Here is a 54,421-nt window from a genome sequence, read left to right on the forward strand (position 1 = left end):
TACGAGCACCTACGAATTTATACGCAGGCGCCCGCCAAAAGTTCCGCTTACTTGGTCGTTCCTTCACGTTTTGCGCCGATCTCGAAAAGACCCGTCGCAGCCAGTCCCGCAAAACCGCCGGCCCACAACCGCAATACTAGTTCGAGGTCCGTAAACGGATAGGCCACGGCTCCGAGTGCGATTCCCAAAACGAAGCTGACCGCAGGCACAACATTGGTCGGCATGTTAATCGTTTTCTTAACAAGTTGAACAAGCGCCGTTAGGATGGGCGCCAACACTGTCGCAAATAATAATACTTCTTCCATTTATATCGTCTCCCTTTTCGTGTTATTTAATAGTTGCGCCGGTTGATTTCGCCGCGTAGATATTCACTTTTCCGAACTGATCCGTTTTGATCGTATAGACGTCCGTTTGTGGATTCGCAAGGATCTCGTATTTAAGACCGCCAAATTTCTTCGGCCGCAAGAATCCGCATTCGTTCCCTTTGACCGGCGCTTTGTTAGTCGGATATATGCGCCATGAGTCGGCAGATGCCGGGAGGTAAACGTATTTCTTACCGCTAGAGGACGGTTTGGAACTACCGCTGCCCGTAAGCTTCAGCACCTGACCGACCATGATTTTATTCGGATTTTTAATACCGTTATAGGACTGGAGTTTCGCCACGCTGACGCCTGTTTTAACCGCGATTTCCGAAAGCGTGTCGCCTTTCTTAACGGTATACGTCTGTACCGGACGGCTTTCGGAGCTGATTTCGCAGGGCTAGCCGACTTTCCTCCGAGAGCTTTCAATTCCGCAGCGATAGCCGCTTTCACCGCATCCCAACGTCCCTCATCGAGTACACGGTGCGGGCAGTATTTTCCGCTCCAATCCTGATGTTTCTTAACGCGATCAACGCCCCAACCGCGCTCTTTTAATAGCTGAGCGATGAATTTAATCGCAAGTTTTTCGGCCGCTTTATACTTAGCGCCACCTGACTTCGAATAGCAAACTTCGACGCCGATAGATGAACGGTTGCCTGGTCCGTTGCCGTCTCCGCAATGCCATGCGTTACGGTTTGTCGGAATCCCCTGAACGACCTCTTTATCGTCTACCGCAAAGTGATACGATACTTCGTTGTTATTGCGGATCATGTACGCAATTTCATTCGCTGCTGAAGCGTCGTTTGCCGTATTATGGAACGTAATGTACTTCGCATCCATTGAATACGGACACTTAACGGAATACTTACTTGACGCGACGAGGTTTTTCGTAACTGAAATCGCCATTTAATCGTCTCCCTTTTCGTTAATTTTGCGTATATAAAAAGCCCGCCGGACTCTCACCGAACGGGCGTGTTATTCTCTTCCGCGAAACTTCTCTTCGAGCCTATCGAGCTTATCGATAATGACATCGTACTTATCGCTGAATTTATCGAGTAGATCCTGTAGCCGCGATTCACGTTCACGATTCGATTTCATTACGTAAATCAGCAGCCACGTAAAAAGGACCGCGAACGGCCCCTGCGTTAAAAAATATTTGATTACGTCCAGCTCGCCCAATGACTACGCCTCCTGTTCGCTATTAGTTACGTTCTCGTCTTCGCTTGGTGGCGAATCAGGATCGTAAGGATCTCCGGTAATTTCCTCGTATTGTTCCGGCGTGATCCGTCCGGCAGCCACAACGTCATGCACTTGCTTTTTCGTCCAAAGACCGTCTTCGTAGAATCCTTTAATATACGTGTACCAATCGATTGGCATTTACGAACCTCCTAACGCGATTAAGTAGTATAAATCCGCCACTTGTTTCCGGAGAACCTCGGTTTCTGACGGTCCGGGATCAGGCTCCGGAGGCTGCAAGCTTTCAATATACTCTTTTGTAGCCGATTCCTTCCACACCTTTTCGTCCGGATAAAACTTCGGAAGATATAAACCCGGGTCAAATGGAATGTCTGTCCATCCATCCGGAATTTCATAATTCCCTTGATCATCAGGCTGAATAATATCATTATCAATTAACAAGAACGTCTCTTTGTCATATTTAAAAATGTTTTTCATGATTTATCTCTCCTACAGGGGAATAATTTCGTCCAAACCATAAGAAGTTATGTTCTCGGACTTATCAGCGATTTGCCCCTCCAGCCTCATATTTCCGTTTGTTTCAATATACAATTTAGTCATCCCTGTTGTACCGAATATAGGAACAAGCTTGCTGCGTAGTTGGGCAGGTCTATAAGATGCCGGGAGGGTTCCGAAAACTACACTCCTATTAGTGATGATCTCACCCTTTAAATAAAGCAAGCCCCCAACATTTGCACACATAACTTTTCTAGCCCCATGTTCCGCACCGTTTTTCAAAGGAACTTCAGTCCATGCAGGCTCAAGATCATTAGCAGTTATAATACGATTCCAGCCCCTAAAGACTCCATCTGTGTGGATGGTTGCGAACCACATCTTATTGTGGTAACTTGCTGTGGCTATAATTGTTTTTCTTCCAGAGTTTCCATCCATAATGTCATAATTGAACCATCCAGCATCATTAGGGTCGGGGTTATTAAGCAGTCTATTATTGATACCGTAATAAAAACCAGGCGGCAAAGTTAATAAATCAGTACCATCAGGAATAAGGATTCGCACACCATTATCTTGTGTCAATTTATACAGTTGCCCCTTATTCCACTTAGTCCGCTCATCAGCGGTAATATGGCGTACATTATCCGCAGTATGTGCATCAAAATCCGTTTTCGCTGCCTGTTTTACGTTGTCAACGTTAGCCAATCCAACTTGTGCCTTCGTTACAGCGTGAGGGTTGCTCTTATTATTAGCATGGCTATCAAACTCTGTTTTCGATGCTTGCTTGACGTTATCGACGTTGGACAGGCCGACCTGCGCTTTCGTTACCTTGTGCGGATTGTCCGTCTTAGCTGCGTGTGCATCCATATAAGCCTTTGCGTGAGCTTCCGCAGCATCCGCCTTTTCCTGCGCTCCCTCTTTCGTCTCGATCCGGTCGAGATCCGAGAACTTCGCTTTTAATTCGTCGATCATCGCTGTTTCTTCGTCATACAACGCGATGATCAACGCTTTTAACGATTCAAAATCATCGACGTAATATTCCGCAAGAGGTGCGATATTCTGGTCAACAAGACTTTGCGATACCTCAAAGCCGAATTTATGCGCAGAGAGTGATTGGCCGTTCGTGTATTTCAAAATTAGCTGGCAGTTGAATTTACCGTACATTTTGATTTCGTCCTCATCCAATACGTACTCTGCGACACCATTCAACGGATCGACTATCGTGACGTCCCGTATTCTTTGCTTGCCGCTTGGCGGAACGAGGATTACTTTCCCGGTCACAGCTGATAGGGGCAAAGGGATGCCGTCCTTGCGTAAATAAAATATCAACTTTGCCGTATTAATATCTTGCGTCGAAAATATAAAAGCTGAATTATAATTTCCTTCTGTTATCGGGTTTATATCAAACGTGTAAGAGCCGGTTTTATAAATAGCCAACAGTATTACCTCCCTTTCTTTTAGTATGTTGGAGTTTCAGGTAGCTCCGCATCGTACCCGTAATTCCCGTCAGATCTTTGTGTAACTGTTGGCGCTTTACGCATCATCGGCCTAAGATCAACTTGCTTTACAGAGCCGGTGCTGAGGACTTGGTAATATCTTTGACACTCGGCTATTTCTTCAGTTAGAGGACGTGCGACATATGGCGTAGCAAATCTTCCTTTTTCTAATTTGACGAGATAAAATTCTACCCATTCACCAGGAGCCAAACTATCGTATGATGAGCTGCCTGCTGTTTCAACATCAACTTGGACCTCTACGTAATCTTCTTCCAAAAATTTATATGAGGACATATCGGGCATCTTTATATTCAACACAAAGAATGTGAATCGACTTGTCACTTGGCAAGATCTAACCGCAAGATTATCGTGTTTTCCATCGTGCGCTAAATCGAGATGGAGTTTGATTCTATGTGAGGATTTATTGGTTCTTGCCCATAAAGCCAAGGTGTACTCCTCACCGCTTCTAAATTGAGTCGGATTTTCTATTCGCTGTATTAAATCAGTTCTCGAGAGATCCGGAACATTTTTCAATTTCGTTATTCTTAAACCATACTTATTAGAAAAAGGAGCACTCATCGGCTTTTTCACTCTTTCAGTCCGATTGATCCCGCTCTCATTGGTACCAACAGCATTAACGAGCCACCTGTCAGCAGTGAATACACCATCATCAGTAAAACTAGTTCCACGCTGCCATACGTCGAAGGCTCCGTTAGTTACGAAGTTCCTGTTCGGCATATGCAATGCGACTTTATCGTACGTTATATCTGTGATATTCGGCCGCGGTCGCGGAGCAGTCTCGATTAGCTTTCCGTCTTGCGCTCCAGCTAACGTCACAAATACCAGTTCCCTACCGCTTCTTTCAACCGCTATTTGCATCAGAGCCGGAATAACGTATCCATCATAATTAAACATACAAACACCCTCATTTTCGAAGGCGTAATTGACTCTGTCAAAATCGTAGTTCTGCTCAATTAAGTCAGCGAATGACTCTTTCGAGAATGAATACGACTTAGCAATGCTTCCGTCTAGATTAAGGACGGTAATCGCAGGGTAATCTTTTCCTTGTCCTAAGACAATTTTATTATCATGGAAAGTAATCCCTTGTACCTTTTCAAACATAATCTCTTGGTTGTTTACTGAGACCTCCATTAGCAATCTAGGACTTCCTGCGATAATACTTTGAAAATCATAAATGTATATCCGGTCCATTCTCTCATTCGTTGAGTTTCCGGAAACGAAGTATTTTTTATCGATATCATTTCCCGTCTTATATGATCCGAGAACTTCCATCGTTTCTTCTATTTCCCCAGTGGTATAGTTAAAGATAGAAAGCTCATTTTCAAACTGCTGCCTCACAAGAAAGCACAATTCCCCTTCTGAGTTCTTAAACCAAGGAATACCCTCGTTATACGTTGAACTTGTGATCGTAAATTGTTGGGAATCCTTCAGAGCTGATGTAGATAGTTCATAGCGCGAAATGATACAAACACTACCACCGTTTTCTTGCCTTGCAATATACAACTCATCGTCTTCTTGATTTATAGAAATGGCTTGTGGGAATGGCAGAGAGTTATCCCTGGCCAAAACAGAGAATATAATTTTTTGATAATTAAGGTACTCCTCGAACTTTCGATCTCTTTTTACTTGCTCCCCATAAAGGTTATCAATTCTACTTTCTGTATTGAATAATCGATCGTTGGCTGTATCGAAAACTTCCCCTTTATTATTCACTCGGAGGTCTACAACCTCTTTTATATTTGTTCCGTCCGCGTTTAAAATTAGGTTATTGATCCGTTTTTTCGTTTTCTCAATCTCATCTGAGACTGTTAACCCGTCAAGGTGGCTTATTTGATCGGACGTATGGGATGCCTGACCTTTAATATGAGATTTTAATCCATTGTATGATCCACTAATGTCTTCCGCAATATCTACTAGATTATCGTTATAGCTGTTTCTAAAATCACGATCGAAAGCATTGCCTGCTTTTTTGTATGGGTAATTAGGCATCTGTCTCCTCCTTTGCTATTTTCACCCTGGCATGACTGCCTATTATACAGCTTTAAATTGCGTATAAATACCGATGAATTGGTTCGACAACTCTGCACTAGAACTGTTTTCGATGCACACATCTCCACTAGGAGTGACTACGCCTCGGAAATACTGTGGAATCCCATCTGGAGACACTGACGAAACTCCGATAAACAAGTACGGGAAAGGAGGCCTATATCCAACTGGAAGAGTGAAAGCTGGTATAGCGTTACCAATTGTACCTGAGGATATGGCGCCTCGAAGGTAGACTGTACCAACGAAATCTTTTCCGTACTGAATCGGATAATTCCAACTTTGATCTGGGTACTGCACCCAGCCATTTTTAAGAATTGGAGTTGCCCATGTAATCGAATCTAGATTATCCAGGGAATTCGAAGCCGCATTCCATGTCGCTCTTTCTTCTGCGGTTATATGGACAACAGTATTACTTATGTGGGACTGAAGTTCCGCCTTGGTTGCGATTCCATTCATATTTATTGCAGAGTCTTTTATTTTTCCAGTTGAAGTATCAATAACTTTGTCGACCGCTTTTTTTGTTGTATTAAAACTTGCGATTATGTCAGAAGCCTTTTTCGCTATCGACCCGAAAGTAAATGTAGGCGATTTGGATTCGTCAGAGTAATCCTCCCTACTCACCGCTCGTAGCTGAACGTTCAAATCAAAAGGCTCAATAACACACCATACATAATCACCTTTTTTAATATCAGACAGCCCCATGCTTTTAAGTTCAATTGCAGTAAACGTGAGGGATATATCCATGCTATCGTTTAGCTGCTTTTTCATAGCCGCTAGAAGACTTTCTTTATCTGTGTATCGTTCGTCTTTAACCGGATCCGCATGTTTGATGCCGTAGAATTCCGCTAACGGGCTCTTATATTCAGCGAACAAATAATTGCCCTTTTCGTCCTTCTTCCCATATCCTCGAATATATGTCGAAAAACTACTGGTATCGATCTCTTTTTGCGGATCTTTTACGTTGAACTTATATCGCAAGAATGAATCATCTCTTTGAATGCCGAATTTTTTAGCAACGTAGATTTTCTTGCCTCTATAGTCGAACTCCGCTCCGAACTTTTCGAGAATATCACGAAAAAGAGCAAGCGAATTGTTCCAACCGAAATTTTCTACCCTGACAGATATCGGCAAGTCTGTCGTATCTATTTCGAAAGTGTACCCACTTCCCGCTAATGCAAAAGAGAGCATCGCATCCAATCGAAGCGTGCCTGTCTTTTCTTCGTATATATAGTTATTCATTAAGTCGTCGAAGATACGATGGATGGCCGTTACTTCAACTCCGACGCCTTTCCGGTACGTTCGTTCTCGGTGGGTTTTGATGATATATTCTTCGTTATCAAAAATAAGTGTATTTTCATTTTTGACAAGGTTATAGCCAGACTGATTATTCTTAGTCTTGACCCCCGTAACTTTTAACGACCGCGCACCGTCACTACCGTCAGTTCGCGTTGTCACAAAGCCTGGCAACGGCTCCATTACACCTGTTGCATCTTTAACCGCTAATATTTTCAATTGATTCACCTACTTATAGAAAAAGAAGAAATCAAACGAGATTTCGAAACTTCCAGATGTACCTGAAAGTTCGATGTCATTCCACCCAGGTTTCAACGAAATGTATCCTCGATTAGTATTTCCGTAAACGCTAATACCGTTTTTCAGATGGCGCAACCCCTCGAGTTTTATCTTGTCGGTTGATTTCGTTGTTCCGTTGTATGAAACAGTTTGATCCGTTGTTATATTCTTGATCGCAAAATTTGTGGATGATCCGGAATATACGATATTCAGAGGCATCTCGTTACAAGGATCGACTGTTACGTTACCAGCGTTATAGATTCTGAATTTTTTAGTGCGATGGATATAAACAAGTTCATCCGCGGGTATAAGTCCCTGACCTATCTGCCAAATATTTTCACCGAATGTGAAAGGATCAAGTGTCGAACCGACTGAACTCGCAAACGGTATCGGAGACGTAAATTCAATTTCAAATGTACCGGTCCTTGGGTTTACGTCTTCTGGCTCGAAGGTGCTGCTCGGTTTTACCGTCCACACTTTTCCGGGCTGTCTCGAATCGATTAGTTCTATAGGTTCTTCGCACGCAAATAAAGCGTAAACCTCATCGATCACCAATTGGTAATCGAGATGGTCTACGCCCTGAATCATAAACTTCGCTTTGAGCTTTCGCTCACCGAACGTTGTTCCGGTATCAATCGTGCCGTGACGACCGTCTACTTCCTCGTAGTTAGTCCGGTGTGTTAATGATTCTTTACGAAAGCTCAAAAGCTTTAAGCCGTACTTACGGTGATCGATAGTCTCACCGTTCTTTATAATCGTCAGGTACGCCAATTATCGATCACCCCACAACAATTTATTGAATCCGATGTTCTGTGCTTGGCCTTTTTCTACACTGTCTGTAAGCGCCGTCGAGTCGACAATAACATTCGGATCCTTACGTAGAATACCTGTTAGCAACGTGTTGGTTTGGCGCAGTAATGCGTTTTGTCCCCGTAGCAAAGCAATTTCCTCCTCGTTACTTCCACCAGACGGATCCATACCGATTTCTCTTCCTGCCGCCGTCCATAATTGCTGCGCCCGCTGCCTATGGTTTTGCAACGGAATAATCGCTTCTGGACCTTCTTCCGCAATCCAGGCGAGCTGCTTTTGCGTCACAATATCGCCGATTTTATATCCTTTGTACGGACCGCCTTTCGCCATCGATCTGATGCCTGGAGTATTAAACGGGCTTCCATAGCGAGATTTGATATAACGGATAGCCGCAACCGCGTTGTGGACCGGATTCATGATGTCGCCCATGCCCGGAAGCTTATACGCATCAAACGTTGGTTTGATCGTTTGCATAAGACCCATTGACGGTGTACCACGTCTCCAGTTCGAGTCCCAACGGTTAATTGTAGACGGACCCGTACGGCCTCCGGACTCTTTCATCGCAATTGTAACGAGTGGGGCGAACCAAGAAGCTGGCGAATTCGTTTTAGCCATCGCCGCCCGAATCCATTGCTTAACGTTTCCGGACGCTTTATCGCCGCTTCCGAAAGCTCCACCAAAGTCAGCGAGTTTCTTTTTCATAAAGCTGACGGCGGAGTCTTTGACTTTACCGAAGGCACCTTTCGCAATTGTCCCGAAAGCTCCGGAAATATCCGGCAACTTCAGTCCGAGACTTTCTATCGTTTTAGCGATAAGTTTTGACGGATTGCTTACGTATTCCCACGCATCAAAAGCGAAATCCTTAACACTGTTTACGGCAGCTTTACCCGCATCAACAGCGGATTTTCCAACATCGATAGCAGAATCGAAGAAACTTTTGTTCTTCGTACCTTTCCTGAATGCGGGGATTCCAGAAGATAGTACCTCGCGTGTTTCTTTATGCGGCAAGACTTGCGTCCCCTTTGGCAGATTAAAGAGCGTGTCGGTTCCAGGGCTTAAACCTGTGAAACCGGAAGGTGTACGGAATAACTCCGGACCGCCTCCATCTCCTAAGATAGCAAGACCGCCTTTGTGCCCACCTGCTGGCGTACCTTTAGCGAACCTCGGAATTTCGAGTTTAGGGATCCGGAGTTTTTTATCCACCCCGAATGTATCGAGTAGCTTGTTAATCCCTTTTTGCGTCAAGCCATTGATAATTCCTTCAAGTCCGCCGATCATCGTATTTCCTAGAGATTTAACTCCGGATAGAGCTCTGCCGGCCATATTTTTTATTCCGTCACCAATTTCACCTGGTAGCGCCTTTGCTCCCTCGATCATGTTGTGGAACGTGTCGGCCGCAAATTTCCCGATTGATTTGAACAAACCTACTGTTCTGTCCTTCAAGAAATTCCAGGCGCTAACTGCCCCATTGACCAATCCAGAAAAGAGTGTGAGGACTACATTTACAGCTCCTCGGATTACTGCGGTGATTATGTTCCAAATACTTTTCAGAATCCCAAGTATCGCATTCCAGACCGCACTCCAATTGCCTTTTAGTAGCGCAGTGAAAAACTTAACTACGTTGATCACGATATTGAGTGCGTTTTGGATTACACTAACAACTACAGGGAACACGACTTGCACAATTTTCAGCACGAATTGGATCGCTGGGATAAGAACAGTACGAATTATAGTTGCCACTAACTGTAAAACCGTTACGGCTACCTGCATGGCAATCTGAATGATGCTTGTTACAACAGGGAAAACAGCCTGAACAACTTGCAGAATGAGTGGTAGCAAGGTTACAGCCAACTGACTCAAGATTTGAGCAACTGATGTTAACAGATTAGCGACGATAGGCACTACAGACTGAATTATCGCCAGTACTGGCGGGAAAATTGATTGAAACGCCTGTAGCAAAATTGGTAACAAGGTAGTCGCAATAGTGGTTACTACTGGAACAAGGGACTGAATCAACTGTAGCACTATTGGAAGTACAGACGATACGATTTGTAAAATCAGCGGAAGCAAAGATGTAAATGCTTGAGCTAACATTGGCAATAGTACCGATGCGACTTGCATAATAAGTTGTGCGAATTGGACTTGGAAAGATGCCCATGTCTGAATCAACTGTCCAACCAAAGTTACAACTTGCGGTAGAAACGCCGCGAAAGTCACGCCTAATTCCTGGATTACCGGCGCTATCTGAACCGCAATTTCAGAGAATGATTGACCTAACGTTGTCCACAATTCCCCAAAAGCATTTCCGAGCTCAGTAAACGTTGGTCCTAACGAACTAATGCTGGACATTATGACTTCGCCCGTTTTCGCGAATTCAGGTGCAAGCTCTGCTGCAATATCCGAAAAATACCCGATAAATTGATTTATGATTGGCTGAATCGCAACTACAACGTTACCGATCACCGACATAATCTGTGACCAGGCGTTCTGTACAGACGCTCTAAACTCTTCGTTTGTTTGATATAGTCGGAATAAAAAACCGGCTAGACTAACAAGAGAGGTGATGACAAAACCAATAGATCCGGAAACTCCGGCCATCGCCAGCCCTAACGCAGTCACGGTTGGCGCTAAAATCGATATGATTCCGCCCACGCTCGAAAACGCAGCCCTTAAATTCTGAATGAATAAATCTACTGCGGAGCCGGCTCTATCCGCTAGTCCGGAACCGAATCTATCTGCGATCGACGATCCGATGTTTGAAACGAATTCACCTATCGAATTAACCACGTTAGCAAATCGCTGTCGTACTGCCGGAACAATAACGGAGACGCCGTCAGCAAATCTCTCCCATCCGGCTACCGAAGCTTTTTGTATAAAATTAAATGTGTCGCCTACCACTGCCGCAATACTGCTGAATGCCGTAACCGTCACATTTCTAACTGACTCAAAGGCACCGTTCACAAAATTACGGAATTTCTCAGACTTTTTGTACGCGATTACAAGTGCTGCTCCTACCGCGGTTATGCCAAGAACCGTAAGGCCGATCGGACTCGTAAGTGCTCCGAATGCAACACCTAAAACCTTTATAAACTTTTCACTTTTTATCAAACCTTTTAAAAAAACCGCTTACAGTCCCGAGTCCAGATATCATTTGGCCGACACCTAGCATTAAAAAACCTAACGCTGCAACAATGCCCATAATTACAGTTGTAACCGCTAAAGAAATAGCTACGAACGATTGCATTCCTTTAGATAGACCGTTAAACCAGTCCGTCGCGCTCTGAAGCACAGAAACGAGTGCAGAGATAGCTGGGGTTAGCGCATTACCAAATGAAATTTGTGCAGTTTCTACGGCACCGGAAAGCTCTTCGATTTCACCCTTAAGGTTATTCATTTTTTCAGCAGCAACATTATCGGCCTTAATTTTATCCATTGCAGCCGCCATTTTATCGAAGCCTTTACTTCCTTCCTTACCAAGAATCAACGCGCCTCGAATAGCGTCACTACCGAAAATATTGTAAAGGGCTTCTTGTTTATCTTTTGCGGACAAACCGTCAAGCGCTTTAGAAAGCTCTCCAGATATTTCTGTCATACTCCGAATATTTCCGTTAGCATCAAAAAATTTATTGTCCATGATTCCAAGACTCCGAGTGGCTTTGTCAAAGGCCTTCTCGAACTTTTCGGTCCCTTGCTTCGCTCCTGTCGTCTTTTCAACATACTTGTTAAGTGCCTCGTATATATCGCCGATATTTTTACTCGCTGGTTTGAAGCCTTTATCAGCCATACGTTTAAAAGCTTCGGAAGTATCAAGGGTGACTAGACCAAGATCGTGCATTGTCTCGTACTGAGCCTTTGTCATAGGTACTAAACGACTTAACATCGTTTTCATTGAAGTACCTGCGTCGGACCCTTTCAGTCCATTCTGAGCGAAAAGAGCCAATGTAGTAGCCGTGTCTTTAAAAGAAAGACCCATTCCAGCCGCTACTGCGGATGTCATTTGAAGACCATACCGCATCTCTCCAACCGTTGTTGCAGAAGAGTTTGCGGCCCCTGCGAGAATATCTGCTGCCTGTGCAACGCTAATGTTATCGTCTTTAAACGCATTCAGTGCAGTCGACGCAATTTCCGCCGCATCCGCAAGCTCTAATTCTCCTGCTGTCGCAAGCGATAGCGCGCCCTTAAGTGCGCCATTCAGTATGTCCTTCGTAGATACACCGGCCTTTACGAGTTCTTCCATACCTTGCGCAGCTTCAAGCGCACTGTATTTCGTATCAGCACCGAGTTTAATGGCTAATTCCGTAAGGGCAGCGCTGTATTGGCGGGCTTCTGCCGGATTCATGACCGCCTTCACGCTCGACATCTGCTGCTCGAAGTCCATCGCTTTTTTCGTTGAAACCGCAAGACCTCCGCCTAAAGCCGCTGTCGCTACGCCGAATGACATCGCGATTTCAGATCCCGCAGATTGCATCCGACCGCCAACGTCCCGCATCCGATCTCCGACTTCGCCCATCCGGTTGCCGAGCTCGTTCCAACGGCCTGTGTTCGATTGGATCTGCCGGTTTGTTGCGGCCAGTTCGGCTTGAGTTGTTCGAAGTTGTGCCGTCGCTTGATTCATTTGAACGCGCAATTCTTGAGTCGCCTGAGCATCTTCGCCTTTTGCTCGTTTAGCTTCGAGATACAATCGGCGGATGTTTTTAAGACGCTGCTCTTGTAACGAGATCGATTGCGTAAGATGTTCCGATTTTTGTCGTAGTTGCTCGGTAGTAGAACCGAAATCCCTTATGCCGGCTGATGCAGCCTCAAATGACGAATCCAATACGCGTAACTTCGTATCGATCGTCTTAATGCTTGCGCTAATTTTAGCGCCTAATTGACTGAAGCCGCTGCTCTGCTCTCGCATTTTACGGTTAAGAAGGTCTAATTGATCCTCAGTTTTCCGAACCGCTGCAACAGTTCGATTATACTGGGCGAGGAGCTTTTCAGATTGTGCCGAATACCTTCCCGTCGTCCTTACGCTCTCTTCATATTGCCGCTTCAACTCGTTAAGTTTCGCCTTTTGCGTTTGTAAAGTCCGATTTAATATGTCGGTCTTATTACGCAATGAATCCAGGCTGTTATCGAATCGGCCAGCTCCAGCCATTGCCGCTTTGAATTCCGAGTTTAGTACCTTTAATTTTCTGTTAACGTCCTGTAGGCCGCGAGAGAAGTCAATGTTGTCTAGACCTAAACTAACGCGTATAGATCCGACTGATTCAGTCGCCAAATCTCCGATACCTCCCTTCTAAAAACCCGGTATCTGATCGATATAGCCGAGTTTTTGTTGTGTTTTTCCGCTTCCGTGAGAGCTACCACCATCACTAAAATTCATTAGTTCGCAAAACCACCCGATGTCCATTTCGTCTAGGTAATAGATATCCGAGGGTTTTTCGGAGTTGTCGAGATAGAGCTTTTTGAGATCCCTATCAAGTTGATCTAAAACATCAAGGGGTAAAATATACCCCGGTGTTAGTTTTTTACCTCACCGATTGCCTGCGCTTCAGTTTCTTTGTTCTCGCCAACTTGTTCATTTGGAACAGCTACAGTTCCAACGACTTGTTGGATTGTTTCCGTAATTGTAGGAATTAGTTTTTCAGAAGAAATCCCGTCATAAAATTGATCGATATCGAATTGTTCGTCATAAACTCGGACTACGTAACCTACCAATGCGTCCAAATCTTCAACATCCAAATCATCAAAGTTGCTCGACTTCGAAAGTTTAATAGCTTCCCGCAACATACGCCCCTTTACGAAAGGTGCTTGAAATACCTTCTCTTCACCATCAATCATTAATGTGATTTGCATAACCCACACTCCTAATTTCTTTATTTTTTTAATAAAAAGAGAGCTAAAAACTTAGCTCTCCGTTTCTATTTTCGTCTTCGTTTGTGTCACAATTTCGCTCATAGGAGACTCGCCGGACTCATTAGCAGCCGTTACGTTAATTGTGAGTTTAGTATCCGGACTCATGCCGGTTGTTACATACTTAGGTTGCGTCACGTTTTCAGCGAATTTCTTGTCTGCGCCTCTGTAAACGTTGTATGAAGTCGCCCCATCTACGGGATCCCATTCAACTGTAATAGAATCTGTCGTACTGTCGTACCGTAGATTCTGGGGCGCATCAGGGAGTAGAGGTTGTTGGTTCGTAAACTTTCTTAAACCAGTTTTCAATAACCTCTGCTTTCACGCCCTCATCTCCCGTAAATACGCTACGTTGCCAAACCTTGTCGTGATCGCGTCGTACAAATACACCAGAAATAGAGTCGGTTTGGAATTCCGGGCTATCTCCTTTAGTTGCAAAAGACTCCTCTTGCGGCTGGAATCTCCCTTTATATAGCGCGTAAAGTTTAGATTTCCCTCCAGTAGTAGCTGACTCAAAAAGCAACGCTCCGTACGGTGCGATATCCGTTTCTTTCTTCTCTAGTACACCATCGCTAAGAATAGTGTGACCGAGCAACAACGCCTGTGCAGTAGTTGATAATTGATCGATACCGATTTCAACTTCCGTTTCTCCCAACGAAGATTCAACTTCTGAAGGGCCGTCATCAGCATATAGAGTTTCGCTGTTTGTGTTCGGTGTGATACTTGCTTCGATCGCATTTCCGATTTTAACCGGAGTATCGTAAGTAACTCCGTTCTCATCTTCCGTTAGAATTTTCGCAAAGTGTATATTTTTTAAACCTACGCGTACGCCTTTTGCCATAGGTTGCTTCACTCCTCTTCCGTATTTAGTGTCGTCCCATAACGCAAGACTTTGTGAAAAAGCTCAGTTTCGGTTTCATAAAGGTCCTGTTCGTTTGAACGAAAAAAGCCAGCTCGTTTGAGCCGGCTCTTTACCTCTTTTTCCAGTTCTGAATATTTAGTTGGGTCTTTTGTGAAGATACTGATTTGTACATAGTGATTAGCGAAGGCCTCTTCATCCTCCGTTGAAAGGGCGCCTGATACGTTGTAAACATAAAAGAGAATGTAAGTATCCTCGTCACCTGAATACGTAATAAATCGAACAGGTACACCAATATCCTTCAAAGTCGCCATTACTAGACTCCGAAGACTCATGGCATCAAATTCCTCCGGTAGTAGCTGACAATCTCTTGCTGCGCATCATCCTTAGATGCAAGAAAAGACGGCTCAACGAACGGTCGAGGAGCGTGCCCTGGGTGGTTAACTTCCTTACCGTAAACAATTTGGCCGTCTGTCTGTATTTTGGCTTTTCGCAGTTTTATAAGGTGTGGACTTGTGCCGAATTCAAGAAAATGTGCTGTGAAAAAGTCTTTTTCAGGGCCGATTACTACTTCGTCTGACTTACTTTTTTCGACAGCGATCTTGTATCTTTTACTCGGGTTGTTCTCTTCCATAGTTTCGTAAATAGGCTTTGCCCCGGCATCTAACGCGCCCGATTTCAACGAATTAGCTCGATTACCCATACGCTGGATATTTCGCATCACCTCGTCAAACCCGGAAATCCGAATGCTCATTTGATTCCGACCTCCTTCGTCACTATCGTAAAGGTGACGTTCCGCTCATCGTCATTTATGATGCTCTCAATTTCGAACGTCCTACCTCCGTATGAAATGCGCAAGTCATTTCTAAGAATCAACTTCATCCGTTTTGAATATCGAATAACAAACCGCGCTGTCCTGTCCGCCTGTACTGCGCCCGCCTGGTAAAATTCGCGCCCCTGAACCGTCTTAACCGCTGACCAAACGGTCGCAACCGGTAACCATTCCTTTATTTCGAATCCCTCATCGTTTGTTGTTTCGGTAAAACGGAGAAATGTGATCCGCTTATTAAAATCTCCTGTTTTCACGTGATCACCTCAGTTGCAATACAATGCCGGCTACTTTGTTTCCGCTCATTGCGGTTGATCTGTTTTCATACGCATCTGTGACGTATATGAGGACGGCCAGTTTATATAGTTCCGATTCCTTGTCGGTTACACCGGCGTTTTCCAGATGTTTCTCTGCGGCGGAAATAAAAAAGGAGATAAGGGAATCCTCCTCATCTCCATCAATCCGCAGATATTCTTTTACCTCATCGGGAGTGATTTTCATATTTACTCACCGCCAGATGGTGTTGGTTCGACAACAGTGATCGTTACGGTATTCTTAACCGTTGTCTTAACTTTCGATTTGACAGTAATCGTAGCAGATCCGGCTGCAACCGCAGTTACCTTTCCAGAGCTCGTCACCGTTGCGACTGACGTGTTGCTCGACGTGTATGTTACGCCTTGGTCAGCTCCACTTGGCGATACTGTTGCGGTAATTTGCTGCGTCTCACCTACGTTCAATGTTTTAGACGATGGGCTGACGCTGATGCTTTCCGGATCAGGCACAGGCGTCGGTTTTGTCGTAACGGAAAGTTCGTTACTTAGCTCCGACGGATTACCCGCCATTGAGATCGCCCGTACTTGGTATTTATACGTAGTTTCCGGTTTTAAACCGCTCTCACTAAACGATGTACCGACACGGGTCCCAACGGAAACCCCGTCCCTAAAGATTTCGTATTCTTTGATTCCCCCAGCAAAGGCTACGGCATCCCAACTTAGGGATGCCGATGAGTCAGTCGAAGCTGCCTTTAGCCCTTGGGGTGCTTTAGGGAGTAGTGTCTACTTTAGCGATACGGAATGCAGATTTCAGTTTAATTTTGTGGTCGAAATACGCAGTAAGAACGAATACATTTTCGCCAGTTTTAACGTCTTTATCGCTTTCGTAAGTGATTGCTGGATCATAGTTGAAGTGAGAGTAACGGAAGTCACCGACGATAGGATCAACCGCAGCGTCACAGAATTCAACTGGTTTACCGATGATTTGTTCCGGTTGTGCACCGTAAAGAGTTGCACTTCCATTAGCCAAAGTTTCAATGATTTCGAGATAGTCTGCGTATGTCATCATTACTTTTGCGTTTTCACGGAAGTCCTCCGGAAGATCAGCAATAGCTTTTTTGATTGCTTTATATTTATCTTCCGCAGATACTTGCTTAATTCCGGCAGCGTAGAAGGACATTTCCTCTTCTCCCTGTTTCGGTGTTACTGCGAAAGAAACTTTTTTCTCTTTTGCAGCTAGGCCGGATTGTAAAGCGCGCTCAACTGTAGCGACCAGATCAGTATCAGTAGCTGCCAAAATAGTTTCGGAGATTTTTGCCATGACTTTGAATTTGCGACGTCCGAAAGTAACTACATCTCCGTCTACTTCAAGTTCTTTAGCAGTCTGCAAGTCTTGGATGAAGTCATCATCGTCAAGGGAAAAATCAACTTTAGGGATTTCGAGATTTGTTACACTCGTATACGTTGAAAGCTCACGCAACGGATTCTTTACAAAAGGTTCGTGAATAAGTTCTTCCGAAACTGTTTTAGGAAGGAGTTTTTCCCCGCCTGTTCCGTTATTATCTCCTAACGCAGCACGTACCTCAGGAGCCGGTACTTCTTTTCGCATTGTTGCACGGATTAATCCAGCTTTAGCAGAAATTTTCTTAACTTTTGGATCTTCGCTGTTAAGTCCAGCAGACGCGCCTGCTTTTGCTTTTTCAAGGCTTGCTTGAATTTTAGCTTTTTGTTCCTGCTCTAAAGCATCGTGTTGATTTTGCAGGATATCCATGCGTTCTTTAAGATCGTCTCTTTTTTGTTTTAGAGACCGTACTTCGTCGATAGAAGCGTTAGGGTCGGCTGCTTTGTTCATGATTTCTTTTTCAACCGACGCTAATTGTGTACCTACAGTGTTTAAGTTTGCCTTCAGATCAAATAGTTCCATTAAATGATTCCCCCGTTTTGAAGTTTTAGTAAATTCGTTTGTGCTTCCGCGATAAGCTGCTCACGGAACAGGCGCTCTTTTTCCGCCTGCTTTTCGTCCTCTTTCGTCTGATTAAGAAGTGATTCCGGAGTGTTCCGGTACTTCGCAAATAACTGCGTGTCTACTTTCGCAACGGCAGCGCTAGGAGCTTCGATAGAATCGCACAGCCCTAAATCGAGGCATTCTTGCGCCGACAGCCACGTTTCTGCGTCCATAAGTTCGATCAAACGATCACGATCGAGTTTTCCGCCTGCTTTTTCGAGGTAAGCTTCGATAAGACTTTCGCGAATGCGATCCATGTCGTCGGCTTGTTTGCGGAGTTCTTCCGCATTGCCTTGCGCAACAGTCCACGGATTATGAATCATCATCATCGCGTTTGCAGGCATAAAAATAGCGTCACCGGACATTGCGATGACACTTGCGATAGAGGCCGCCAGCCCGTCGACGTAGACGTTAACGTGGGCTTTGTGCCGCTTTATGATGTTGTAGATCGAATTCCCTTCGAAAACAGAGCCGCCTGGCGAATTAATATAGATATTTAGCGCAGATACTTCGCCAAGTCCGTCTAAATCCTCCTTGAAAGTTTGCGCAGTCACTTCGTCCCCCCAGAACTGGGTCGAACTGATTTCACTGTAAATGTAAATCTCGCCTGTTTTAGCGTCATTCTTCGCCGCTTTGATTTCCCAGAACTTCTTTATCGTCCTCACCTCCTTTCGAGTCCTCGTTATCATCTTCGTTAATTTCTAACGATGGAGGCGTCGGGGCATCAGCCGATGTTATTTTCTGTTGCGCAACCTGGTCGATTGGGAATAAATCTTTGCTTAAATAAAGCGTATCTCCGCCCTCTTCCGGCGGCAAATCCTCCCACGCACGCACCTCATTCGGCTTAAACCAGCCGCTCCGGATACCTTGTTGATAAAAATTACCGCGGGTCTGCATGTCCCCACGCAGTAACGCGTTCATACTGAACTTAAAATAATAACCGGACTTGCGTTCCTTTTCGGTCAGCAGCTTCCGGTTAAATTCTTTTTCGTATTGAGTTGCGATAGGCATTAGCGTGCCTTGTACATAATCGATATAAAGCTGCTCCATATTGGAGACGCTGCCTTGTGTCTCGCCAAGCATGTACAACGGAATATTAAAGGCCTGCGCGACTCTTGAACGTGTCACTTTTTCGACCTCAAACGCCTTTGTATCGATGAATTCCTTCTTTAATTCGCGTATTTTTACCCCCGGTTCCTGAATTAAGAGGCCTCCGTTGTCTTTATAGAAACTTTTAAAGTTCTCTAACATCTTTTCTTTGCGTGTATCGTCGAGCTGATTCGCCAATTCCAGAATGAACGATATCTTTGCTCCGTCCATTTGTTCGAGACTGAACAGCCGGACGTCGCGATCAAAGTCGAGAGCGTTCCGCAGAACCTTTAGCGGTGAGATTCCTCTCAACCCGTCTACCGACGTATATTTAACGTGAATCATGTCCATGTTGTGAACGAAATAATTTCCGTTGTCTCCTAAAATCTCGTACCAAAGTTCACGAGTAGTCTCTTCAATCACCGGCTGCACTCTCGAAGGATCCAAAACCTCTAATCCGACGACTTCATAGCGCATTCCGTACCGTTTTATTGCGTAAGCATTGCCATATACGGCCCGATGCGTCTCCAAAAGGCCGATAAATTGCCCGGATGTCATGTTATGATTCGGCGCGTATGTCAGAAGCTCGGAAGCCTGAGACTCAATCGGTTGATAATTTTTATACGCTTTGATCGGTAGGCTTGACATTGTGTTTGATAATCGCGACACAGCCGAGAAAACCGTTTCGTTGTCAACTAGCGCATGTTCTCCGTAATTTCCTAGAATAGTAGCACGAGGAATAAACCAGTGTGTTAGATCTCTTCTCGTTTCCGCCTTGACATCGGATGGTTTGCGAAAAAAATTCCGAACATTGCTCCAAAAGCCCAATTTCTCACCTCCTAACCGTTTAATAGATCGCTAATTGAGATAAATCCGACGCTTCCGCCCTCAACCGGCTTCGTCATATCGAGATAAACCTGTGTATGTGCGTTCAGAAAAGCCGCAAAGCCATCGATTTTCCGGTACCTCGTTTGTTTAGTCGGCAACCAGTTACCGTTCCGATCTTCGACGAGCTTGACGTTGTTTAGATACCATGTGAAAAGCTTGTTTTCGTTGTAAACGACGTTTCCGTCAAGCAATAATTCTTTGATATGCTTTAATGGGTCACTCAGAGTAATGTACCCTTGTCGCACAACTTCCGTTTGAAATCCGTAGTTTTGAAGATCGTGAACCAATCGCATCGCATTCGCTGGGTCAAACGTGATCTTATCGATCTGATATTTACGCGACATTTCAACGAACCAGTCGTAAACGTACTCATATTCCACGTATTCGCCCGGAATAATCGTCAAATATCCGTCATCTTGCCACTCTCGGTACGGTATTTTCTCGTTATCTTTCTCGACTTTTGCCGCCGGAACCCATGAATGAGACAAAACAAAAACGCGATTATCCGGCAAAATAAATTCCAGACACGCGCTCGTAAAGTCTTCCGTTTGTGATAAGTCGAAGCCGCCGATACATCTCATGCCGCGCAGTTCTTCGATATTATGATATTTGTTATTACGTTTTATAACTTCGAAGTCTACAAAGCTTTGCTCGCCGTTATCCACGAACATATTAAACTGCTTCGTAATCCAGTCGTTTCTCTCTTGAGGGATGTCGCGATCCGACCGGTAATCCTGAACCATTGTTGGAAGCTTCATCGTTACCCCCATATTCGGGTTCGCTTTTATCCATTCAGTCGGCTGATCTATCTCCTTTTCGTCGTCTAATTCCGCAATAAAGTAGAATTTTCGGTCCTGTTCATTCGATCCTTCAAGAACATCGGAAGCAACTTCGTAATATTCAACTAATGGGCCGTCTAAAACGTACCCTGCGGTCGTAATATAAATAACCATCGGCTGTCTCCGCGCAGACCAGGAGCGCTTGATTACGTTTATCAGCTTAAATCCTTGGAACTCGTGTATCTCATCAAAAATGCCGAGGTGAGTATTAAGTCCGTCAAGCTTTTTACTATCGGATGCTCTTGGCTCAATACGACTCAAAGACTTCATATCGAATATTCCTTTTTGGTTTTCCTTCATATTTCTCCGAAGTGCTGGCGACTTCTGAACCATCGCCCGGCTTTCATCGAAAAGTTCACCAGCCTGCTGCTTCGAGTTGGCTAAAACGTAAACACGCGCCCCCGGTTCGTTATCTTTTGATATCGCAAAGTTTGCTAATCCGCTAATCATCGTCGTTTTACCGTTTTTACGGCCAATAAAAACCAGGCCCTCGCGAAATCTCCGCAACCCGGTATCGCGATGCACCCACCCGTAGAGTGAGCCGATTACGAAATGTTGCCACGGCTGAAGCGTTAGGTTGGCGTAATCACCTTTTGACGGTTTGCAAAACTTTTCAATGAACCGAATTGGCCGGTGTCCTTTTTCGATATCAAATACGTAAGGAAATTCGTCAGTACCAGCGCGCTCCAAGTCTCGCAGGTGACGTTTACACGCCAAAACATTTTTCCGACTTGCTTTAATTTCTCCCGCAACAACTTTCTCCGCGTAAAAGGTTGTAAGTAGATTTTCGGCCGGTTTTTCGCATATAAATCCGGCCATTTTTTGCGTTTTTAGCCAGTTTTCGAACCATTTTTCAAGCTCCGTAGGGCTAGAATTCGTCGTAATCGTCGTCACTTTCACCACCACCCGCGTTTAATTCTTTGCGCTGTGCCGGCGTAAGATCGAGCGATTTCAGAAGATTGTTTAACGTCGTCACCGTCTTCGTAAGCTCAATCGCTAACGGATTTTTGACGAGGTTTTCCGCGCCTGCTTTGTTCGTATGCCGCATCATTAAAGGGTTTTCGGCTACTTCCTTTTTTAGTCGGCGGTAAAACTTATGAGTGTCGACGTAAAGTTCGATCAGTTCTTCATCCGATTCTTTGTATCTGTCTCCGAGATATTCCCGGATTTTTTTCGCTGTCGGTACCGCCATTAAAACACTCCTTTCATTCGGGGAGACCCCCCTTTAATGTAAAATTTCTGGTCGCGCAACAAGCGAAGGGGGCCCGCCGGTCCCTTGTATTTTTGTTTTTTAGTCCAGAGGGGAGGGGGCTATATTTCAGGGTTAGCCTCTGTCTTTACAACTCTAATTTTTCTCTGTTTCCTCTCTGTTTTGGCACTTTTCTGTCCCTTCTCCGGATGGCGTTTGTTGTGGCAGGAATTGCAAAGGCTGACCAAATTTGATGCATCTAAAGCTAATTCAGGGTATTCTCGCAGCTCCTTTATGTGGTGTACAGTCTCTGCTTTAGTGATCGTTTTATTTGCGAGACAGTCTTGACACAGGTGATGGTCGCGCTTGAGCACTAAGGCTCGGCACTTAGCCCAGGCTGTAGACTTATAGAAAGCACGTGCTTCCGGGTCACGCTTATGTCTGTCGTAGTAGTTACTCATCGCCTTGCCCCCGCCATGAATCTCGATAGGGTTAGCGCATTGCGCCCTGGTACTATCGTTATGGATGGCTTACAGAACGGACGGCCAGCCAGTTGTATAAGTCCAAGCTCATAGTCGCGTTCTCTTCGTTGCTCTCGTAGGTATCTATAGCGCTGCTTACGTTCTCTATTCACAGGCCTTCTCTCCTACGCACAATTCCTTTGTCTCTGTTACCGGAAGCTTAGTACATGTATTGGCGTGCTTGATACGGAAATAAGTACCACCGATCTGTTTATCGTTTTTAGTCCGCCACTCGAAGTCTACCGCAATACGGCCGGTAATCTCTTCGCCCTTATATACAACGCGCGGTATCGATTGTTCATCCGTTAGTTCTATCGTTAGTAAGTTCGGTTTAGGTTTGACCTCCAACGCTATCCCTCCGTTTCCTTCCGTTTATAGCGTACTTCTAATCCTCCATCGTCATTTACCGCAAAGATAAACTCGTTAGCTCCATCGTTCATTAGTCCGGATATGACGCTTTTCGTTGCCTCCCGTTCTTCTTCCGTACTGTATCCCGGAAGCTTTACCTTAACGTAATTCTCTCGCTTCGCTGTAGTAAACGTGATAGGCGTTACATAACCGGTATAAGGCTTAATAGATACGGACGTACTACCGTACTTACTACGTATATACTCGACCGCATTAAGCGCAGCATTAATCGGATTAGCCAACGTCATCCCTCCTTTCTCATACTAAAGCGTCAATCACTCTACGGTGATTTACCAATCCGACGCGCCCACCAATACCGTTGCACTTTGTCTTTATCTTTTATATAAGTTCTTTATCGCGATAATGTATTTAATAGATTACCAATATCTGCGTATCGTATGAGCGCAGCGAATAGATCGCTATTATTTGTTTCTCTTTTACGTATTGCTCTTTTACTTCTTTCTCTTTTTACAGCCCGTCCTGTGCATACGATCGATAGTATGTCCTGCGCATATTACCGGTAGTATGTCCTAGGCATACTATGCGTCAAATCAACGTTTTCGACGCTTCGGCAAGTACACGCTAAAGTCCGGTCGCACCGTTTCGCCGAACTCATTAACGATATATCCATCGTCAGTTATGTGCGGACAGAACGACGGAAAGTACCACTTGAAACGCTTTGTCCCTTCGTAATGTCCGGTCGTCCGTATGATCCCGTTAGTCTCTAAGATCGCGGCCAGCAGATTAATCCGGTTACGATCGACGCGAAGGTGCTGCTGAATAGTTTCGTAGTTTAAGAAGCAAGCGCCGAACCTATCGTTAAGGCTTCCGTCACTGCGCGTATAGTTACCGTCGATATACGACTGCAACAGAAAGTAAAACGCCACCACATCGCGTATCTCCGGTTTACGTTTGTAATCGGCATAGACTACGTCATAAGCTTCGTTAATTAGGCGCGGAAATACCTTGCGCATAAGCTCACGGCTATATACCTCGAACCCTTGCGGACTGTCTAAGAGCGCGGCTTTGTCATTCGGCATAGGCTTGCGGTCTGGTTGGTCGCCGCTGTTAAGAGCTACAACGTTACTCATCTCCGCAATACCTCCGTTTCAGTTCCGCCATCTTGGCGTCTATCTCCGCTTTTAACCGCGCCGCCTTTCTCTCACGCAGCTCTAACGCTTTAGCACTCGTTGGTGGTTCCGATAATCTCAACGTCTTGAGCTCGTCAATAAGCCTCCGTACTCTATGATTCGTTACACTGGCAGAGTAATGATGACGGCAGAACGGGCATGTGAAGTAGGTTTCTATAATACCTTTACGGTGCGTTTTCTCTTGCGGCACAACGGCGAAAGGACCTCCGCACTTATCGCAATTAACCTGCATTTAAGTCGACCTCCGTCCCCAATGCGCTGTTATTTATTTCGGATAACTCTTCCGCGGAATAAAACGTCCGTGCTACCCCGGTCTTCGAATCGAGAATCTGATACGTATCGCGCGGAAACTCTTGCGCTAAGTAATGCGTCAATTCTTCGGTTGTGTTAAACGTTAAATGTAAGTCGTGAAGCCCGCCGCCTGGATAAAAGTCATCAAACGCGAATAAAATATACCGTTTCACTCTGCGCCCAACTCCTTCCGAATCAATCGCTCGGCCTCAACGAATGAAAGAGTGTCAGCCTCCGGAAACTCGAACACGGCTTCTAAACGATTTCCAGACTCAAATTCGACGGTAGCTTCGGCCCGCATTCCGATAGAAAACGACGTTAATAAAGAGCCATCAGCGAAAATATTATCGGCCATTAAATGCTCAATCTTATAAACGCGTACCCTCATACACCATCGCCCTCCTCTACGTAAGTAACTTCGTATGCATTATCGATAACCCACCGAAACATTGGATCGTTTACAATCGGATTATCCGCGTAGCCCGGTAGCATAAATAGCGCAACGTATTCCGGGTTTATACCGTCCAGTACGTAAGGATTACGCGATACAAATTGCGTGTACTTATAGCTCGGATAGTTCGTTTTCACCCGTTTCCATATCGTTTTGGCTTCGCTAACGGTCCTTCCTACAACGAGAGCGAGTCGCCACTCTTCTTGTTCAGGGCCGTCGGACAGAGCGAAAAAGGCTTGGCGCAATTCATCGAGCTGTTCGTCATATTCGTCGCTGGCGGTAAGTTTAACGGTTATTTTACCGCTCATCAGCGCTCCTCCTTCGAATTTCCTTTCCGACCAGATAAACGGTAGGCTCTTCGTCTAACCTATCGAATATAGACCGCAATGATCGGGTCGTCTCCCAACCGTCAGCTAACGGTTCCTCACCGAGCCGTTCAGCTAGGTCCTGAAATTCGGCCAGCGCCTTAGTCGCCGCCTTTGCTTCGCGTTGAACCGCCTTGAGTCCGGTTATCGCGTCGGATACATCCAAGTCGATTTTAATTTTGCCGATTGATTCGCGCTTTGATTCCGCCATTCACATCGTCTCCTTTTTCGTTTTTAAATACCGGGCTTGGTCCGCATCGTTGAGAGGCGTTCCGGCTTATTTATCGCAAGCACAAAAAGAGCGACCCATATTCGGATCGCCCTCGTTCTGATTGCGTTATGTAATTATAAGTTTTTAATAAGTTCTGATATGGCGGAAGAGGGATCTTTAGCAACTGGCGGGAAAAGATTTCTAACAACTATAGTTGCAACCGCCACTATCTGAGTGTACATCCCAGTAAAAAATAAATTACATGTCCACTCTGGAGGCCTGAAATTAGGCAAGAATCCCATTAGAATAAGAATTACGTTCCCCAAAACCATTTCAATACCTAATGCCAATAAAATAAAAGTGGCTATCCTCTTCCGCATATTCCTTTCGTTTAATTCGTTCTCTTTCCAAGTCCCTATGACTTGTCTTAGTTTAAAGCTGTTATCTCTGAGTTGCGTCAGTCTTTCTATGACATCTGTCTGTTCAGGTGTTACTCCATCCTCCACAGAAAGCTCATCTTCGGTGTCAGCTAGTATACTTGATACTTTTATTCGGCCCGAAAAGTAGCTACTCTCTAAACTGCCTGACATCCGCTACACACTCACTCCTAAATTATTTAATCTATACTTCATGGCAGTCCTAGAAACTCCAAAATAGTGACTAAGAAATTCCACATCACCTGACATTCCCCAAATCTTTAAAACAAGTTCTCTAGGCATTAACAAATTGGCTGCAAAGTCGTTAGCTTCCGTTTCTTCTTTATTTTTTTGACCATTTCTAAAAAATACTGATTGCTCATCGATAAAGTCAGTTTGGGATTCAGCATGCAAAAAATAATGTCCAAGTTCATGGGCTATAGTGAATCTTTTCCTTACGGGCGCGTCATCATGTTTAACGTAGATTGTCGCAACTCTTGAATCATCGCCAGGATGAACCTGCAGCGCTCCGGAGATCATGTCGGTTGTAAATTCCGCATTTATGACCTTGATTCCGAGTTTCTCAGCAATCGCAATCGGGTTAATGGGTTCGTCCTGTGATGTGTAGGCCTGTAAAACCTCTTGTGCTTTTTCTTCCCCAATAGTTCTCATGTCTAACATAGTATTCACCCCTTTTTGGAGTTTAAACAGCTCGATGATCTCAGCCACTTTAACCACCTCTCAGTATATCTATTCCCGTTTTTCGGAGTAGATAACCTGAGTGTAAGAATATTTTAGCAAAATATGCATAACATGTGCATCAAAAATGATTAATTTTATTGAAGAAAAAACAAGTTTATTTTTGGTGCATTTACTTAACACCGCTAAAGTGCATTTTTTGTGATCTAAAGTAGGAGCAAGTCTTGTCGTATACGAGCAATTCTCGTTTGATCTACGGGCATACCCAACATTTTCGATAATCGCTTCATGTCTTGGTAGTTATCCGCGATCGTCTGCCTTATTAGTTCCCTTCATAGTTGCCTACGAGACACCCTTACGTCCCTCCCTTCGAATTTACACGAAATTAGCGCTTCTAACCGTCACCCTACCGAATACCCTCGGAGAATACTAAAACGTCTAATTTCGTGTGATTTGCGCATTCCGCTTTGTGCTCGTTAATGACTTCGCCGCAATATGTACTAAAAGGACGCCAAGTGTGCGGCTAGTGCCCGTTGTTGCTCCGTAGTTGTAGCGTCCTTCTCATAACGTATAGACAACTACGCGTGTAAAAGTTGATATATTAACGGAATATTTTCGAATGTTTTAAAACATAGCGCCCACTCCGTCGCTTACGCTCCTCCGTGTCCGCGGATATTATTAAGACCTTATCGCGATACAATTATTTATACAATATACATGATTGCGTTTCTGCGGGACGGAGTGAAACGTAGTTCCCGCTAGTCTTCGGATTCAGAAGACTAAGAAGTGATTACAGACTGAAAATCGCTGTATCCCTTGCGGCTGTAAGCATGAACCCCATTTTCGCATGTACGAATAAAGTCGTGTTTTTGGCCGATTTGTACGAATCACGTCGTGTTCATTCTCAATTACTTTATTCTAATTGAGAATATGTCGGTAATCATCCGACTTCTCGCCGTCATATCAACCGTATTATTATTCATATTAACGTATAAATATACGACATTAACACGAAGAAATAGACGCCAATCATTCGTCAGCGTCTTCATCCAGGTCGATAAGCTCCCGTATATCCGATATATTCAACGCGGTTGCAATCCGACTAAGGTGGTCGAGCTGCACCCGTTCCTTAATCCCGCGACACAGTTCGCTGATGGCAGACGGCCTTATTCCGGTTAGCTCTGCGAGTTCCTTCTGCGTCATATTCTTCCGATCAAGTAGCTCGGCTATCTTTAATTTAACGATCATTTGCCGGCACCTCCTGCGATTATTATAACGTAAAAACGATATTTTTGTAAATAACGCATTTACGTTATAACGGTTATGCGTTATAATTAAAGTAACGAAAGGAGGTGAACGTAATTGATTGACACCGTAATGAAGCTTTCGGCGATCCTCGCAACTTGGCTCGGAATTCTAAAAATCGTCTTAGAACTCCGGAAGATGCGAAAGGAAACCGAAAGTAAGGAGCGACGGCCTCCGACCAAGAAGCACCGTCGCCGACAATAAACACCGAGGGGCATTTCGCCCCTTGTCAATCAATTATAACACGAATGAAACGAATTGATACTACGGAAATTTTGTTAATTGTCGTCTTGCTCGCCTGGATTGCGGATATGAACTTCGGCCGGCTTTCCGTCCTGGACTGCGTCGGCCTCGGTTCATCTGTCGTTTTTATCGCGCTTCTATTCTTTAGATCGAGGAGGAATCGGTCACACCGCCGCTGAAGCCGCAGCAGGCTGATCAACTTCTCGATCTATATCAACGCCCTGACGCCGGCAAAGCGTATCAGATCGGCTTCAATCTCGGCTATCTAATCGCAAACAAATACGGAGGTAATGACGATGAATAAAACGAAACTCTTAACGGCCATCCTCGGCCTATCACTCGCAGGCAACGCGGCTCTCGGAATCTACGCTGCCAAACTAAACGAAGATGTCGATATTGCTTATCGTGTGGCTGACGACATGGCAGCCGAAGCTAAGGACGCTCAGGAAATTGTCGAAGGGAAAGACTACGCGGTATCAGCGGACGACGGCGGCTTCTCTTCCGATCCGGCAGCCACAGACGCAAAGCCAGGCGATCGGATTAGCGTTACTTTTACGAAGGATCAATACGAAAATGGCAGCGGATTTAAGGCGATTAAGGTTATCGAATAACACACGAAATCAGGCGTTAAGCGGCCGCCGATACCTAATATACCCGCAGCAGATTCCGGCGGCTCCTACGCTTTAATTTCGTGGAAAAAACGTTGTCTATGTCGTTGATTCAACCGAGCTAATGTCGTATCCTATTAGTCGGAGGTTGAGGACGAATGGAATACGAAACAAAAGGCTATGATACGACGATTGTATACGACTACAAAGAGTATCCGGACGCTCATCATGGCCGCTGCGACAACTGCGATTATACACTGTTCAAAAGTTCGGTGAAGGACGGGATATTTCTTCGCGAGTGCCGTAGATGCGGAATGAAAAAGAGCATATAAAACGAAAAGCCCTACTCAAAATTGAGTCGGGCTCTTTATTTACAAACTTTATCTTGACACTCTGGCTTCTCTTCTGCGTCCACTGAAGAAATGCCTATCTCATCGTTAGTTTTATCATAAGTACCGAAAAACTCTTTATTTTTATCCCCATTTATATATCCTTCTACAGTTATCCCGCCCATAGGGTCTATGTCATATGAATCCGAAAAATTTATTTCTTTAATATCTTTATAGTTTTTTTCTAAAAAAGTTTTCATCTTAGTTTTAGCCTGATTAAACAACTCGGTTTCTGCTACTTTTTGATCGTGTTGGTGCTTCATGTAAATACCTCCAAATGTTATAATTACGATGGAGATTAGGATAATTATGTATTTTCTCATAGACTCATCCTTTCCTAAAACAATTTTACATTAGAGTTGAGGTGTTGTACATGCCTAAGAATATCGATATTCCAAACATTAGCGATAAAGAATATTATTATTTAAGTAGGTTTTCTTATAACTATGACAAAATCAAAAAATCATTAAAAGAAAATAGACCTTTAACGACGAGTAGTTCTTCTCGGTGGTATGTTGAAAAAATTAAGTCGGATGACGATACCGGACTTGATGCGGTTGTTCTGTCACAAGCCGAAGAGAAAAACGGAAAGTGGGTTAAATCAGATAACCCCAAAAACGTCGTCGTAGCCTTCGCCGGTACTGACGCCGGAAAGGACCCGATCGATGACTTAGTAAAAGCAGACGGTGGAAATATCGTGATGGGGCAAGATCCAAAAAAGAAAACGCATTATATAATCGAAAAAGATGCGAAAGATACATCCAAAACACTGGGAAAATACAATTCCACACCCTCACAAGACGCTATGCTTAGCACCGGTAACTACAAATTGATTACAAAACCGTCCCAAATCGGTCAAGCCGACGATCTTATAAGAGAAATCAAACAAAAATATAAAGGCACCTCGACGATCATTTCAACGACTGGACACTCACTCGGAGGTGCAGAAGCGGAATACAGTGCGGTCAACAACGATATCTATGCCGTCGCATTCAACAATCCCTCCGTCGTTAAATTACATTCCGAAGAAAAGCAAAAGGAAATCAATAACGGTGAATACAACCGGTATGTAAAGTCGATCGTAAATCCGGATGATATGATCGGAGCCGGTTGGTGGAATGAGTACGACCGCCACAATGGAACAACGATATATACAAAAGATCCTGCTGTATCGAATGCTATGCGCGAAATGCGAATGCGAGGCAAGGTAACTGATCAAATTGGCGAAAACGCTGCGTACTTCTTTCAGACAGCAATCTTGGGGATGCCTGATACGCATTGGGTCGGCAGCAATAATTTCTCTTTCGACGAAGACGGTAATATTAAGAATATAGACGGCGATGAACTCGTTTATGACAAAAATTTAAAAGCGATGCTCCCACCGGAAGTTGCCTCCGGAAGTGGCGCAATTAAAGTAACACCCGAAGTTGCCAAGCAGCTCGCGCAAAAAGTAAATGCGATCATCGATGACTTGCGTACGATGAAAAGAGAAGCGGAAAACGCCTACCAGGAACATGACGCTGCGATAAGCGATTTGAAATACGATACCTATCGCCAGGTCGGTCACGGCTTATACGATCAGCTTACGCTCGATGATGTAAACAATACGCTGAATGATTTGGCGCAGTCGTTCGATAAAAAAGGGAATCCGCTGTTTTACGATGTCGATGCCGAAGCGGCCTATATCGCGTCATTGCAGGATACGATTTCAGATTTAGAGGAGATCAGCGGTTATCTCGCACAAATCGCAAAGGATTTCAAATCAAAAGACAAGATGCTCGCAAACTGGTTAAAGTTATAGGAGATGAGTAGATGGATACGTTAGATCAAATAATCAAAAAGCAGAACGACCCAATGGAAAAGCGCAGGCAGCTTGCTATGCTGAAAACGGGTATGAGAGGCGTGGCCGGAACCAAGCTCGAATCCGTTCGAAATACCCTCAGACCGAAATTCAAAGTAGATGACATACAAAAGGAAATGAACAGCGTCTATTCATCACTTCTCTACAGCTTCGAAGGGAAAGCGCAGCAGGCGCTCGCACAGCGGATCAGCCAAAGCGCTCAGCAGCTTATTCATACGGAACAGGACGGAGAAAGCTTTGTGAATGGGTTTAAGACGAATTAGAGGCGCCAATTACGGCGCCCTTTTTCGTTTATTTACGGTTTCTTAACGTTAAACATCGCAAGCAGCGTCTTATCCGGCGCCTTGGATTGTCGATAAAACACGTTAGGATTGAACGTATATCGCTCCGGTTCGCTGCCGACCTTTATTCGCGCGACAACGAACTCCCCATCGAATTTCATCTGCTTCAGCCGCCGGCCAAGCGTGTCCGGCGTTACTCCGATCGCGGCCGCTAGCTCTTTCTTATTGAACCATCGAATATGCTTCGGATTCTTTTCGAAAGGATTGGCGCATAGAGCGTTTGTTTCGTAGTGGATGAACGGCAGCATCCGGTAAATCAGTCCGATGTCTGTCGCCTTCACTTCGCTGTATACCTTCTTAATTTTCGCAGTATAGAGTTTGACAACGTACTGACTACCGAAGTTACCTTTGAAGTGGTAGCGCTCGTTCACCGAGTATATGCCGCCTTCTTCCCGGATAATATCGTGCGTGAATACACGCGTTCAGAAAATCGTAGAATGTCATACGGCTTTTTCGTGAGCTGTAGAACGGACATCATATCCGCTGTCTTCATCGGAGTTTTATCGCGGCTAGATTTAACGAGAACACCGTTATAGTCGACGTAGCATTGTAGCAACATCAAATACCCGCATTGTGCCGTTGTGAGAGCGTCATAGACTTCGTGAATATAAGACATATTGGCGTTGGAAAAGTCGCGTCTGTCCGTTGTCTGTTTCTGCTGTTCCCGGAAAGCTTCGTCCTGGTTCCGGTGTCTGAGCGTATAGTCTGTTGATAGGTCCTCGCCTGTCTCTGCGTTTACTACTCGTAATCTTTTCAAAATATCGTCCCCTTTTTAGCAAAATAAAAGAGCGCGGATTTGGCGCCCTCATAACGTATAGCCAGCAAAACGGATTAAAACGGAACAACTAATGAATGAATTTTTCGCCCGTTGCGATATTGACCGTAAATTGTCCTTCGGATTTTCCTTTTACGAAATCGTTATAGCGGTTTCTTCGTTCTTTATTCCGAGCCCTAGCCACCCTATCAACGAACTTTTCCTCGTATGAAGAGCGTTTTCTTCGCGTCGGAACTTTATAATTTCGACCATCTGCCCCGCACTCTTCTGCGAGCTTTTCGGATGCCTCCGACTTGATGCGCTCTTCTCGCTGCGTTTCGCTCATGATCGGGTACTCTTCGCGAGCCATTTTATCTGGGTGTGGGTTCGTTAGCTCTTCGTAGATTACGAGATTCGCCATACGTGCAAGCGCGATAGAATCCGGATGCTCTCCGACGGCATCGAAGTAAGCGTCGGCCAGCGCAGTGATCTCCTCGATGCGTTGGATTCGATCAAGCTCTCCGGCCTTTGTTCGTTGTTGTAATTCCGTAATCATTTCGTGCAGCAGCGCCTTATCCATTAATTCGTCCTCCCATCGTGTACCCTTCGCCATGTCCCGCCCAATAGTAGTAAATATCCGCAATTGAATCGGCTGCACGATTTATCAGATGATTAATCGAATCCTTGCCAACTCTCATCCGTTTCCCCGCCTCGACTTGCGTCAGGTCTTCGAAATATACGAGCCGGATGGCTTGACGCTGTCTGTCGGTCAGATCCGCAAGCTCAATCGCATTGTGCAGATCGAGAAGCACTTCGGCAGCTTCGTATTCGCCGAGTCGTTTGCGGCTGACGAATTTCGGATAATCGGAGAGCAGCGTTTTGACACCCTCCGCATTGTCTAGCGCATACGCCGCCTCAAATTCGCGATCCTTTCGGTGTAGATCGACTTTGACTGATCCCATTAAACCGCCTCCAATTTCGATGTTTTGTCCTTGCGCCTTAGGAATCGCATTATCAAACGATATAGTTGCGAAAGAATTTTTTCGTTAATAACTTCGTTAACAATTCGCACATCTCTGTTGACTATAGGTAACTATTCCGTCTATACTGAACGTAAATACTTTCGTAAGGAGATTCGATATGGCTCTTACGTGGATATCAAACGACTTTGAGCGCAACACCAAAGCGTATATAACAATCGAAAAGCAACGACGTTTATTTATTTCGGCCGGTGCGCGGCGCGTCATCGGACTGCCTACGGACGGACCGTTTTATTTATCCGTCGCATATGACGCGGCTGAAAAGCGCATTGTTGTCGGCAAGCCCGAACTCGTTAAGCAGCCGGATGTCAAACCGTTCAAGTTCGATAAGCGCGGCAATGTTTCGGCATGGCCGTTCTTGCGTAAAATCGGCATTGATTTCGATAAGCTTCCGCAACGATACTATTTGATCGGCGATGGGGAAGCGTCAAAACAACCGTACCTGGCCTATCCGAAAGGCACATACGCGTTTCAGTTAGACGAAAGCTGATCCGCAAGTGCTCGCCCTACATACCACGCAACACGCGAAGCGATTCCGTTCCCAACGATCCGATACTGCGCCGATAAGGAGATATCGTCTGGCAGGACGTAAGTGTCTGGCGCAGATTGGATTCGGAGACATTCACGGACTGTGAAACGTCGTGGTGCTTCGGTCGGATGAATCGGCTGACCGCTGTTATGATGCGCCGGAATCGTGTTCGACGTTTTATCCATCGACTGCACGCGATTGGCTTGATCGTAAGTGTATTCGCTTTTTGGCGTCCAATAAGATTTTTCGTCGTGGTTATCGTAAAACAAACCGTAAGGAACTCCTTTATACATTACCGCAGGAATAGTTCGCGAAGGCTCTTCCATCGTAACCGGACGATTTTTCGCAACCGATGCAGGATTACGGTCTAAGTATGCGATCTGCTTATCGTTTAGCTGAACGCCAGGCTCCGGAAGATCCCCGATAACATCCCGCAATACCTTCGTTTGATAATCGCCTTCTAACGGCTTCGGAAACTCGAAAGTGATCCCGAGGTCTTTTCGTATTCCGACAATGAACACGCGCTCTCGCTTCTGGGCCACTCCGTAGTCCCACGCGCTCAGCACCTTCCAACTAATCTCGTAACCTATTTCGTTAAATTTTTCGATAAGAGCATCGAATGTTGGACGATGTCGCTTCGTAATCAGCCCCTTCACGTTTTCGAATACGAAGGCTTTCGGTTGCTTGCGCTCAATAATTTCGAGGTAACGGAAGACTAATTTACCGCGTTCGCCATCTGCTCCCGCGCCTTTACCCGCAACCGAGAAGTCTTGGCACGGAGGACCTCCGAAGATTACATCTGTGTCCGGCAAGCTATCGATATCAATTTCGTTAATGTCCGCCTGTTCTACGTAATCGCCGAAGTTGTGGCGGTAGGCTTTGACGGCATTCTTATCGAAGTCCAACGCCTTCACGATATGGTAGCCGGCCGCTTTGAATCCGATTGCGCCAAGTCCTCCTCCGCAGAATAATTCGAGTACCGTAAGTCCGTTTGCCGGCAGTTGCGGTGTTAAGTTAAAGTCGCCCATATATTCGCTCCTTTCGGTTAGTGGTCCGGGATGTAGCGATGCATCACGCGGACTTGTCAATACGGTATAAGCCGCCTCATCCCAATAAACAACGCGCTTCCTTGATAAGTATCGCGATGAATACTTTCCGTCCTGTGGATTCGGTTCGTGATTCGGTATATTCGTCAAATCAACACCTCCGCCATCAACGCGTCCAGTTTCGCATATAATTCATCGATCGTTCCGTCGTTTGTAATTTCGTAGTCAACTTCGAAATCCAGCAACGCAAGCTCAGTCGGATGCTCTAAGTCGGCAAGCTCGAAAGCATCGCCGGCTTTTTTGGCGCGTTCAATACGGAGCTCGACCGGAGCTGTTATGCGGATAAATACGAAACCTTCGTCCTTCAGACGCTGATATTCGTTAGACTGCCGACAGTCGTCGATGATTACGCGATTCTTCAGTGACGAATTATTTCCGCATTCGCAAGGATGGCGGTCGAGATAGGCGGCTACTTTCGGCATAAGAGCGTCGATCCATACGTCCTCTCCGAAGGCTTCCCGCGCCCACTGTCCGAACTTCTGATAATGAGCGCGCGGCTTCGGATTTCGCGGAACGTGAGGGAATGCGCGGTGAAATGCGTCTTTTAGTTCGTCGCCGAATGCGAACGGCTGGAAATCGTAGTGAAGCGAAATGTATGACGCGGCGAGCGACTTGCCTGCGCGAAGTGGTGCGGTTAGGGCGATCTTCATTGGCGTTCCTCCTTCGGTACGTATTCGACAATTTCAAAACGTTTACTTATCTCGGCCTTAATCTCTTCACGTTCCGCGGTCGGTAAGTCGTAGTAGTTTTTCGTTTCAAAGTACGCTAAATTTTTGGTTTCGCTTGTGATTACGCTTTTGGCCGCTCCCTTGGTGAGATAAGCGACCTTTCGTCTGCGTGCTTTCATCCGCTCGCCTTCATAGTAAATAACGTAAATCACATCGCTCATCGGCGTTCCCTCATTGCGTTAAGAAGTGCGGCAACCTCTTCGGCAGTGAACAAGCGCATGTCTGAGTCGGCTTCCAGGTGCGCCACCTTTCCGTCCGTTTCCTTTGCGGCATATTTCAGCGCCTCCAATTCTTCTCCGTGCCTCCGGTTGTCTTTGTGCAGCGTGTCGATTTCGTCTTTGATACGTTTATTCTCGCGTTCCAACTCCGCAACACGCGTCGCCAGGTTAGCGATAACGTCGATCGGGTCGGATGGTTGCGGTTCTTCTTCGGAGGATTCGACCGGGACGAGGACGCGGTATTCTTCGTACTCTGCGTCTAAAAAATTCTCACCTAGAACGCCATTAACCAAAAAGAAGGACCCGTTGTCATGAAAGTCGTCAACTTCTTTTACGGAGTCGACAAATCCTTTCGGAAAATCATCGCTCTCAGTTACGATAACCTTCTCGCCTATTTCCGGCTTACGATCGACCATTTCGTAGCGCTCCGGACCGTCAGGGCCGTCAATGTGGGCGATATTGGTCGGTTCGAGAGTATTTACGAAATCCTGACGTATATAAAACCCGCTTTCGAGTTTATAGTCGCCCTCAAAACCTCGGACTTCTACAACATGCTCTGCCGAATTGCCCTCGCCTGGAAGTACTACCATATCGCCAACCTTCGCCTTCCTATCGACCTCTACATATTCGCGCTTAATGCCGCCAAGTGATTCGTCAGCCAATACGTGGATTTTTTCGTTAGTTTTCGTCATAATATCGCCCTCCCGTTATTTAATAACCCGCAATTCTACCGACTGCCGGCCGAACTGTACTGCGTCTGCTTCATTCGCGACCAACAGATCGAGCCGTGCGCCTTTAATCATGCCGCCTGTGTCGATCGCCTTCGCCCGGAAATTCGAACCGTCAGCGAGTCGGACTTCAACCGTAGAGCCAAGCGCAATCACAGACGGATCGACCGCTATGACGCGTGCTCCCTCGTAGTAGATCGAATGGCTGACGTCGACTCCCGTTTTGGTGATGCCGGTGCAGCCTTCCGAACAGAATGCGGTATAAGCCGAGGCCTCGAACGTTTTCCATCCCGATTCAACTTTTGTACTCTTTACGGACATCTGCTTCGACTTCTTCAGCGCCTTGATTTCGTCCTCAAGCGCCTGTATCTTCGCGTCCATTTTCGTTATCTCTTTCGTTAATTCTCTGTTGCGTGATTCAGCCGATTGGATGGCGGCCTTCTCTGGCGTTATCCTTGGCGGTTCTGGCGGCTGATCTGCCGGACAGTGGCCGGAGAATAGCTGCGCTGTTAGCGTGAAATTCGTTAGGATTCCGATGCTTACACCTCCGTTTTGACCAATTCGCCAATGCTGACGGGGAATTTCGGTTTGACTAATTCGCAGACGGCTTTCGCGTACTCTTGAATTTCGACTTGGCTATCGTGTGCTAGGCGTTGGTTTAGGAAATGCGCGACCGATTGAAGCGATGCCGTCCAGTAGTAGCGTACGTACATTCCGTAAGCCGGAAGGAATAGACGCGCTTGTTCGGCGCAAACCCCCGATTTCATTGCCCGTTCATATAAACGCTCACCGAACGCAACGAAATCGAGTAGATCTTGCTTGGCTATTTTGCCTTGGCTTTCCGGCAGTGTTTCGCCGCTTCCTTGCTTCGAATTTTCCGGGGCAGATCGCCATTCGTCCACTTGCGGAATATAAAACTCAGGCTCTTCGGTAACATAGCGCCGACTCGATTCGTTCCACGCGTCCATTGTATGATCGGACCCGACGATATATTTCCAGTGCTGGCGCGCAACCATCAGCGGAGCATAGATTTCGAATTGAACCGTTGCATGTCGAAACGGTGACGTATGGCCTTCCCGCGCAAGGAATTTAATGAGCCGGATGTCCTTTTCGGATAGATCGGTAGATTCCTTGTCGTAGGATACGCGGGCTGAGTTAACGACTGATAGGTCGGAACCCATTACGTTTATTAAACGGACGTATCCGCGGTCGAGTACATCAATTTTGTCGTTCATCTATTCGCCCTCCTTCGCTAGACTTTCGAAAACTCTTCGGTATTGGTCGTTAATAGATTTCGTAACTATTTCTCTCGCTTTCTCTTTTGTTGTGATCCGAAAAGTGCAATCGTCTTCTCCGTACATTTCGGAAGTGACAACATAATCGCGAAACAGTTCGTTCATATATTCGAGATCGCCCGCGCCGTAAAACTTTCCGTTAATGAAACATGCGTATGTTTGTGGCATTATATCAGCTCCTTCCCCATCGGTTCTCCGAAATATTCCGGATGTGGACTACCGACCCCGCTACTCCCGAATCCGCCCGCACCCCGATCGCTATCGCCCAACTCGGCCACTTCCGTAAATGCCGCCTGCTCGACCGGTTTAATTACGGCCTGGGCGATGCGATCTCCTTTGCGGATGATGTACGTTCCCGCACCGACAATTTCGTAAGGTATGTCGACCAATGTTCCGCTCACACTTTCCGCATACCCTCGGCAAACATTTATGAGTGTGCCGGCCTCGTTAGTATCGTAAATCCATTGCGCAATATTATCGACAATCACTCCGACCTCGCCCCGATAGCCCGCGTCAACTGTACCGAGCTGAACGCGAAGCTTCGTCTTCAGCGTAATGCCGGAGCGTGGCCGGATCTGCATTTCGTAGCCTTCCGGAATCTCGAACGCTAGCCCCGTTTTGACTAGCGCGGTTTCTCCCGGCTCGATGATGACGTCTTCTGCCGCAACCAGGTCGAAGCAGGCGTCTGAGGCGTGAGCATATTGCGGAATTTGTGCATCGGGTGACAGGCGTTTAATATTTACGTTCATACGAAAACCCCCTCGTTAATAACTGCGCATATACTTTCGTAAATGGACGCTTACTCGAAATAGAAATCGTCATCCTGGAGCGCTTCGACCGTAGCTTTTTTGTAAGAATTTCCCTTTTGACTGAAGAAGTCGTGGGACTTTGTTTTTGTACTTAACCCGTTCATTACAATCGGGTTCGGTGTTTCATCAGCAAAGTACGGATCAAAGCCGATGTTCATCAACGCCTTGTTTCCGTTGTATCGAACGAACTTTTTAACGTCGTGAGTCAGTCCGACCTGATCGTAAATATCCTCGGTGTAGGCGATCTCGTTTTCGTAGAGTTCCGCAAGCAATTCGACGGCGAAGTCGCGTAGTTCGAGTTGTACGTCCGTCTCTTGTCTATTGTAAATTTCCTGTGCGAGTAAGCCGACATAGACGCCGTGGATCGCTTCGTCACGGATAATTAACGAGATAATCTCGCCTGAGCTCGTCAATTTTCCCTGACCGGCAAAATATAACGGATAATAAAAGCCGCTGTAGAAAAGGAAACTTTCGAGATAGACTGAGGCGACCATCGCCTTGTATAACGAAATGTCATCGCCTGCCTCAATCGCGTTGTACAGCCCGCCAATGATTGCGGCTTTCCGCTGCAAGTAGCGATTCGTCTTCACCCATTCGAACAGTTCCGTTATTTTCTCCGTCGGTGCGAGCGTCATGAAGATGTTCGAATAGGATTTCGCATGGACTGCGTTTTCCATCATCGCCATAAAATTCAGCACGGCTTTACGTTGGTGGCCGGATACCTGGGCGGCAATTAGCGGCATACCTTCGTTTCCTTGCTCCGTGTCGAGCAGCGTCAGCCCCGCGAGAACTTTCATATACGTATCCTGTTCGTTGGCTCCGAGGTATTTCCACGTTAGAAGGTCGCCATTCAGCGAAATCTCTTCCGGCAGCCAAAACTGCTTAACGTTCTGTTCGTAAAACATTTGCGTGAATCCGTCGTCGTGTTGCGACCAGTTGGCCGCTGTATATTGCGTCAATTATTCGTCCTCCAATCTCTCTAGCGCCTTGTAATTATTTGTAATCGATTCGTTGATCATTAGATTCTTCTCGCTTTCTCTTGTGATGGTAACCCTAAATAGCACAGTCATCTCTTCCCGTACATCTCAGCAGTAGACAACGTAATCGCGAAACAGTTCGTGCATATATTCAAGATCTCCGGCACCGTAAAACTTTCCGTTTAAGAAACAGGCATATGATTTGCGACATTTCATTAACACACCTCCTCTCCACTTAAACCACGCACGACAAGCAGCCTTCCTGCCCTGTATCCTTCGTTCTTGCATAGTAAAGCGTCTTGATCCCTTTGTGATGTGCGTATAGGTCAATTCGGTTTAGATCGCGCGTCGTCATCGTATCTTTTAAGAACAGCGTAAATGAGATGCCTTGATCGACGTGCTGCTGAATCGTTGCGATCATATCGACGACTTTAAACATATCCATGTCGTACGCTTCCTTGTAGAAGAACCAATTCTGCGCGCGATAGCCCCGGCATCGGATAATACGTCTTCGAATTGCCGTACGTACGCTCTTCGATTCGCTCCATAATCGGCATGACCGACGCTGTCGCCGACTGCACGTACGAAATCGATCCCTGTCGGTGCGATCGCTAGTCTATACGAATGATAGAGTCCGTGTTTCCGTACGTTATCCTCCAGCCGAACCCAATCGATGCGTTCCGGAATTTCAACGCCTTCAAACAGCTTCGCGACCTTCTCCGTTTTAGGACGAAAATCTCCCGCGACGTACTTATCGAAGTAGCTGCCGTCCGCATACGTTGATCCTTCGAATCCCTCGAACGTGCTGCCGGTTTCTTTTGCGAGCTCCATCGAACGCACAAGCGACCAATAATTGACGAGCGCAAAGAATACGTTAGCGAAGTCCCGCGCCTCTTCCGATTCATAAGCGATCCCATTCTGCGCAAGATATCCGTGCAGATTCATCGCGCCAAGTCCGATCGAACGCATCTGACGGTTAGCCTTAGCGACTGCAGGCGCGTTCTTGATATTCGTTGATTCCGATACGACCGTCAGCGCATCAACAGCGAGCTTAACCGTTTGCTCGATCGACTTATTCGCCATCACGTTCGCAATGTTCAGCGAGCCGAGATTGCACGAAATGTCGAGGCCGATCGCGTCCTCTTCGCCGTAGTCGGTGTACTCCGAAACTTTGGACGCCTGACAGCACCTCTGCTACAGAGATTCGAAAACTTTAACCTTCGAAATGTGATTCAGCGCATGAGCTCGCGTTTACGTTATCTCCGAAACATGATGATACGGATAGCCCGACTCGGACCGCAGAATCGGCAAGCTTTTCGAGCAGCTGACGCGGATTAACGCTTGTCTTTTCGTACCGTTCGGATTTTCGACGAGCTTCGTCGTACATTTCTCCGATATCCATTTCGTCAAGATGCGTCGCCGTATTCCTTATAGACCGTATGCGGATAGAAAACGTATGCTGTCCCGATCCTCGCGAGCCAGTTCGATGAATTTATCCGGAATGACAACGCCGATCGACAACGTCTTGACCCGGACGTCTTCATCTGCCGCTGATCTTCTTGGTGTCGAGGAAATCGTTGATATCCGCGATGGAATACGTTCAAATACGCAGCTCCTGCCCCAGAACTGCGTCGCCTTGCTTGATCTGCATATGCGGCAATGGCATTATCGAGGAGTTCTCATGACTCGGCAACGACGCCGCTTCGTTACGTTCTCGTATCCCTTTGATCGATTCACCTTTCGCGCGTAGTCTTCGATAAGATTCAAACTGTGACGCCTCCGCCCATCTTCGATAGTTGGCGATCGCTGTTCCGAGTTCGCCATGTTGAATATCGTTCAGCGAGTCGCCCACTTCAAGAAGGAAACACGATACTAAGTTCGCCGCGGCGTTTGCGGCCGGCATTCAAGAACGTCGGCGTGGCCGGTTGGTATTCTTGACGGATCATCATTTCCGCAAACTCGATCGCCTTGGCTGCGTCTCCTTTCGCAAAGAATAGCGCACAGACAGCGATCCGGTCTTCATAGCGTTCGAGGATCTTCTTCTTATCGTTCGTCTTGAGCGCATAATCGTTGTAAAACTTGAACGCACTCATGAACGAAGGAAAACGGAACTTCTTCGCGTATGCCGCCTTGTAGACCGCTTTGATTTCGTCGAACGTATACGGCTCGAAGACTTCGCGTTCGTAATAGTCGTTCTCGATCAGATAGTCGAGCTTTTCGCGCAGATCGTGGAAAAAGACCGTATTCTGATTCACGTAATCTATGAAATAACTGCGGACGGCTTCGGCATCCTTTTCGAATTGAAAGCCGCCGTTCTTCCGTATCATAATTTCGTTATTAAGTTCGATATACTTCGCTTGTTTATTCGTCAATAGCGCTCACCCTTTCCGTAAATATTCGCTCACAAACTCGCGAACTTTAGCGACATCCTCCGCCGTGCCCGCCAACTCAAACTTGTGAACGATCGGCACTCCGTATTCTTCCGCAATCAGATCCGCCGCCTTTGCGAAGTTGCCGCCCCAGTTGCGATTGCCTGACGCAGCCACGCCCGCCAATAAATCGCCATTGTCCGCGAGAAAATCCCAAACGGTGCCGGCGACCTGGCCGAATCCGTAAGTTCCCGTTACCAACACGAACGGTTCCGTTAAGAGCATATCCGCCTTGATTTCGACCGCAGGCAGGCCGGTCTTGGCTACGAATCGGCGGACGTTTCCGGCCAGCGAGTAGTAGGCGATTAGCATAACGACGCCACCAGCACTCCGATAGGAATTGCGAACATAACCATGACGACTGCCTTTGCGAGCTTATCCCTCGTGGTTTTAACTTCGACTGTTAGAGCGATCCACGCAAAGTAGAGTAGGCACGCTATCGCAACGTATGTCATTCGATCGACTCCTTCCGTTTTAGTTCCGCCTCTATCTACGTCTTTTTGCGCCAGAATCCGGTCACGCTCGTTTTTCAATTCGACTCAGCTTCCGTATCGTGCCGGCTGATTGCGTAATCAACATCTGTAAGTTGTTCGTCAAGCCACCGTAAGGACTGTCGCAACTGTGCGACCGGGACGCCGCAGCATTCGTAGGTCATCGGTTAACAACTCCGACAATATCGTCAATGTGTCCGATCGTTTTCGTAATATAAAAGATCTTGTAACCGGACCCCCTGAGCGAATTGACCGTCGCTTCTGCATCCGTATCAGACTCCACACGGAGTATCTCCGCATCTTTATACGAAAAGCCTTCCTCTTTACCCGCAATAATGAAATAACCGTTTTTCATTTCGTCTCCTCCTCTACGTCCTTTTGAACGTGTTTGTGTTCGAGATAGGCGTTTTGTAGCCGGACAGCGCTGCCACAGATAACTACCGCCACCATGAAGACTGCTATGATACTTATAACGACCCAAACAATCACACCAATAACCGGAATCGCGAGTAGAAAATTAGTGACAAAATATCCGATACATCCTCCCGCGACACTCAGACCGATTAGCGCAACGATCGTTAGGGCTTCGATAAGTCGCTGCTTAAACATTCGATCACTTCCCTCCGATCGTGTCGAGGATTTCCTTGATCGCGTAGTATTCCGGATTGATTAACGCTTTGATTCCTTCGGTGATCGCATAAATACCGAATCCTCCCGGAGGAACCACTAAAAAACCGACAGCAAGCACCACGAAAAACCATTCGTAATCCCAATTACAATGCCGCTCCCCATACATCTTTATAGTCATCTTCGTAATTATGACTCCCGCGACCACTGCGATCATTAGAAAAACGGCTCCGATAATTACAGCAGTCACACCGTTAGCAACCGCCTGCTTAACGAGAACTCCGTATACATGCTCGGCTGCGACTCCGAGCTTTGCCGCCAGCTTATCGATATACTCCATCGCTTTATCCATTCGACTCACTCCTTCGGTTTAATAATCTTCTCGCGAATCAGATACGTAAGCGCCACCGCACAGGCATCGCTATGATCGTCTGTTGCGAATTTGTGGTCGGCCGACAAACCGAGCCATTCCCGAACGCTCTCGGCAACTTGCGGCTTCTTTGCGTTTCCGTTTCCGGTGACTGTTTTCTTAACGTTAGCCGGCGTCACATGGACGTCGATATCGTATCCGTATCGGTGTAGCGCCCGCTCAACTGACGACCAGGTTCCGTGAATCTTATTGTTCTGCGCATAGTTGCGGCTCGGCGGCCAAATCTCCCGAACGATCACATCGAACGGTTGGTTGTCGCGAACAAACAGTAGCGTAAACGCTTCGATCTCTTCGTAGCGCAATGGCTGATCGGTTGATGCGGACGTTTTAAAGTGGGCGGATTTTATGAGGCGAGCTTTTCCGCCCTTTGCTTCGATGATTGCGAATCCCGGCGATGTTAACGAAAGGTCAAGGCCGAGGACCCGGATAGGCTTGGCGCTAGTCATTCTACGACCTTCCATGAATAGGCGGACCCTTTTTTCGTCTCCTCTAAGGTGATTTCGCCAAGATTTACGCCTTCTAGGTACTTAAACAGATCGCTCATGAAAATCTCGCACCTAATATCTTGCGATTTATCTTCGATAACTAGACCAGCGCTTGATCTCGTAGAAAACCAATCGACCACTTCAAAACGACCTGTCTCACGTTTTTTCTCACGTTCCATTAATTTGAGGTCATTTCCGCAATGATGTCGCAGAAAGTACGGATTTTTAACTTCAGCATCACACGCGCTACAGTAGTAAACTTTAATCTTTCCCGCCATCAAACCGCCTCCCCTTTGCGTACTCTTTCGATAAATTCGAGCGCCTCAACGTACTGCCGTTTCGTAGATTCGTATACGTTCGATCTCCGTACCTGCGACACCTTTGCGCGAAGCTCCGCCAGTTCTTCGTCAGTCAACGACTTCGCAATCGCCGTTTTGTATCCGTTAAACGTCCAGCCGTTCAGATCTAACGGTAAAGGCGTTCCCTCCTCGACAGATTTGCGGATCTCTACGAATCTATCAAATAGCTGCTCGACGTCTTCTTCCGTAATTTCGATGCCGAACGCCCGCATATCCGGAGACTTTTCGAACTCTCCTTCCGGATACACCCACGACTTCTTGGCCGCGTTCACGTAGAGAATAACGTACAGGTCGACGCCGTACATCGGACCGTAGGCGACGCATTGCTTGACGTGCTTTTCTTCCGGCTGTCGCATCGAATGAAGGGACGTTTTGGCTGCCGTTGTTTGCTTCGATTTAATTTCGAGACCGACGCGCAGTACTTCGCCGTCTTCCGTTACATAGCGCATGATGCCATCGCACGTTCCGTAAAGGTTGAACGAGTATCCACGATGTGTGACCGGATGATTCCTTTTCGCGAAATCCTCGAACATCGGCGTTCCGTCTTCGTTCTTTTCGAAGCTGAACGGACAGGGGCGGCCAGTCTTCTTCTCGAAATGTTTCTCCATGAAGAGAATGTCGCGCTGGATCACGTCACCGATCGCTGTACCAATTCGAGTCCACCGTCCTTGATACGGAGGCTTTTTCGTTTCGTCCCTCGGAGATCCGATCGCTTTATGGTATAGCTCGCGCGGGCAAGCGTTAGCAGATGACGGCGAGAAATACGGCTTCTTCGGAAATACTTTCGGAGCATTGGCGTACCATTTATGAATCTGCGCGTCCAGGGCGTTATCCCACGTCTCCGGCAGCGAGTGCCATTCGTTCAGATATTCGACCAATTCGTCCGCAATCTGCTGCGCGTATGTGGTCGGTTCTTTTATGTGTGCCCGCAGTGAATTTGCGGCTGATCTTCCGTTTATATTCGTCAATTAATCGTCTCCCTTCGTTTTAAACCACTCTTCCACGGGAACTCCTTCGCCCCATCTTCGCATCACTTCGATATCTGTTCCGTTAGGTACAACGTCTCCCCAACGATATGAATTAAGCATGATATCGCGAATGTCTTGCGCTTCCTCCCACGTAAAATCCTCCGGAACTTCGAATATCAATTCGTCATGTACCGTTGACCACAGCGCCCAGCCCGGTTTGTTAGCGCAATATTCATGAGCCTTAATCATCGTGACCTTCGTTTGTATAGACGACGATCCTTGAACGCGGGCATTTGTCGCCTGCCTCAAAGCACGATTGATCCGCGAGTTATGTTTCCTGGCGTCTTCATATTTTGGATCATTCCATTTTCCGTACGGAATGTTTTTGCGCGGTAATTTCGCATCAGGCAGCCGGCGTTTACGCGCTTTTAAGTCCGCCCATACATATCCGTTCTTACGCACAAATTCTTCGTTCTCTTTAAGCCACGCCGATAAATCCGGCATACTTCCGAATAGCTCACCCTTAAACTTTGTCGCCTCTTTTTTATTAACGCCTAGCATATCCGCAAGAGAATAGTCACTCATCCCATAAAGTGTCGCTAACCACACGACCTTCATTTGCTTACGCTCCTTAGTGTCTGAGCCATCGGCGTTTTTATAGACTTCCTCGTACGGACGCTTATAGAAGTTTGATGCCATCATAGCGTAAGGATCGCGCTCCTCTAAAAACGCGTTTATCAGTACCGGCTCTCCGGATAAATAAGCCACACACCGAATCTCCTGCGCTTTAAAGTCGGCACCCAGCAACACTTTTCCGGGAGGAGGGCTAAACATCGGTCGGGCTTCTTGAGGCTGATTCTGTACGTTAAAGCCTTGATCTGTTTTATCCTCATCATCCTTGCCGGAGCTGAATCTTCCCGTTACGGTTCCCATCGGATTAAAGCGCGAATGCCAACGCTTAGTTGTCGGATTTTGCTTCAATGGCAGAGTTTCAATGTAGGTACCGGAGAGCTTCGTAATTTTCTTGTACTCCAACAACTTTGCAATGACTTCGTGGTCGCCTTTTAGCGGCTTTAATGTTTTCTTTGCGTCCATGTTCGGAAGCTCTTTGCCGATCGCCTTCGAAAGTGCAGGGCGCATCTGTTGGGTTGAGTTTAGATTTAACGGACCGCCGCCTTCACGGAACGGAGTCAGCTCCGTAACTAATTCCGACCGCAACTCTTCCGCACGCTTATGCAGTTTTTCTCCGTATTCCTTTGCGAAATCCAAGTCGAGGATATATCCGTTAGCTTCTAAGTCGACAATTACGTACAGCAATGGAATTTCAACGGTTTGGTAATACTCCAAAATCGTAGGCATTTTTTCCGTGTGTTGACGTTGAAATTTGTACAGCTTCCACGTTAATTCCGTATCTTTAGCTGCGTAAACTAGCGCGATGTCTAATGGCACTTCTTTGAATTGCGCGTCCCGACCAAACAAAGCGTCGAACGTATCTGCCGGCGTTTTTAGATATTTTGGCGCCAAGTCTTTTAATTTAAATGAACCGGCACCACCCAATGTGCGATCACCTTCGTTTTCATTTAGCATGTGCATCGCAGTCATCGTATCCCAAACGACGCCTTTCAGCTCGAATCCATGTCGGCGAACCATCGCAATATCGAATATCGCGTTGTGCAGGACCTTTCCGATCGACTCATCGTTAAATACCGGCGCCAACCCTTCGAGCACGTATTCGCGACTCAGTTGCCGGCAATCGACGTGATCGACCGGGATATAAACGTGCCAGTCGGCGTTTGGGAGAGTGAGCGACAGCCCGACGATAACATCGGTGTAAACGTCTACGCCGGTCGTTTCGGTATCAACTGCGATAATTCTTTCGTTACTTAGCGCCTCAATTAGTACCTGGAACCGGGCTTCTGTCGTAATTAATTCGTAGTTCTCCGGCGTATTCTCGACCATCTTCCGTAAGGTTTCTTCGCGCTGTGATTCTTGCAGCGTCTTCCATAATCGCATCGCCTCCGCTTTGCTGAACGCCTTCGGGTTTCCGGCCTTGTTCACGCAGTCAGACGGATTCCTGGCGAGCTTGCCCGCGTCCATTGCCGCTTTGACTTCGTTTAAGCGTTGGCGGTCAGTCTCCGATAGCTTGCTTGCGAAAATCCGGCGCCAGCTTTCCTCGATTGGTTCGGCCGTTTTCGCCTTATGCTTCCGCTTGGCTGTTTCGGCAACTTTTTCGTTTTTAACTTCGTCACTTTTCGGCGTCAAAGCGCTGAGATTTAACCGTAGATTGCCGAGTTCCATTCGCATCCTCCTTCCGCTTATGACGTTATAAATCTTCGCGGCTTACATATTTCCGTCTGTATTCCGCCTCGTTATCCGCATACCAATCCGACCAGCAAGCGTTGTCGCAAAAGTACCGGTCGAAGAGCGAATCGTATGTTGCGGATCGCCCTTCGTTTAATACCCGGCTACATGCGGCGCAGATGGCGGCAGGTTTTGCGTCCACTTATTCGACGTCCTTTCGATCGAACCGCGCTTCGACTGGCGCTATTAGTTCGATGCTTGACTGATTTTCTGTGCAATTTCCATGCTTCTGAGTAGCGACTTTTACGCTACCATCCTCGGCGACATCTACAACTTCGCAAATTTCCCCATCATATAAATACTGAACCATATCACCGGCCTTATACTCGCCCACCTCGCGTCCGATTGCAGCCCATTTTTCGATCTCTGCGGCCTCCTCTTCCGTTAGGGGTTCGAGTTGATCAGGCGTTGCGTATCCGCGAAAGCACTCACCCCCGGTAATACTAATGCTCTTGCCACGTATGTGTGGGTATTCGGGGTTTTCGACTTCATATACTTTTCCGTTCTCATACCCGCAAAGAGGAAGTTTGCCGCCGCCTGATTTCAGCCGAACTTTAGCGCCTTTCTTAAACTTTGCGCGAGCTGCCGCGTCTTTTGCTTCGGCAACTTCTTCGTCAGTTGCGTGGACGAGTTCATCTTCGTAAAAAATTCCGGCTTCATCTCCGTTCAATTTTTCGCAATGGAAGGGCGCAAAATCTTTGTCGTCTCTTTTTATTAGTACGATTTCATCGATTTCCGCGTAATGACCGCTTTCGTTCCCGACAACCTTCGCATAATCACCGACTTTCAGGCGTTCAGGCTTCGGCTCGGCCTCAGCGCTTGCGGTGCTTACTTTGCGGTAGACTTCGAAAACATCGTTCGCTGAGGTATCAAAATCGTCATCGACTTCGTCAGTCAATGATACGCGGATCTCCATGTCCAATCTACGCTGATCAGATTTCGTACATACTTATCTGCGGTTAGATATTCGTTATCGTGAGCTTCGATCAAACTTAACGAAATCGCCCGCCTTCGCTTCGCTCTTGGCAATCCGTACGTATTCCGTCTTGGCTTCGCCTTTTAGCGCAGCAACGTCGGATTTTAGGGATTCGATATCCTTTTCGTTTGTGCTGACGCGATCTTCTAATGACGGTTGAGATGCGGAGACTTTGCGGAAGAATGAAAAGGTTCCCGGTTGTACGCCCATTAGATCTCCGTCATCATCGATATACCTTAATCCACTATCGTAGATAACCGGATAGAAATGACCGAGCGATACGAATGTCATTGGTTCTGAAATTCTTAATCCAATATCACCTAGCTTCCCCTCGCCTTCCACACGCTCATACTCCGCACCGTTATACGCAACCTTCGTAATTTCACCGTTCACCATATCGAGAGTCTTAACGCCAGTAAGTTTCGACATCGAATCGTCCTCCTTTTATTGACCGTCCGACCCGGTAAGGTCAAACCGCCTCCGCTTCGTTTTTAACTTCGTAAAGTTCCCGATTAAGGGACAGCGGCAGTTCTACCCACCGCTTGCTCGCACGATTAGTTGATTTCGCCCAATATTCGCGCTGATTTCCTTCGTTTTCAAACATCCAAACGCGAGGCATTTCGCCCGGATCACCCAATACGCCGATAAAATAATCAACGTCGGACCGATCGTAGGGCTCGCCTTTTCCGTTCGTTGCGTATAGAACGAGTTCATTTTTGCGGTCAGGCCTACGTCGAAACGTTTTGACCTGAACCTTGTATTCGCGACCATTCAGCGGGTCTTCCGCCTTGAAATCGTAAGGCTGCGCGAGTTGGGGGCGCGATACTGCGTACCCATTCGCTAACAGCGCCAACTCTGCGACAACCTCCGAGTATTTTCCGACAACTTCGGTTAGATGCGCCATTCAATCGTCCCCCTTCGTTTTATTAAAACGGTAAAGTTTCTTCGTCATCTTTTTCGTTATTGGATCCGGCGCCCAGTGATAAGCCGATCAGACTAATATCGAATCCTGCTGCGACTAGGTTCTCAATCTGCGTCTTCTCGTCGGCTTCGAAAAGGAGGCCGTCGAACAAAGACATATCGAATTCTTTTCCGTCGTATTTATTGAAGTTCTCGCGTTCCTTATCCGTTAGATCCTCTTCCATATCGATAAACGGCGTTAAGCTGACCGTCGTTGATGTTCCGGAACCCGTTTTCGAAAGCTCAAACGCAACCTTTCCGAGTTTCTTTTCGAACTTCGTGATAACTGCGTAAACGGCCTGCGCTTGCTTTTTCGAAAGGTCGATGATGATTGGATTGCCTGTTTCTAAGTCGATGAATCCGAGTGCATAACGTTCTTTGACACGATACTTGGCGGCTTCTTCCTTGTACTTCTCTTCCGCTTTTGAGTCGCCCTTATCCGCAGCCTCCTTCTTTAAATCCTGATAATACTTCCAAGCGAGATCCCACGGTGTGTAGTCCGCAACCGGAAAGCCTTTATCGTTCATTTTGCTAGGATTCTGCGCAACAAACGAGTTTACTTTCTTGTAGATACCGTAGCTGTAGAAACGAATAAGGTCTTCGGTACCGAGTACGCGAACCTTGAAGGAAGATCCCGACTTAAAGCTCGTAAATTCCATCCCGTTTCCACTTCCGCCTTCGTTCGTTGAGTTTAAAGCATTGAGCGCCGCCACGCCTTTTTGAAATTGGCCCATTCGATTTCCCCCTACGTTTTAATTTTGAGGCTTTTCGCCCTCGCAAAATGCCGGTATCTGCGTCCGAAACGCCGCCAGCGCTAAGCAGTAGCGACGCGACTCTGTTACTTAACGGCCGCCCCGACATTCTCCGAGCGCCGGGCCGCAATGTCCGCCGCCCTCATTCGCCTTCTTCGCGATTAACTTCGTAAATAAGTCGGCCAAGTACAAGCGCGGCAATCACCGCAAATATTTCGAACAACCATGCGTTAGACATAGGCGGCAACTCCTCTCGCTGTACGCGTCAGTTCGCGTCTTAATTCGTGCGATTCCGCCGGCAATTCGTCAATACGCATACGAACCGCATTAATTCGAGATTGCAACGCCAATTTAGTCGATAATGACCGGGCGCGCGACAAACGGTCTTCTAAATGTGCGATCTCTTCTTCGAGTTCATCGCGAAACTTATCGATCCTAGCCACCTCTTCCGTAATTTGTTGCGACATTTTCGTAATTTCTTCCGCAATGAAATTCGTCACTTTACGCCGAATTCGATTGATGTAGCTTTTATTCGGTGGGATCACGGTCTTAACAACGTCTGCATCTACCGCAAGCATGAACGTTGCTCCACGATGGGAATACATCCGAGCATCTTTTCCGTTGTTGTCCGGACCGATGCCGCAGTAAATCGCATTAGATAACATCTGCGACGCCCATGCTTCCGGCGTTTGGTTGCCGATCTTAAAGCGCTTGGTAATTCGTTTCTTTGCGTGGTGGGATAGCGTTACTTTCATCCGACGCGCACCACCTGGATCGAAAGTGGACGGTAGTAGTCCGCCGGATCTTCGTCGACCGGCCATGCGCCTTGATATAAAATTTCGGTAAGTTTGCGCTGATCTAGCGCTGGATACGTATTAAAATCGATAAATTTGGGGATATTCATAGTACGTTCGCCTCCATATTGTTTAGGTAAAACGCACTAGACCGAAAGGTGTGTTCGCATACTGTTCGCTTGTCTTTTGACAACAGATTGTATATGATGAGGATGTAACGAATGCCTTCCGGGCTAGTTACGTATAGAAAATTACGCTGTTAATTGGGATTGGCAGTGTGCCCTGAACCGTTGGATGAACTTACGGTGAGACTCGGGATTTCCTCCAAATCGCTTCGCCAAAAGCGATGAAATTTCCGAATCGTTTGTGCATCCTCGGTTCCAAATTGCCAATATCGTTTTTTTTCGTGGGTCGTCCTGCGCCAACAGGGCGATCTTTTCTTTTAATAAAACCTCGCCTACGACGTTCGCCGAAATGTCTTCAGGTTCCCATACAGTTCCATCCTCACCTTCGAATGAGGTGTCGTATCTGATTCTTCTCTTTTTCCCGGTTAAAAAGTCAGCTCTTACACTTCTGATTATTTTTTGAATGAGAGCTTTCTTCTCTCTCCCGTTGTCTCTGAATGCCAACAAAGCTTTTCCGATTCGCCAATAGCATTCTTGCTCAAAAGAAGTGAAATCTGGAATTAGATGAGCGATTCTTTCTGACTCCCTTATGACATATGGAACGGCACCGCTCTCCAAAGCAATTTTAATCCTATTCAATTGTTTTTCTTTCAAATGTTTTTCCTCCTTTGCCCTACACTATATAACACGTAGTTGGCATTTACTTTTGGGACATCGTTTCCGGAATTTTTTCTTATCTTTATTTTTTTTGCTAATTATTTAGCTTTTTGTTGACATAAATTAAAGAATATTGTAGAGTATAGACATATCTAAATAAACCCTACAAAAACAGCCTGAAACGTTGGGAGACGTAGCTTAAGGCTTTAATTTGTAGTGTCTAAGAAGCTGAATAAATAGCTTATGAACACAGTTTATTAAAGATTTCTTTAAATGTCAACTTGTTTTTTAAAGATTTCTTTAGTTTGTTTTCATGAGCCATTAAGGATGGTTGATATGATTACGTTTGAAAGAGTTAAAAAACTTTGTAAAGATCGAGGCATAAGCCTCTCAAGACTAGAAGAAAATGTAGGATTCGGAAAAAACTCTATTTATTCATGGAAGCAGAATAACCCTTCGAGTGACAAACTCAAAAAAGTAGCCGACTACTTCAATGTATCTGTTGACTACCTACTTGGCCGTACCGATGATCCGAAAATACAAGGCCAATACGACATAGATACTATAGCCGCTCATCACGATGGTGAAGATTGGACAGAAGAAGAGTTAAGGGAGATCGAACGTTTCAAAGAGTTTGTCCGCTTAAAAAGAAAACAACAGGAGTAGTTGAGATGTACGAAACATTACTTTCGGAGGCTACTCACCTTGGTATAGACACCTATGAAAAACAAATGCCTCATAGACTCAAGGGATTGTACTCAAAAAATGTTATTTTGATTAATAAAAACATGGAAACCTCTTATGAAAAAACTTGTATACTTGCCGAAGAACTTGGTCATTATTATACATCGAGTGGGGATATAGTTGATCAAGATACAATTGAAAAGCGAATACAAGAAAAAATTGCGAGAACGTGGGCTTACGAAAAGCTAGTACCTTTGTCCAAAATTGTTCAAGCCCACAAAGAAGCTATAAAAAATAGGTATGAGCTTGCTCAGTACCTTGAGATTACAGAAGAATTTTTAGATGACGCCATTAAGCGCTATAAAGAAAAATACGGTGCTACTGTTAACTACGGTGGATACACCATTTGTTTTGAACCACTTGGTGTAATAGAGTGGATTGACAATTCTTTTTAACCTAAAAATCGAACATACATTCTTTTTAAGGAGGTATGGACGACCTGTACGAATGGATCGTCGAAGAATAACCAGTAGTCGGTCGTTGACGGGATTAAGTGTCGCCCGTCAACGCAAGACTTGGCTGTTTAGGTAACTTAAGACGCCAGCTCTTGACGTCCTCCGCACGCTCATACACCGCCATCAACTCCGTTCTCCCTTTCGCAATCAATAGTTCATTCGCATCCTTTCCTTCCGTAATATATCCGTGTGCCAGTCCGACTTTCCCGTATAAATAACGCTCGACCTCCGCCCGCAACTTCTCGCCGGCCTTATCGTTATCCGTCACGATGGTTACGTGTTCGATCGGAGACTGAACGATAATGTCCGCCTTCCGTTGGTTGAACGAAGACCCACCGGTTCCGATCGCCGGCACTCCCGCCGTCATCCACGATTGCGCATCGATCTCCGCCTCGCATAAGACAACACGCTTCAGCCGCCGGTCATACACGACATTCATTCCGTAAACAAGGTCCCGTATTGGCCAGCCGCCTTTGACGTACCAGAACGCCTTGCCCCGCGTTGACCGGTACTTTACGTTAGCAAGCCGCCCGTTCGGCAACCGCCAAGGCAACGCAACCGCACCGCCAGCCATACCGACGCCCATTAGCCGCTGGACAGCCGGCATGATTCCGCGCTTGTTTAAATAATCGTTAGGCCCCGCAGTCACGTCGTCGAGAATCGATTCGCTCAACGGTTCGCGATTCTTTGCGATCTTCAGCTTCGGCAGCCTCAGCGTTAATTTACCGTCGTCTGATTCCGGCGCGTACGAATCGATTAGGTATTCGACCGTCTCCTCTTCGGTTTCTTCGCGTAAAAACGCAAGTAATTTAACGAAGCCACCCCGTGCATACTCTGCGTCATAATAGCCGCTATCACCCCAATAGCCGGCCTTCGCGGTCGCCGTGTCTTCGAGATAAACGTAAAAGCTCGGCGACCGGTCATATCGGAAAGGGCTTGCGGACAGGAGTCGCTCGTCCGTCCAGGTCGGCCGCGTCCATTCGAACTGTTCGAGCTCATATCGTATGTCGACGTCGACCGGACGGCCGTTTAACGTCAATGTCGGCACTTTAGTCCCACTCCTTTCGTCTTAGAAATCGAACTGATCCGCTCCCCCTAGCTGCTTAATGACGCCGAACTGCGGCAGATAAATGATCTCAGCGCTCTTCCCTTCGCCGCCATCACGGCCTTTGTTCAGACCGATCAGGCCTCGCCCTTCCTCTGCGTTCGTATCCACCGCAATCAATAACGCAGCATCTTCGAGCAACGCCTTCGTTTTCTTGACGTCCTTACGCTGCGGCAACTTTAATTCGGAATCAGCGTCTTTCCCTTCACCTTCTTCTGCTTGCGTCAACGCAAAGACAGTCGTTTTTGTTTGACCGGCTAGACGACGGAGTTTCTTCGATGTTTCGGCCGCGTCTCCACCCGCAGTCTTTGACGTGTTCTTTTCGTAATCTAAATAGTAAAACGGATCGATTAGCACGACGTCAGCTTTCGTTTCAAGGATATCCGCCTTCAGATCGC

The 54,421-nt window shown here is 46.4% G+C and carries 73 protein-coding genes and 3 pseudogenes (1 of these 76 cut by a window edge); 8 read left to right on the forward strand and 68 right to left on the reverse strand.

Features of this window, described 5'->3' with window-relative positions:
- Positions 1-47: 47 nt before the first annotated feature.
- From ACVC9U_RS00005 to ACVC9U_RS00175, 35 genes and pseudogenes are all read right to left on the reverse strand, one after another.
- A complete protein-coding gene (locus tag ACVC9U_RS00005; protein WP_011197925.1) occupies positions 48-305 on the reverse strand; it encodes a holin in 258 nt (85 codons plus the stop codon).
- A 22-nt stretch (positions 306-327) separates the two neighbouring features.
- Positions 328-1,265: pseudogene (locus ACVC9U_RS00010) on the reverse strand (N-acetylmuramoyl-L-alanine amidase).
- Positions 1,266-1,334: 69 nt separating this feature from the next.
- The gene (locus ACVC9U_RS00015; protein WP_011197923.1) at positions 1,335-1,538 is read right to left on the reverse strand and encodes a BhlA/UviB family holin-like peptide; all 204 of its coding nucleotides are present in this window, start codon (positions 1,536-1,538) and stop codon (positions 1,335-1,337) included.
- A 3-nt stretch (positions 1,539-1,541) separates the two neighbouring features.
- Positions 1,542-1,736 carry an XkdX family protein gene (locus ACVC9U_RS00020; protein WP_095233967.1) on the reverse strand — a complete coding sequence of 65 codons (195 nt, stop codon included), beginning with the start codon at positions 1,734-1,736 and terminating at the stop codon, positions 1,542-1,544.
- Positions 1,737-2,033 (reverse strand): hypothetical protein, encoded by a 297-nt coding sequence (locus tag ACVC9U_RS00025; protein ID WP_016885196.1) that lies wholly within the window; start codon positions 2,031-2,033, stop codon positions 1,737-1,739.
- 12 nt (positions 2,034-2,045) lie between these two features.
- Entirely contained in the window at positions 2,046-3,485 is a 1,440-nt protein-coding gene (locus ACVC9U_RS00030; protein WP_441389979.1) for a BppU family phage baseplate upper protein, read from the reverse strand.
- A 20-nt stretch (positions 3,486-3,505) separates the two neighbouring features.
- Entirely contained in the window at positions 3,506-5,554 is a 2,049-nt protein-coding gene (locus ACVC9U_RS00035; RefSeq protein WP_069500362.1) for a hypothetical protein, read from the reverse strand.
- Positions 5,555-5,596: 42 nt separating this feature from the next.
- Entirely contained in the window at positions 5,597-7,123 is a 1,527-nt protein-coding gene (locus tag ACVC9U_RS00040) for a phage tail protein (protein WP_069500361.1), read from the reverse strand.
- 9 nt (positions 7,124-7,132) lie between these two features.
- On the reverse strand, positions 7,133-7,954 hold the full coding sequence (locus ACVC9U_RS00045; RefSeq protein WP_069500360.1) for a phage tail family protein: 822 nt from the start codon (positions 7,952-7,954) through the stop codon (positions 7,133-7,135).
- Complete coding sequence (locus tag ACVC9U_RS00050) at positions 7,955-11,101, reverse strand: transglycosylase SLT domain-containing protein (RefSeq protein WP_441389980.1); 3,147 nt, start codon at positions 11,099-11,101, stop codon at positions 7,955-7,957.
- A complete protein-coding gene (locus tag ACVC9U_RS00055) occupies positions 11,088-13,256 on the reverse strand; it encodes a phage tail tape measure protein (protein WP_441389981.1) in 2,169 nt (722 codons plus the stop codon). Before ACVC9U_RS00055 ends, ACVC9U_RS00050 begins: the two co-directional genes overlap by 14 nt.
- 242 nt (positions 13,257-13,498) lie before the next feature.
- Positions 13,499-13,834, reverse strand: coding sequence for a phage tail assembly chaperone G (gene gpG, locus ACVC9U_RS00060; protein ID WP_011197916.1), 336 nt, complete (start codon positions 13,832-13,834; stop codon positions 13,499-13,501).
- Positions 13,835-13,885: 51 nt separating this feature from the next.
- Complete coding sequence (locus tag ACVC9U_RS00065) at positions 13,886-14,200, reverse strand: fibronectin type III domain-containing protein (protein ID WP_075876042.1); 315 nt, start codon at positions 14,198-14,200, stop codon at positions 13,886-13,888.
- Positions 14,151-14,732: a major tail protein gene (locus tag ACVC9U_RS00070; RefSeq protein ID WP_011197914.1), complete on the reverse strand. Its 582-nt coding sequence runs from the start codon at positions 14,730-14,732 to the stop codon at positions 14,151-14,153. The genes ACVC9U_RS00065 and ACVC9U_RS00070 overlap by 50 nt, the downstream gene beginning before the upstream one ends.
- A gap of 8 nt (positions 14,733-14,740) precedes the next feature.
- A complete protein-coding gene (locus ACVC9U_RS00075) occupies positions 14,741-15,064 on the reverse strand; it encodes a hypothetical protein (protein WP_225315918.1) in 324 nt (107 codons plus the stop codon).
- Positions 15,065-15,081: 17 nt separating this feature from the next.
- Positions 15,082-15,504: an HK97-gp10 family putative phage morphogenesis protein gene (locus ACVC9U_RS00080; RefSeq protein ID WP_075876043.1), complete on the reverse strand. Its 423-nt coding sequence runs from the start codon at positions 15,502-15,504 to the stop codon at positions 15,082-15,084.
- On the reverse strand, positions 15,501-15,836 hold the full coding sequence (locus tag ACVC9U_RS00085) for a phage head closure protein (protein WP_017474198.1): 336 nt from the start codon (positions 15,834-15,836) through the stop codon (positions 15,501-15,503). Before ACVC9U_RS00085 ends, ACVC9U_RS00080 begins: the two co-directional genes overlap by 4 nt.
- Before the next feature lie 4 nt (positions 15,837-15,840).
- On the reverse strand, positions 15,841-16,080 hold the full coding sequence (locus ACVC9U_RS00090; RefSeq protein ID WP_017474199.1) for a head-tail connector protein: 240 nt from the start codon (positions 16,078-16,080) through the stop codon (positions 15,841-15,843).
- 2 nt (positions 16,081-16,082) lie between these two features.
- A complete protein-coding gene (locus ACVC9U_RS00095; protein WP_241494788.1) occupies positions 16,083-16,421 on the reverse strand; it encodes an Ig-like domain-containing protein in 339 nt (112 codons plus the stop codon).
- Positions 16,395-16,607 (reverse strand): annotated as a pseudogene (locus tag ACVC9U_RS00100) (fibronectin type III domain-containing protein); the annotation flags it as partial. The gene ACVC9U_RS00095 and the pseudogene ACVC9U_RS00100, both read right to left, overlap by 27 nt.
- 13 nt (positions 16,608-16,620) lie before the next feature.
- Positions 16,621-17,775, reverse strand: a complete 1,155-nt coding sequence (locus ACVC9U_RS00105) for a phage major capsid protein (RefSeq protein ID WP_017474201.1) — start codon at positions 17,773-17,775, stop codon at positions 16,621-16,623.
- Complete coding sequence (locus tag ACVC9U_RS00110) at positions 17,775-18,521, reverse strand: head maturation protease, ClpP-related (RefSeq protein ID WP_441389982.1); 747 nt, start codon at positions 18,519-18,521, stop codon at positions 17,775-17,777. The genes ACVC9U_RS00105 and ACVC9U_RS00110 overlap by 1 nt, the downstream gene beginning before the upstream one ends.
- Positions 18,475-19,773 carry a phage portal protein gene (locus ACVC9U_RS00115; protein ID WP_441389983.1) on the reverse strand — a complete coding sequence of 433 codons (1,299 nt, stop codon included), beginning with the start codon at positions 19,771-19,773 and terminating at the stop codon, positions 18,475-18,477. The genes ACVC9U_RS00110 and ACVC9U_RS00115 overlap by 47 nt, the downstream gene beginning before the upstream one ends.
- An 11-nt stretch (positions 19,774-19,784) precedes the next feature.
- Complete coding sequence (locus ACVC9U_RS00120) at positions 19,785-21,491, reverse strand: terminase large subunit (RefSeq protein ID WP_423250333.1); 1,707 nt, start codon at positions 21,489-21,491, stop codon at positions 19,785-19,787.
- Between the two features lie 49 nt (positions 21,492-21,540).
- The gene (locus tag ACVC9U_RS00125) at positions 21,541-21,864 is read right to left on the reverse strand and encodes a P27 family phage terminase small subunit (protein WP_144573543.1); all 324 of its coding nucleotides are present in this window, start codon (positions 21,862-21,864) and stop codon (positions 21,541-21,543) included.
- Between the two features lie 119 nt (positions 21,865-21,983).
- On the reverse strand, positions 21,984-22,322 hold the full coding sequence (locus ACVC9U_RS00130) for an HNH endonuclease (RefSeq protein WP_026699326.1): 339 nt from the start codon (positions 22,320-22,322) through the stop codon (positions 21,984-21,986).
- 410 nt (positions 22,323-22,732) lie between these two features.
- Complete coding sequence (locus ACVC9U_RS00135) at positions 22,733-23,038, reverse strand: hypothetical protein (protein ID WP_423122377.1); 306 nt, start codon at positions 23,036-23,038, stop codon at positions 22,733-22,735.
- A 303-nt stretch (positions 23,039-23,341) separates the two neighbouring features.
- Positions 23,342-23,881, reverse strand: a complete 540-nt coding sequence (locus ACVC9U_RS00140; RefSeq protein WP_026699324.1) for a hypothetical protein — start codon at positions 23,879-23,881, stop codon at positions 23,342-23,344.
- 281 nt (positions 23,882-24,162) lie between these two features.
- Positions 24,163-24,405, reverse strand: coding sequence for a hypothetical protein (locus ACVC9U_RS00145; RefSeq protein WP_035333892.1), 243 nt, complete (start codon positions 24,403-24,405; stop codon positions 24,163-24,165).
- The gene (locus ACVC9U_RS00150; protein WP_026699322.1) at positions 24,402-24,620 is read right to left on the reverse strand and encodes a hypothetical protein; all 219 of its coding nucleotides are present in this window, start codon (positions 24,618-24,620) and stop codon (positions 24,402-24,404) included. Before ACVC9U_RS00150 ends, ACVC9U_RS00145 begins: the two co-directional genes overlap by 4 nt.
- Entirely contained in the window at positions 24,617-24,991 is a 375-nt protein-coding gene (locus ACVC9U_RS00155) for a hypothetical protein (protein ID WP_017474208.1), read from the reverse strand. The genes ACVC9U_RS00150 and ACVC9U_RS00155 overlap by 4 nt, the downstream gene beginning before the upstream one ends.
- Positions 24,981-25,259, reverse strand: a complete 279-nt coding sequence (locus tag ACVC9U_RS00160; protein ID WP_069500351.1) for a hypothetical protein — start codon at positions 25,257-25,259, stop codon at positions 24,981-24,983. Before ACVC9U_RS00160 ends, ACVC9U_RS00155 begins: the two co-directional genes overlap by 11 nt.
- 134 nt (positions 25,260-25,393) lie before the next feature.
- Positions 25,394-25,849, reverse strand: coding sequence for a hypothetical protein (locus tag ACVC9U_RS00165; protein ID WP_048350003.1), 456 nt, complete (start codon positions 25,847-25,849; stop codon positions 25,394-25,396).
- Between the two features lie 3 nt (positions 25,850-25,852).
- Positions 25,853-26,404: an ImmA/IrrE family metallo-endopeptidase gene (locus ACVC9U_RS00170; RefSeq protein ID WP_053073115.1), complete on the reverse strand. Its 552-nt coding sequence runs from the start codon at positions 26,402-26,404 to the stop codon at positions 25,853-25,855.
- Positions 26,405-27,403: 999 nt separating this feature from the next.
- Positions 27,404-27,622 carry a helix-turn-helix domain-containing protein gene (locus ACVC9U_RS00175; protein ID WP_023856046.1) on the reverse strand — a complete coding sequence of 73 codons (219 nt, stop codon included), beginning with the start codon at positions 27,620-27,622 and terminating at the stop codon, positions 27,404-27,406.
- 305 nt (positions 27,623-27,927) lie between these two features.
- Between ACVC9U_RS00175 and ACVC9U_RS00180 the strand changes: the two genes are divergently transcribed.
- From ACVC9U_RS00180 to ACVC9U_RS00190, 3 genes are all read left to right on the forward strand, one after another.
- Positions 27,928-28,101, forward strand: coding sequence for a hypothetical protein (locus ACVC9U_RS00180; RefSeq protein WP_164674265.1), 174 nt, complete (start codon positions 27,928-27,930; stop codon positions 28,099-28,101).
- A gap of 117 nt (positions 28,102-28,218) precedes the next feature.
- A complete protein-coding gene (locus ACVC9U_RS00185; protein ID WP_145689544.1) occupies positions 28,219-28,533 on the forward strand; it encodes a hypothetical protein in 315 nt (104 codons plus the stop codon).
- A gap of 155 nt (positions 28,534-28,688) precedes the next feature.
- Positions 28,689-28,862, forward strand: a complete 174-nt coding sequence (locus ACVC9U_RS00190) for a DUF8096 family protein (protein WP_145689541.1) — start codon at positions 28,689-28,691, stop codon at positions 28,860-28,862.
- Positions 28,863-28,897: 35 nt separating this feature from the next.
- On the opposite strand, the gene ACVC9U_RS00195 is transcribed toward ACVC9U_RS00190, so the two are convergent.
- Positions 28,898-29,242: a DUF1433 domain-containing protein gene (locus ACVC9U_RS00195; RefSeq protein ID WP_017474209.1), complete on the reverse strand. Its 345-nt coding sequence runs from the start codon at positions 29,240-29,242 to the stop codon at positions 28,898-28,900.
- Positions 29,243-29,292: 50 nt separating this feature from the next.
- Between ACVC9U_RS00195 and ACVC9U_RS00200 the strand changes: the two genes are divergently transcribed.
- Together ACVC9U_RS00200 and ACVC9U_RS00205 are read left to right on the forward strand one after the other, a co-directional pair.
- Positions 29,293-30,720: a lipase family protein gene (locus ACVC9U_RS00200; RefSeq protein WP_144573549.1), complete on the forward strand. Its 1,428-nt coding sequence runs from the start codon at positions 29,293-29,295 to the stop codon at positions 30,718-30,720.
- A gap of 11 nt (positions 30,721-30,731) precedes the next feature.
- On the forward strand, positions 30,732-31,043 hold the full coding sequence (locus tag ACVC9U_RS00205; RefSeq protein WP_080626789.1) for a hypothetical protein: 312 nt from the start codon (positions 30,732-30,734) through the stop codon (positions 31,041-31,043).
- A gap of 32 nt (positions 31,044-31,075) precedes the next feature.
- On the opposite strand, the gene ACVC9U_RS00210 is transcribed toward ACVC9U_RS00205, so the two are convergent.
- The 4 genes from ACVC9U_RS00210 to ACVC9U_RS00225 all read right to left on the reverse strand — a co-directional run bounded on the left by ACVC9U_RS00210 (position 31,076) and on the right by ACVC9U_RS00225 (position 32,837).
- Positions 31,076-31,492, reverse strand: coding sequence for a hypothetical protein (locus ACVC9U_RS00210; RefSeq protein ID WP_441389984.1), 417 nt, complete (start codon positions 31,490-31,492; stop codon positions 31,076-31,078).
- Positions 31,489-31,878, reverse strand: coding sequence for a hypothetical protein (locus tag ACVC9U_RS00215; RefSeq protein ID WP_441389985.1), 390 nt, complete (start codon positions 31,876-31,878; stop codon positions 31,489-31,491). The genes ACVC9U_RS00210 and ACVC9U_RS00215 overlap by 4 nt, the downstream gene beginning before the upstream one ends.
- Positions 31,879-31,966: 88 nt before the next feature.
- On the reverse strand, positions 31,967-32,455 hold the full coding sequence (locus ACVC9U_RS00220) for a hypothetical protein (protein WP_145689539.1): 489 nt from the start codon (positions 32,453-32,455) through the stop codon (positions 31,967-31,969).
- The gene (locus ACVC9U_RS00225) at positions 32,448-32,837 is read right to left on the reverse strand and encodes a sigma factor-like helix-turn-helix DNA-binding protein (protein WP_441389986.1); all 390 of its coding nucleotides are present in this window, start codon (positions 32,835-32,837) and stop codon (positions 32,448-32,450) included. The genes ACVC9U_RS00220 and ACVC9U_RS00225 overlap by 8 nt, the downstream gene beginning before the upstream one ends.
- 178 nt (positions 32,838-33,015) lie before the next feature.
- Here ACVC9U_RS00225 and ACVC9U_RS00230 point away from each other — a divergent pair, with 178 nt between their 5' ends.
- A complete protein-coding gene (locus ACVC9U_RS00230; RefSeq protein ID WP_326335708.1) occupies positions 33,016-33,405 on the forward strand; it encodes a hypothetical protein in 390 nt (129 codons plus the stop codon).
- Here ACVC9U_RS00230 and ACVC9U_RS00235 read toward each other — a convergent pair.
- The 26 genes and pseudogenes from ACVC9U_RS00235 to ACVC9U_RS00360 form a co-directional block, all read right to left on the reverse strand.
- Complete coding sequence (locus ACVC9U_RS00235) at positions 33,387-34,472, reverse strand: DNA cytosine methyltransferase (RefSeq protein ID WP_441389987.1); 1,086 nt, start codon at positions 34,470-34,472, stop codon at positions 33,387-33,389. The genes ACVC9U_RS00230 and ACVC9U_RS00235 overlap by 19 nt on opposite strands.
- 164 nt (positions 34,473-34,636) lie before the next feature.
- Positions 34,637-35,200, reverse strand: a complete 564-nt coding sequence (locus ACVC9U_RS00240; protein ID WP_440097388.1) for a nucleoside/nucleotide kinase family protein — start codon at positions 35,198-35,200, stop codon at positions 34,637-34,639.
- Entirely contained in the window at positions 35,197-35,439 is a 243-nt protein-coding gene (locus tag ACVC9U_RS00245) for a hypothetical protein (RefSeq protein WP_048350014.1), read from the reverse strand. Before ACVC9U_RS00245 ends, ACVC9U_RS00240 begins: the two co-directional genes overlap by 4 nt.
- Positions 35,436-36,188, reverse strand: a complete 753-nt coding sequence (locus ACVC9U_RS00250; protein WP_441389988.1) for a hypothetical protein — start codon at positions 36,186-36,188, stop codon at positions 35,436-35,438. Before ACVC9U_RS00250 ends, ACVC9U_RS00245 begins: the two co-directional genes overlap by 4 nt.
- Positions 36,189-36,203: 15 nt before the next feature.
- The gene (locus tag ACVC9U_RS00255) at positions 36,204-36,605 is read right to left on the reverse strand and encodes a 3D domain-containing protein (RefSeq protein WP_441389989.1); all 402 of its coding nucleotides are present in this window, start codon (positions 36,603-36,605) and stop codon (positions 36,204-36,206) included.
- A 158-nt stretch (positions 36,606-36,763) separates the two neighbouring features.
- The gene (gene thyX / locus ACVC9U_RS00260) at positions 36,764-37,459 is read right to left on the reverse strand and encodes an FAD-dependent thymidylate synthase (protein ID WP_048350016.1); all 696 of its coding nucleotides are present in this window, start codon (positions 37,457-37,459) and stop codon (positions 36,764-36,766) included.
- Entirely contained in the window at positions 37,460-37,687 is a 228-nt protein-coding gene (locus tag ACVC9U_RS00265) for a hypothetical protein (RefSeq protein ID WP_048350017.1), read from the reverse strand.
- Positions 37,687-38,268, reverse strand: a complete 582-nt coding sequence (locus ACVC9U_RS00270; protein WP_048350018.1) for a dUTP diphosphatase — start codon at positions 38,266-38,268, stop codon at positions 37,687-37,689. Before ACVC9U_RS00270 ends, ACVC9U_RS00265 begins: the two co-directional genes overlap by 1 nt.
- A gap of 50 nt (positions 38,269-38,318) precedes the next feature.
- Entirely contained in the window at positions 38,319-39,287 is a 969-nt protein-coding gene (gene nrdF, locus ACVC9U_RS00275) for a class 1b ribonucleoside-diphosphate reductase subunit beta (protein ID WP_441389990.1), read from the reverse strand.
- A gap of 253 nt (positions 39,288-39,540) precedes the next feature.
- Positions 39,541-41,632: pseudogene (gene nrdE, locus ACVC9U_RS00280) on the reverse strand (class 1b ribonucleoside-diphosphate reductase subunit alpha).
- Positions 41,633-41,683: 51 nt separating this feature from the next.
- Positions 41,684-42,046, reverse strand: a complete 363-nt coding sequence (gene nrdI / locus ACVC9U_RS00285; protein ID WP_440097383.1) for a class Ib ribonucleoside-diphosphate reductase assembly flavoprotein NrdI — start codon at positions 42,044-42,046, stop codon at positions 41,684-41,686.
- Between the two features lie 217 nt (positions 42,047-42,263).
- A complete protein-coding gene (locus ACVC9U_RS00290; RefSeq protein ID WP_441389993.1) occupies positions 42,264-42,389 on the reverse strand; it encodes a hypothetical protein in 126 nt (41 codons plus the stop codon).
- Entirely contained in the window at positions 42,386-42,580 is a 195-nt protein-coding gene (locus ACVC9U_RS00295; RefSeq protein WP_080626778.1) for a hypothetical protein, read from the reverse strand. Before ACVC9U_RS00295 ends, ACVC9U_RS00290 begins: the two co-directional genes overlap by 4 nt.
- Complete coding sequence (locus ACVC9U_RS00300) at positions 42,577-42,834, reverse strand: hypothetical protein (RefSeq protein WP_080626777.1); 258 nt, start codon at positions 42,832-42,834, stop codon at positions 42,577-42,579. The genes ACVC9U_RS00295 and ACVC9U_RS00300 overlap by 4 nt, the downstream gene beginning before the upstream one ends.
- Positions 42,835-42,838: 4 nt before the next feature.
- Positions 42,839-43,204, reverse strand: coding sequence for a hypothetical protein (locus ACVC9U_RS00305; RefSeq protein WP_080626776.1), 366 nt, complete (start codon positions 43,202-43,204; stop codon positions 42,839-42,841).
- Between the two features lie 5 nt (positions 43,205-43,209).
- A complete protein-coding gene (locus ACVC9U_RS00310) occupies positions 43,210-43,728 on the reverse strand; it encodes a crossover junction endodeoxyribonuclease RuvC (RefSeq protein WP_048356261.1) in 519 nt (172 codons plus the stop codon).
- Positions 43,725-44,045 (reverse strand): hypothetical protein, encoded by a 321-nt coding sequence (locus tag ACVC9U_RS00315; protein ID WP_048356262.1) that lies wholly within the window; start codon positions 44,043-44,045, stop codon positions 43,725-43,727. Before ACVC9U_RS00315 ends, ACVC9U_RS00310 begins: the two co-directional genes overlap by 4 nt.
- The gene (locus tag ACVC9U_RS00320; protein WP_441389994.1) at positions 44,045-45,094 is read right to left on the reverse strand and encodes a hypothetical protein; all 1,050 of its coding nucleotides are present in this window, start codon (positions 45,092-45,094) and stop codon (positions 44,045-44,047) included. The genes ACVC9U_RS00315 and ACVC9U_RS00320 overlap by 1 nt, the downstream gene beginning before the upstream one ends.
- Entirely contained in the window at positions 45,095-47,392 is a 2,298-nt protein-coding gene (locus tag ACVC9U_RS00325; protein ID WP_441389995.1) for a DNA polymerase, read from the reverse strand.
- Positions 47,393-47,597: 205 nt separating this feature from the next.
- Positions 47,598-48,371 carry a hypothetical protein gene (locus tag ACVC9U_RS00330; protein ID WP_441389996.1) on the reverse strand — a complete coding sequence of 258 codons (774 nt, stop codon included), beginning with the start codon at positions 48,369-48,371 and terminating at the stop codon, positions 47,598-47,600.
- A 54-nt stretch (positions 48,372-48,425) separates the two neighbouring features.
- A complete protein-coding gene (locus ACVC9U_RS00335; RefSeq protein WP_441389997.1) occupies positions 48,426-48,860 on the reverse strand; it encodes a hypothetical protein in 435 nt (144 codons plus the stop codon).
- 40 nt (positions 48,861-48,900) lie between these two features.
- Positions 48,901-49,335 (reverse strand): PDDEXK-like family protein, encoded by a 435-nt coding sequence (locus tag ACVC9U_RS00340; RefSeq protein WP_016885241.1) that lies wholly within the window; start codon positions 49,333-49,335, stop codon positions 48,901-48,903.
- A gap of 22 nt (positions 49,336-49,357) precedes the next feature.
- Positions 49,358-50,125, reverse strand: coding sequence for a hypothetical protein (locus ACVC9U_RS00345; protein ID WP_145677629.1), 768 nt, complete (start codon positions 50,123-50,125; stop codon positions 49,358-49,360).
- 248 nt (positions 50,126-50,373) lie between these two features.
- Positions 50,374-50,898, reverse strand: coding sequence for a hypothetical protein (locus ACVC9U_RS00350; protein ID WP_144573590.1), 525 nt, complete (start codon positions 50,896-50,898; stop codon positions 50,374-50,376).
- The gene (locus tag ACVC9U_RS00355; RefSeq protein ID WP_164972520.1) at positions 50,895-51,047 is read right to left on the reverse strand and encodes a hypothetical protein; all 153 of its coding nucleotides are present in this window, start codon (positions 51,045-51,047) and stop codon (positions 50,895-50,897) included. The genes ACVC9U_RS00350 and ACVC9U_RS00355 overlap by 4 nt, the downstream gene beginning before the upstream one ends.
- Positions 51,048-51,188: 141 nt before the next feature.
- The gene (locus ACVC9U_RS00360; RefSeq protein ID WP_046132594.1) at positions 51,189-51,716 is read right to left on the reverse strand and encodes a hypothetical protein; all 528 of its coding nucleotides are present in this window, start codon (positions 51,714-51,716) and stop codon (positions 51,189-51,191) included.
- Positions 51,717-52,055: 339 nt separating this feature from the next.
- Between ACVC9U_RS00360 and ACVC9U_RS00365 the strand changes: the two genes are divergently transcribed.
- Entirely contained in the window at positions 52,056-52,385 is a 330-nt protein-coding gene (locus tag ACVC9U_RS00365; RefSeq protein ID WP_046132595.1) for a helix-turn-helix domain-containing protein, read from the forward strand.
- A gap of 5 nt (positions 52,386-52,390) precedes the next feature.
- Complete coding sequence (locus tag ACVC9U_RS00370) at positions 52,391-52,858, forward strand: ImmA/IrrE family metallo-endopeptidase (RefSeq protein WP_441389998.1); 468 nt, start codon at positions 52,391-52,393, stop codon at positions 52,856-52,858.
- Positions 52,859-52,952: 94 nt separating this feature from the next.
- On the opposite strand, the gene ACVC9U_RS00375 is transcribed toward ACVC9U_RS00370, so the two are convergent.
- Together ACVC9U_RS00375 and ACVC9U_RS00380 are read right to left on the reverse strand one after the other, a co-directional pair.
- Entirely contained in the window at positions 52,953-53,966 is a 1,014-nt protein-coding gene (locus ACVC9U_RS00375; RefSeq protein WP_129093890.1) for a toprim domain-containing protein, read from the reverse strand.
- Positions 53,967-53,987: 21 nt separating this feature from the next.
- A protein-coding gene (locus ACVC9U_RS00380; protein WP_441389999.1) for a DnaB-like helicase C-terminal domain-containing protein crosses the window boundary here: on the reverse strand, positions 53,988-54,421 show its 3' end. It continues 916 nt past the right edge of the window; the window shows 434 of its 1,350 coding nt (coding positions 917-1,350); its start codon lies off the right edge, out of view — the gene reads right to left on this strand; it ends in the stop codon at positions 53,988-53,990.

This window comes from Bacillus sp. GM2 (assembly GCF_056155945.1).

Coding starts and splice junctions, on each gene's coding strand:
- ACVC9U_RS00005 (WP_011197925.1), bottom strand. CDS start 305: ATGGAAGAAGTATTATTATTTGCGACAGTGTTGGCGCCCATCCTAACG.
- ACVC9U_RS00020 (WP_095233967.1), bottom strand. CDS start 1,736: ATGCCAATCGATTGGTACACGTATATTAAAGGATTCTACGAAGACGGT.
- ACVC9U_RS00025 (WP_016885196.1), bottom strand. CDS start 2,033: ATGAAAAACATTTTTAAATATGACAAAGAGACGTTCTTGTTAATTGAT.
- ACVC9U_RS00035 (WP_069500362.1), bottom strand. CDS start 5,554: ATGCCTAATTACCCATACAAAAAAGCAGGCAATGCTTTCGATCGTGAT.
- gpG (WP_011197916.1), bottom strand. CDS start 13,834: ATGCAAATCACATTAATGATTGATGGTGAAGAGAAGGTATTTCAAGCA.
- ACVC9U_RS00070 (WP_011197914.1), bottom strand. CDS start 14,732: ATGGCAAAAGGCGTACGCGTAGGTTTAAAAAATATACACTTTGCGAAA.
- ACVC9U_RS00075 (WP_225315918.1), bottom strand. CDS start 15,064: ATGGCGACTTTGAAGGATATTGGTGTACCTGTTCGATTTATTACGTAT.
- ACVC9U_RS00080 (WP_075876043.1), bottom strand. CDS start 15,504: ATGAGCATTCGGATTTCCGGGTTTGACGAGGTGATGCGAAATATCCAG.
- ACVC9U_RS00090 (WP_017474199.1), bottom strand. CDS start 16,080: ATGAAAATCACTCCCGATGAGGTAAAAGAATATCTGCGGATTGATGGA.
- ACVC9U_RS00095 (WP_241494788.1), bottom strand. CDS start 16,421: ATGGCGGGTAATCCGTCGGAGCTAAGTAACGAACTTTCCGTTACGACA.
- ACVC9U_RS00105 (WP_017474201.1), bottom strand. CDS start 17,775: ATGGAACTATTTGATCTGAAGGCAAACTTAAACACTGTAGGTACACAA.
- ACVC9U_RS00120 (WP_423250333.1), bottom strand. CDS start 21,491: ATGGCCGGATTTATATGCGAAAAACCGGCCGAAAATCTACTTACAACC.
- ACVC9U_RS00125 (WP_144573543.1), bottom strand. CDS start 21,864: ATGGCGGTACCGACAGCGAAAAAAATCCGGGAATATCTCGGAGACAGA.
- ACVC9U_RS00130 (WP_026699326.1), bottom strand. CDS start 22,322: ATGAGTAACTACTACGACAGACATAAGCGTGACCCGGAAGCACGTGCT.
- ACVC9U_RS00135 (WP_423122377.1), bottom strand. CDS start 23,038: ATGACGTTGGCTAATCCGATTAATGCTGCGCTTAATGCGGTCGAGTAT.
- ACVC9U_RS00140 (WP_026699324.1), bottom strand. CDS start 23,881: ATGAGTAACGTTGTAGCTCTTAACAGCGGCGACCAACCAGACCGCAAG.
- ACVC9U_RS00150 (WP_026699322.1), bottom strand. CDS start 24,620: ATGAGGGTACGCGTTTATAAGATTGAGCATTTAATGGCCGATAATATT.
- ACVC9U_RS00155 (WP_017474208.1), bottom strand. CDS start 24,991: ATGAGCGGTAAAATAACCGTTAAACTTACCGCCAGCGACGAATATGAC.
- ACVC9U_RS00160 (WP_069500351.1), bottom strand. CDS start 25,259: ATGGCGGAATCAAAGCGCGAATCAATCGGCAAAATTAAAATCGACTTG.
- ACVC9U_RS00165 (WP_048350003.1), bottom strand. CDS start 25,849: ATGTCAGGCAGTTTAGAGAGTAGCTACTTTTCGGGCCGAATAAAAGTA.
- ACVC9U_RS00175 (WP_023856046.1), bottom strand. CDS start 27,622: ATGATCGTTAAATTAAAGATAGCCGAGCTACTTGATCGGAAGAATATG.
- ACVC9U_RS00180 (WP_164674265.1), top strand. CDS start 27,928: ATGAAACGAATTGATACTACGGAAATTTTGTTAATTGTCGTCTTGCTC.
- ACVC9U_RS00185 (WP_145689544.1), top strand. CDS start 28,219: ATGAATAAAACGAAACTCTTAACGGCCATCCTCGGCCTATCACTCGCA.
- ACVC9U_RS00190 (WP_145689541.1), top strand. CDS start 28,689: ATGGAATACGAAACAAAAGGCTATGATACGACGATTGTATACGACTAC.
- ACVC9U_RS00195 (WP_017474209.1), bottom strand. CDS start 29,242: ATGAGAAAATACATAATTATCCTAATCTCCATCGTAATTATAACATTT.
- ACVC9U_RS00200 (WP_144573549.1), top strand. CDS start 29,293: ATGCCTAAGAATATCGATATTCCAAACATTAGCGATAAAGAATATTAT.
- ACVC9U_RS00205 (WP_080626789.1), top strand. CDS start 30,732: ATGGATACGTTAGATCAAATAATCAAAAAGCAGAACGACCCAATGGAA.
- ACVC9U_RS00220 (WP_145689539.1), bottom strand. CDS start 32,455: ATGGATAAGGCGCTGCTGCACGAAATGATTACGGAATTACAACAACGA.
- ACVC9U_RS00225 (WP_441389986.1), bottom strand. CDS start 32,837: ATGGGATCAGTCAAAGTCGATCTACACCGAAAGGATCGCGAATTTGAG.
- ACVC9U_RS00230 (WP_326335708.1), top strand. CDS start 33,016: ATGGCTCTTACGTGGATATCAAACGACTTTGAGCGCAACACCAAAGCG.
- ACVC9U_RS00235 (WP_441389987.1), bottom strand. CDS start 34,472: ATGGGCGACTTTAACTTAACACCGCAACTGCCGGCAAACGGACTTACG.
- ACVC9U_RS00240 (WP_440097388.1), bottom strand. CDS start 35,200: ATGAAGATCGCCCTAACCGCACCACTTCGCGCAGGCAAGTCGCTCGCC.
- ACVC9U_RS00245 (WP_048350014.1), bottom strand. CDS start 35,439: ATGAGCGATGTGATTTACGTTATTTACTATGAAGGCGAGCGGATGAAA.
- ACVC9U_RS00250 (WP_441389988.1), bottom strand. CDS start 36,188: ATGACGAAAACTAACGAAAAAATCCACGTATTGGCTGACGAATCACTT.
- ACVC9U_RS00255 (WP_441389989.1), bottom strand. CDS start 36,605: ATGGACGCGAAGATACAGGCGCTTGAGGACGAAATCAAGGCGCTGAAG.
- thyX (WP_048350016.1), bottom strand. CDS start 37,459: ATGAACGACAAAATTGATGTACTCGACCGCGGATACGTCCGTTTAATA.
- ACVC9U_RS00265 (WP_048350017.1), bottom strand. CDS start 37,687: ATGCCACAAACATACGCATGTTTCATTAACGGAAAGTTTTACGGCGCG.
- ACVC9U_RS00270 (WP_048350018.1), bottom strand. CDS start 38,268: ATGAACGTAAATATTAAACGCCTGTCACCCGATGCACAAATTCCGCAA.
- nrdI (WP_440097383.1), bottom strand. CDS start 42,046: ATGCTAATCGCCTACTACTCGCTGGCCGGAAACGTCCGCCGATTCGTA.
- ACVC9U_RS00290 (WP_441389993.1), bottom strand. CDS start 42,389: ATGACCTACGAATGCTGCGGCGTCCCGGTCGCACAGTTGCGACAGTCC.
- ACVC9U_RS00295 (WP_080626778.1), bottom strand. CDS start 42,580: ATGAAAAACGGTTATTTCATTATTGCGGGTAAAGAGGAAGGCTTTTCG.
- ACVC9U_RS00300 (WP_080626777.1), bottom strand. CDS start 42,834: ATGTTTAAGCAGCGACTTATCGAAGCCCTAACGATCGTTGCGCTAATC.
- ACVC9U_RS00305 (WP_080626776.1), bottom strand. CDS start 43,204: ATGGATAAAGCGATGGAGTATATCGATAAGCTGGCGGCAAAGCTCGGA.
- ACVC9U_RS00310 (WP_048356261.1), bottom strand. CDS start 43,728: ATGACTAGCGCCAAGCCTATCCGGGTCCTCGGCCTTGACCTTTCGTTA.
- ACVC9U_RS00315 (WP_048356262.1), bottom strand. CDS start 44,045: ATGGCGGGAAAGATTAAAGTTTACTACTGTAGCGCGTGTGATGCTGAA.
- ACVC9U_RS00325 (WP_441389995.1), bottom strand. CDS start 47,392: ATGGAACTCGGCAATCTACGGTTAAATCTCAGCGCTTTGACGCCGAAA.
- ACVC9U_RS00330 (WP_441389996.1), bottom strand. CDS start 48,371: ATGGAGATCCGCGTATCATTGACTGACGAAGTCGATGACGATTTTGAT.
- ACVC9U_RS00335 (WP_441389997.1), bottom strand. CDS start 48,860: ATGTCGAAACTTACTGGCGTTAAGACTCTCGATATGGTGAACGGTGAA.
- ACVC9U_RS00340 (WP_016885241.1), bottom strand. CDS start 49,335: ATGGCGCATCTAACCGAAGTTGTCGGAAAATACTCGGAGGTTGTCGCA.
- ACVC9U_RS00345 (WP_145677629.1), bottom strand. CDS start 50,125: ATGGGCCAATTTCAAAAAGGCGTGGCGGCGCTCAATGCTTTAAACTCA.
- ACVC9U_RS00350 (WP_144573590.1), bottom strand. CDS start 50,898: ATGAAAGTAACGCTATCCCACCACGCAAAGAAACGAATTACCAAGCGC.
- ACVC9U_RS00355 (WP_164972520.1), bottom strand. CDS start 51,047: ATGAATATCCCCAAATTTATCGATTTTAATACGTATCCAGCGCTAGAT.
- ACVC9U_RS00365 (WP_046132595.1), top strand. CDS start 52,056: ATGATTACGTTTGAAAGAGTTAAAAAACTTTGTAAAGATCGAGGCATA.
- ACVC9U_RS00370 (WP_441389998.1), top strand. CDS start 52,391: ATGTACGAAACATTACTTTCGGAGGCTACTCACCTTGGTATAGACACC.